Below are 57,671 nucleotides of genomic sequence, written 5' to 3'. Positions count from 1 at the left end.
TTTGTGCTGCGTGTCTTGCAGCAAGGAATAATATACTCATATGACTCGATCGATGCAAGGACTTTTTTAAAAAAGTTTTCGGCAAGTTTTAAAGGCGTGCATTCGCGAACAGTTGCGTTGGATCGATGCGAAAGGGGCCATTCTCTTTTTTTGAAGTCCTGGGCACACTCTGGATGGCAATCCCCTCAAATGGGTATGATGACTTACGTATATTTTCTAGAGCAGTTAGGATCCTATCGTGGGACTGAGGAAGAAGATCAAAAAGGAGCTCATCGGAACCTCCGATTATCCATCCAATAAGATCTTTACCATTTCGAATTTCATTACCTTCCTCCGCCTAATTCTTACGTTTGTATTCCTGTATCTGTTCGTCACTGACTACAACCGTTACGTCGCTCTCGCCATCTATGCGATCGCTGCGTCCACGGATTGGCTGGACGGGCAGATTGCACGAATGACTAAAACGGTAAGCTGGCTGGGAAAGATGATGGACCCCATCGTTGATCGCGCTCTGCTTTTCACCGGCGTCGTGGGCCTCGTGGCTCGAGGCGAGCTTCCGTTTTGGATCTGCGTCGTTCTCATCGGCCGAGATATCTATCTTGGCCTTGGCAATCTTGTTGTTCGTCGATACCACAAACGACCCATCGATGTCGTCTTTTCAGGCAAGGCGGCCACCGCGCTTCTCATGAGCGGGTTTTCGCTTATGCTCCTCGGATTGCCCGTCGTGGACGGGATCGGGATACTTCCCGCTAGCTGGACGGCGTTCCCCGGCCTTAACGGTGCTGCGGCGCCGCTCGGTATCTATTTCGTCTACCTGGGGGTCGTCTTCTCCGTGGCAACTGGCGCCATCTATACGGCTAAGGGCGCCATGGCTATGAAGCAGGCCCTTGAACATCCTGAAGATGAGGAGGATGACTACCTCAATCCGGAGATTATTGATTCTGACGAATAGAATCAAACAGGTTCTCCGGCACTCTCCTGAGGTACACTAGAGAGTATCCGTTTTCTATTGCAGGAGTGGCTTTATGTCTCATATGTTTACCAATGAATCGAGCACCAATTCCTCTGCCGATTCCACCCGTGTGTTCCGCATGCCGCTCGACGATGCCACCTCGCCTGATCTCATGAGGAGCAGGACCATCACCAAGCCCGTGCTCTCCATCATCAAGGGACCCCAGTCGGGCAACATGTTCGAGCTCGAGCCCGTGGAAACCACCATCGGCCGCGATCCTGCAAACAGCATTTTCCTGAACGATATGACCGTCTCTCGCAGCCACGCTAAGATCGTTTACAACGGATCCGGAGCCCTTATCGAAGACCTCGGGTCCCTAAACGGTACCTGGGTCGATGGAGCCATCGTAAACTCCGCGCCCCTTCATGATGGCTCCTCTGTCCAGATTGGCACGTTTACGCTTATCTATCATGAAAGCGCCCCCGTTCTTATCGAGACTGGTGAGTAGCTTGGCCGAGCGCAGCTATCTGAGCATCGGACAGGTTGTCAATTTACTTCGCGGAGCATATCCAGATCTTTCGAACTCAAAAATCCGGTTTCTGGAAGACGAAGGGCTTATCACGCCGCATCGTACGCCAAAGGGCTATCGTCAGTACTCTAAGGAGGACGTCGATCGGCTTGAGGTTATTCTTCATCTTCAAAAGACGCGTTATATGCCGTTAAACGTTATCAAGCAGAAACTTGATAGCGCCACCGATCTCTCTACACTTGCTTTTGAAGTTGGATTGCTGTCGGACGTACCCATGAAGGCACAGCCGAAGGAAACCAAGCAGAAACTGCATCCTATCGAGGATATGCCGGATTTGCTCGGAGTCGAAATCTCATTTGTTCGCTCGCTCGCCGACAATGACTTGATTCGCATTATCCGGAGCCCTCAGAATAGGGAACTGGTCGATGGTCGCGATTTCGACATCATTCGCCACTGCGCTGAGCTTTCGCGATTCCATATCGAACCGCGAAACTTGCGGCAGTATGTGTCCGCTGCCAATCGAGAGTCGACTATGTTCGAACAAGTCCTTATCGGCATGCTCGGCATGGATGACTCCGATGAAGACCGCGAGGCAAAGCTCGAGCGTGCATTCAACAAGCTGCACGACCTGACCGATGGAGTGCGTACGGCCCTTCTAAAGAACAGGGTATTCGAGTCCCTCAATGCAATCGTTGAGGATGCCGACGTCGACAGCATCGACGAAGAATTGTCGAAAGCTCGCAAGGCAAAGGATGACGATTCTCGCGCATCTGACCACGCGAAGATTCTTCCGCTCGATACATCCCCTCGAGCTAAGCAATCATCGCATATCATTCGCAAGTAGCCGCTGGCTGACAAGCTTACAAGGAGTTGTGTATGAGCGAGTTTGACTACGCTTCGCTGATTACGGACATTCCCGATTATCCCGAACCGGGTGTTGTGTTTAAGGACATCACGCCGCTTTTCGCGGATCCAGAGGGGCTTCGTCATACGATTCTGGCGATAGCCGACCATTTCCGTGATGCGGGCGTCACGAAGATCGTTGGCCCCGAGGCGCGCGGGTTCATCGTTGGCGTTCCCGTTGCCATGGAGCTTGGGGCCGGCTTTATCCCTGCGCGTAAGCCGGGTAAATTGCCTCGAGAAACCTACTCGGTCAGCTATGAACTCGAGTACGGCACCGATTCGCTTGAAATTCACGCCGATGCGATTCAACCGGGTGACAAGGTGCTCATCGTCGATGACCTAATCGCCACCGGCGGCACCGCCGCCGCCACGGGCAAGTTGATTTCCGAGGTTGGAGCCGAGCTTGTGGGCTATGCCTGCATTCTAGAGCTTGAGTTCCTCAATCCTCGTGCCGCGCTGGCAGAAGCGGGCGATCAGGAGCTTTTCAGCCTCGTGAAGGTCCACTAGTTTTAAAGTTGCTAAAAGCGCCTAGCTCGCAAATGAGCCGGGCGTTTTTTTGAATGGTAGCAGCTCGATATTATTCGGTAGGAAGCCCGCTAAAGCTTAGATAGCGCATAAGGAACGTCTTTGAGGCAAACGCATGGGCGGCAGTCCGAACCAGCAACGACTCTCGTGTTACTTGCTGTGCGGTGTCGGCCGAAGCGCGTGGGGGATTGCTGAAAGCACAGCGAATCGCCTCGGTTACCTCGCAAGCTGTGTAGTCGTATGCGATTTCATCAGGATAGGTCATCAATTGAATTTGGAAGAGCTGCTGAATCGCTGCGATTGAGAGCACTTGCTTAAATAGGCAGATAACGAGAAGCCGCGCGATATGGGTGCGGTCGTACTGTTTTTTAACCGGCGCGGCAACAAGACCGAGTTTCACATAATTGTTGATCATCGACGGAGTTACCCAAGGTCCGCTCGAAGGCAATCCAAGAGGGGAGAGCACGCGCTCGATGTAGCTAATGACCTGCTCTCGGTAAAGCGGCATATCGGGAAGATCCCGATAGAACGGCATGTCGAATTGAAGCGCGGTATGCACGTCCTTGCTAGCAAGAAAGGCATCCGGAAGAATCGTGGGACGGATTTCTTCGAGCCTAATGGCTTCGGAATGGTCGGACATGGGGATAATGGGTTTTTGTTCCATGCTGCTTACCTGTCATGAGTAGCTGCCACATGGCATCTTGTTCTAACACAAACAATTATACATAGAGTATAGAACTGTTCCATCTAGTTCTGTATACTACGTATAGTTTTCCAAAGCAATCATGAGCCTTACAGGTAAGAGGTGTCCTCATGTCTTGGTGTATCGCCGCAGATTCGAGCTGCAACCTTCGATCGTTTGTACCCACCGCTCCTGAAACTTCATTCCGATTGGCACCGTTAAAGGTGCATGTAGGGGATCGCGAGTTCGTTGATGACGCCCAGCTCGATGTTGCCGAGCTTACCATGGCGATCGCTGCCGAGGACACTGCCACTTCGAGCTCTTGTCCGAGCATTGGAGAGTGGGCCGAGATCTTCCGAAGCGCTGATAACATAATTGCGATTACCATCTCTGCTAGCTTGTCCGGTAGCTACGAGGCCGCGCAGATGGCTCGCACCATGATTATGGATGAATACGTTCGTGAACACGCGGGAAGCATTGCCGGCAAGAATATCTATATCCTAAACTCGCGCGCCGCAGGCGGTAAACTCGAGGTCCTAGTTCGCTTACTCGATGCCTATCTGAAACAACCGCATGCATTTGAGGATGTTGTCGCTTTCATCGATCATGCTGAGGAGTCGTCTCAGGTTCTTTATTCGCTTAGCAGATACGAAAACCTCGTAAAAAGCGGTAGGATGCCTCGTGGTGTTGGATCCATCGCATCAAAGCTCAATATTCGAATCCTTGGCACAGCATCATCGGAAGGAACAATCAAGCTAATCGGCTCCACGCGTGGAGAAAAGAAAACGATTAACAAGATTGTAGACACCATGGCTTCCAATGGTTTTTCGGGCGGCAGCGTCTCTATCGATCACAGGGATAACGCCGATGGAGCTTTGGGCATCAAAGAGGCTATTCTGCAACGATGGCCCATGGCAACTGTCCACATCGAATCGTGTGGCGGCCTCTGTTCGTACTATGCCGAAGAATCTGGGTTATTGATAGGCTACGAGTGGGCATAGTCGGGCCAAAGTGATCTTATTGTATTCCAACATAAAACCCGCCCGGTCTTTGGCACGCTAGACCGGGCGGGATGCTTTACAGCACAGCAACTTAACATAAGATATATTATCACGAAATTAACGTACGCCAGAAAGAGCGATCTGCCACGCTATGCGACCCTCGCATGAAGCTAGTACTGGAGATAGGCGTTTGCCGCATGGGCGGCAATAGCTCCATCTGCGGCTGCAGTGACGATTTGGCGAAGCGGTTTCGAGCGCATGTCGCCAGCGCAAAACAGCCCAGGTGTTCTCGTTGCCATAAGTTCATCCGTCAAGACGCCACCATCTGGACCAAGATCAACATACGGCTCCACAAGATCAATTACGGGATTATTGCCTGCGAAAACAAAGATTCCGAATGATCCCATGGGGTATGACTCGGTATAGCGTTCTTCGGTGGTATTGTCTCGAAATGTAATGCTAGACAACAACGTGCCTCCATCAACAGCGGCAATCGACGTGTTGAATCGAATCGAAACATTTTCCTGACTTGCAAGCCTGGCAACAAGCCCGCGCTCGGCTCGAAACTCATCACGTCGGACGACCATCGTCACCGAATTGGCGATCTTCGCCAGATACAGACCCTCTTCAACGGCAGAATTGCCACCGCCGACAACGAACACATCTTTGCCTCGGTAAAACATGCCGTCGCATGTAGCGCAATACGAAACGCCGCGTCCTCGATACGTTTCTTCACCCTCAAAGCCGGCAGGACGAGGCACCGCTCCCGTAGTCACGATCACAGTGCGTGCGAGAATCTGCTTATCGCCGCAATGAAGAGCAAATGAGCCGTCATCAAGCTTGTAGAGTTTTTCTACCATCTCATAATGAGTTGCTACGCCCGCAGATTCAGCGTGCTCTTGAAACTTCTGACCAAGTTCGGCTCCCGAGATCACGGGGATAGCAGGGTAGTTTTCAACCATATCCGAAGTAGCTATCTGGCCTCCCGGCATACCTTGTTCGATTACGACCGTGTTCAAGCTTGCACGTGATGCGTATATACCTGCGGTATAGCCGGCAGGACCGCCGCCGATGATGGCGACATCATAAAGCATGGTGTTATCCATGGTATTCCTCCAATCGTTCTTTATGTCTGGTACCCCAAGTGAAACACTCTCATCACATCTTCGGCGTAGAATATCGAAAAGCGAGGATTGAGGGGTGATCATGAGCGAATCCGATCGTACGGTGACTGAGCTAGCCAATTCTTCTAGTACGCCGGAGGTGTCGAAACGTCCGGTTGTCACCATTGTCCATGCATCAGTCGGCTCAGGACATCGTGCAGCTGCGAATGCGATCGCCGACGCATTCGAACGTCTTCGTGGTGTTCATAGGGTACCTAATGATATTGAAGTCGAAGTTCTGGATATCCTCGACTTTGGTCGCATTAAATTTGACGGCAATAAAACAGCAGCGGCATTTACGGGCGCATCCAGACCCATCTACGATATAACCTGGCGATACACGCTTACGGGGCGACTGCTCTGGGGCGGCGGTTCCATTTGGTCCCGTGTGATGTTCCCACGCTTTAACGATTATATTCGTGAGAAGAAGCCTCTTGCCGTTATCTGCACGCATATCACTGCGGCAAATGTAGCTGTAGGAGCTCGCATGATTACTGGAATTGACTTTCCACTTGTGTGCGTTCCCACAGATTACGAAATTGAAGGACTCTGGCCCCATAAAGAAACGGATCTATTCTGTGTCGCCAGCGAGTTTATGGCAGAAACCCTTCGGCCACGCAAGGTTGATGAAAGTCGAATCCTGATCACCGGCATTCCTGTGCGCGGTGGATTTGATGACCCCGATTTCAATACTTCAGACGTACTTCGAAGATTCAATCTGCCCGAAGATAAAAGCATCGCACTTGTTCTTGCCGGCGCCAGCTTGCCCCAGCCATACGTACGGTTTCGAGCCGCAATCGAGCAAACACTCCCCTATCTCCGCCGTTTTCATCATATGCACTTTGTCTTCCTACCGGGAAAAGACGAGGAGTATTCCCGTAATCTCAAGGCGATATTCAACGGCATGAAGCTTGATAACGCCACAGTGCTTGACTATGTTGATGACATGGCAGCGTTAATGAGGGCGAGTAATGTTGCGATCTTGAAATCGGGCGGTCTAACAGTAACCGAGTGCCTATGTGCGGAGTTGCCCATGATTCTCGTTGGCAAGTCGTATGGCCAAGAAAAAGCCAACACAACCATGCTTTCTTCCTATGGCGCAAGCCTGCATGTTACAACTGCTCGAGAACTCGTTGATGCCCTTGATCGCGTCCACGATCATCCGGAGATACTCGATGCGCTCCTGGTAAACGCTCGCTCCATCCGCCGGCCCAACGCAGCCGATGACATCGTTACAGCTTCCATGGAACTTGTCGGCGTTCCCCGCGAGCGCGATCGCTACCTGTTCGCATTCTATGTTGGACATAAACCAGCGCACGTTCGCTAGGGGTAAGCAGTATCGCCCGGCACGAATGTGCCGGGCGATACCAAACTAAGGATCATGCTCGAGCGGATAGATGAGAGCCGCTCATCGGCTAGCACGTTCCGCTTGAACCGAATCCACCAGCGCCGCGATCAGTTGCATCGAGCTCATCGACCACGGTCAACGTTACGACAGGAACCTCCTGGATAACAAGCTGAGCGATTCGCTCACCCTTCTCGATTTGAATGTCGTTCACGGGATCAAGGTTGATAGCGATGATCTTAAGCTCGCCTCGATAATGGGAGTCGATGAGTCCAGGGGTGTTTACAATCGACAACCCGCGTTTGAGGGCAAGTCCAGAGCGTGGCTGAACAAACCCGGCATAGCCTTCAGGTATAGCGATGGCAAGGCCGGTTGGGATGAGCACTCGTTCGAAGGGTTTGAGAACGAGGGTCTCCAGGGCCCGTAGATCGAGCCCTGCATCACCCGCATATGCATATGACGGAATCACGGCTTCAGGGTCAAGACGCTTGATGGGCACGGTAATGGCACTCACAAATCTCACCTCAATTTATTGAGTTCTTGAATAAATTCATCGACATCTTTGAAATCGCGATAAACCGATGCGAATCGAATATATGCGACCTTGTCAATTACCTGCAGGCGCTTAAGCACCATATCGCCGATTTCATGAGAGCTAACAGCGGTGCGCGTGCTTTGGCGAAGCTCGCTTTCAATATCGTCGATTAGCGCATTAAGCTGCGGGAGGTCTATATCGCGCTTAGAAGTTGCTCGCATTAGACCAACGAGCAACTTGTTGCGATCGAATGGCTGCGTCGAACCGTTGCTCTTAACAACTTCAATCTGATCCTCGCACCGCTCAAAGGTGGTGAAACGATAGCCGCACGATTTGCACTCACGTCGGCGTTTTGTTGCATTTGCCGCCTCCTGCATGCGGGAATCAATAACCCTGGTATCGGCAGCACCGCATTTTGGGCAACGCATGGATGCCCCCTTTCATCCGCTGGTACTGCATAAGGTTACCACTGAATGAAAGAAGGCCCCCTCAAAACATCTAAACGCCTTGAGGCACCAAAAGCTTCTGGCCGACGTCGAGCTGCGCGACATCCATATTGTTCCATTCCTTGATCGCTTCCATGAGTTGAGTTACGGGGACACCCTCGATACCATGGGTTCGTGCGATATCCCAAAGTGTTTCTCCCTGTTGCACGTCAATGGAAACAAGAGGCGCCTGGGTTAATGCACGATATGCGCTATAAGACTTATAAGCGTTGAGCCCAACTACGACTAGGAGCAGGGAAAGCGCTAGCGCGAACACAATGTATGCATAGCGAACCGGAGTTGCCTTCGAAGGCGCGGCGACGGTTCCGCCCCGTACTACAACGAAACGACGCGACCCATCATACGGGCGCGTGGCCTCGAGGGCCATAGCCAAGCTGCCATCCACTGCATTCCAACCATTCATCTTTGCTCCTCTCGTGAATTCGTACATGAATACTTATAGCGCGTCAAGCGGACATGAAGTCTGGACACGGAACGAGTGTTCGTATACCATTATCTTCGAACAGTTGTTCCGGTCAATAGGGAATCGAACATTTGTTTGGGGAACGGAGGAGGCCATGGCACGCAAGATCACGAAGCGCCAGCAGCAGATCTACGACTTTATCCGCAGCTATCAGCAGGAGAAGGGGTATCCTCCCAGCGTACGAGAGATGGCCGCGGCCGTTGGCCTTTCATCGCCTTCCACCGTTCACGCCCATCTCAATGCGCTTGAGGAACACGGGCTGATCAAGCGTGATGCCACGAAGCCGCGCGCGCTCGAATTGTTTAACGAGGACGGGTCTTCGGCCAAGCTTGCTCATGTCGAAGAAAACCCCTCTCGTGGCACGGTCTCACTGCCCCTCGTCGGTCGCGTGGCGGCTGGTATTCCCATTCTGGCTGAACAGAATGTAGAGGACACGTTCACGCTGCCCACGGAAATCGCGACGGACTCTTGTTCGTTTATTCTTGAGGTCCACGGCGATTCGATGATCAACGCAGGCATTTATAATGGTGACTACATCGTGGTTCGCGAGCAACCGAACGCCATGAATGGCGAAATCGTCGTTGCAATGATCGACGGGAGCGCTACCGTTAAAACGTTTTACAAGGAATGCGGCCGCGTACGCCTCCAACCCGAGAATGATGCGATGGAGCCCATCTATGCAACGAATCCCACCATCCTGGGAAAAGTCGTAGCATTGATGCGCAGGCTGTAGGATTCGCTTAATGACGCCACGCAAACCCCATGCCCCCGTTGCTGCTGAATCGTCACCAAGCGAGCACGGTCCTAAACGCATCAAGGCTTTTGATACGTTTAGGGGACTGCTGCTTATCTCGATGATGTGCTTTCATGCCGCATATGACGCGGCGTATCTATACGATATTCCCCTACCCTGGTTTACCTGTGGACCGTTTCAAGACATCTGGCGCTCAAGCATAAGCTGGTCGTTTCTTCTGCTTGCAGGATGGATGACCATTCATTCACGCTCCAATATCAAGCGTGCCGCGCAGTACGCCGTGGCCTCGATCGCAATTTATATCGTAACGAGTGTCGCCTCGGTTGACTCCCCTATCTCCTTTGGAATCATATTCTGCATGGCAGCGAGCACTCTTGCCTATATCGCACTCAAGCCTGCTATCTGCAGCCGCGAACCATTGCCAGTGGGTTTCCTCGCACTCGGACTATTCCTACTCCTGAAACACATCCCCGATACCATCTATTCAATATCGGGTTTAGAGTGGCTCGGTTTCCCTTCTGAAAGATTCTACTCCGGTGATTATTATCCAATAATCCCCTATACCTTCCTCTATATCGCGGGAGCCTCGTTTGCTCGAGCATGGAGTAATGCGCATGCGCAGGGAGATTTATATCCGGCAGGGATGTATCGCTGGCATTTGCCCATAGTGACATGGCTCGGCTCACACAGCCTTGCTGTATACCTTGTGCATCAACCGCTGCTTCTGCTTCTATTTACCCTTGCAACCCATCCTGCGATCTAATAAAAGGTTCAAATCGCGATGCATACGCCTTGGGGATGCGGGCAACAAGATGGACACACTCATCAAGAAATCGTTCTTCAAGTACCATTCCTGAGGTATGAGCCAGAGTTAATAGACTGCCTTCCGCGTAGGGCAGCATAGCATCGATCAGTTGATCGGATGCGGTCGCCTCTTCGCTGAGGTGATCAAGCAGTCGCGTTAATCCTTCGCCCGTAACGGAGGAAAAAGGAATGCAGCCTGGATATCGATCGGTCAATATGCGTTTATAGCTCGGTTCCAAAAGATCGATCTTATTCAATACAACCAGGGTTTTCTTGTTACCCGCCCCGATTTCGTTTAACACTTGGTCCACGGCGCTCAGCTGACGCTCCCAATCCTCATCGGACGTATCCACCACCTTTACGATCAAAGCAGACTCGAGCACTTCGGTCAGCGTTGACTTAAACGATTCAACGAGGCCGTGTGGCAATTTCTGGATGAATCCAACCGTATCGGTGATGGTGACCACACGTCCGCCTGGTAACGCATAGGAACGTGTTGTCGGATCAAGCGTTGCAAACAATTTATCTTGAGCGAGGACGGATGCCCCGGTAAGCATGTTGAGCAACGAAGATTTACCAGCATTCGTATAGCCTGCGAGAGCGACGCGATACACCTCCGAGCTGCAGCGTTCTTTCGACTGAACGACGCGGCGCCGCTCGATATCTTTCAGCTGCTTACGCAGATTCGATATCTTACCGCGGATAAGGCGCCGATCGATTTCAAGCTGGCTTTCGCCTTGCCCGAAACGGCTACCGATGCCGCCGCGCGTCTGCTCTTTAGCAAGATGTGTCCACATGCCGCGCAGTCGCGGCAGCAAATACTGAAGCTGAGCGAGCTGGACTTGCAGCCGGCCTTCTCTCGTGCGGGCATGCAGTCCGAATATATCGAGAATAAGAGCGGTCCGATCAATAATCTTTACCGGTGACCCAACGGCTTTTTCAAGATAGCTCTGCTGTGAGGGCGTAAGGTCGTCATCAAAAATGACAACATCGATATCAAGCCTTGCAACCATCCCCTTCAGTTCCTCGACTTTACCCGAGCCGATATATGACTTAGGAATGGGCTTTTCCAAACGCTGCGTGAGGCGTGCAACCGTTTGGGCTCCAGCGGTGTCAGCGAGGCGTTCAAGCTCCTGTAGCGAGCGCTCGACCGGCCACGGACTATCTCGTCTATCGATGCCGAGCAGCAGCGCTCGCTCCGCCGTTCTTTCCGTAGAAATCAAATCACCCTTAGCCACCAAAACGCTCCAGTTGTTCGATTATGAATCCGGCTGCCTGTTCGATAGAAAGGGCATCCATGTCAATCCATTGAATCTTGGGGTCCCGACGACACCAGGAAAGCTGTCGTTTAGCGTAACGCCGTGACCTGAGCTTGATGAGCTCCACGGCCTCATCGATAGTCAAGCGCCCTTCCAATGCGTCGATGACCTCTTTATAGCCGATAGCCTGTCGTGAAGTAAGCGCATCCCCCATCCCTTGGTCAAGAAGGCGAGACACTTCGTCGACAAGACCTGCCTCGATCATAAGGTCAACGCGCGCATCGATTCGACGGTACAGGCGAGAGCGGTCCATCGTAAGCGCAAAGCGCAGCGAGGGATAGTGTTCGGATGGATGGGCGAAACCTGCCCGTTGGTCAGCGTACGAGACTCCTTCGTCTGCCATCTCAAGCGCGCGCACAACGCGACGCACATTATTCGGATGAATAGCAGCAGCGCTACGAGGATCACGCTGTTCTAGCAGGCTGTATAAACCATCTGCTCCCAGCTGTTCAGCCAAGGCGTTATAACGAGTGCGTCGCTCATCGTCGACCTCGCCCTGGGGGAATCGCATCTCTTCAAGAACGGCTTGAATATAGAGCCCCGTTCCACCGCACAGAATGGGAATGTGCCCTGATGCGAGTCGATCATCGATAAGCTTGCGGGCATCGCGCTGGAACAAAGCGACCGAGTACGGCTCATCTGGATCGGCGACATCGATCATCTGCAAGGGGACGCGCCGATCAGCAACCGGAGTTTTGGCCGTTCCGATATCCATGCCGCGATACACCTGCATGGCATCAACGGAGATGACATCGGTGTTGAGACGGAGCGCCACTTCATCGGCAAGCGCGCTCTTACCCGATGCAGTTGGGCCAGAAATCGACAGAACGGGCAGCATTACCGAAAATCGCTCTCAATCGAACCGGAAAGATACCAGGTCTTCGTTGTATCGATACGAACATCGACCATGCGACCAACCAACGTCAGAGGATCGACGCCCGTAGGGACAGGAGCGTGGACCGTTTGATTCCACGGGCTCTTACCCTGAAGCACCGTAGCGTCCTTCTTGGAAGTACCCTCGATAAGAACAGGTACAACGGAGCCGTTGAACTCGGAGTTGTAAGCAAAAGCGCCGTCCTCGATAACCTTAACGAGGCGGTTGAAACGATCAAGAATGACCTCATGTGGAGTCGGGTCATCGATTTCCGCAGCAGGCGTACCCTTGCGCTTGGAGTAGATAAAGGTGAAGGCCTGCGCGTAGCCGACCTCACGCGCAAGGCTGAGGGTCTCAAGAAAATCATCTTCGGTCTCGCCGGGGAAACCAACGATGATGTCGGTAGTCAAGGCGATATTGGGAATTTTGGACCGCACCGCATCGACGAGAGACAGGTAGTCTTCACGGGTATAGCGACGATTCATCTCCTTAAGAACTCGAGAAGAACCAGATTGAACGGCAAGATGAAGGTGCGGCATGACGGCCGGAACCTCGGCCATTGCCTCGATAGTTTCAGGAAGCAGGTCTTTAGGATGCGAAGAGGTGAACCGGATACGCTCGATGCCGGTATCGCCAACCGCCCTGAGCAGGTCTGCGAAGCGCGGGGCCCCGAACAGGTCGCGCCCATACGAGTTAACATTCTGTCCAAGCAGCGTTACTTCGCGAACACCGTATCGAACAAGGCTGGTAACCTCGTCAACGATTTCATCGAACGGACGGCTCTTTTCGCGGCCGCGAACATACGGCACGATGCAGTAGCTGCAAAAATTATTACAACCCGTCATGATCGGAACCCAGGAATGATACGAAGTAGCACGATGCCATGGCATGCTCGTGGCATCCGAATCCTCGTGTTCCTCACAGCGTACATGATGACCACCCGATTGCAGGGCATCTGCAATCAACTCGCCAACATGCGCGATGGAATGCGTACCAAAGATAACATCGACGTTATCGAGATTGGTGAGAAGACCTTCGCCGTCACGCTGGGCAATGCAACCGCCGACCGCAATCACACGCTTACCATGCGGCGCAACGGGCAGGCTCTTGCAAGAAGAGCACTGGCCGTAGAGACGGGTGTCGGCCGCTTCGCGCACGCAACACGTCATAAAGATGACGATGTCGGCATCTGCGGGCTCGGCAACCTCCAGGCACCCATAAGAATCTAGAAGTCCGCTCACACGCTCGGAATCGTGAAGATTCATCTGGCAACCGAAGGTGCGGATGAAATATGTCTTACCAGAAAGAACAGAGAGAGTCATATTAGGAAACCTGCTGTACATCGTAGGGATTATGGGGCATATCTGGATACTGCGCCGATAGATGATGCACGAACACCGTCAGTCGAATGGCGGTGCGGGACTCGCCATTAATAACAATATCCGAAAAAATAGGAGCACAGGAAATGTCGAAACCGGTTGGAATAAGAAACCCGCGAGCAATGGCAACGGCCTTAATAGCCTGATTCACAGCGCCGGCTCCCACACACTGAATGGTAACGGGAACACCATCTTTAACCATTCCAGCAATCGCACCGGCGACGGAAGCCGGAGACGATTTGCTCGAGACCTTCAGGAATTCCATCTATATTTCTCCTGCAAATACGGTACGTTTAAAGTATGAAATAACTTTAGCAAACTGTGTGCGCGATAAGTTGGTGAGACTACTCTTCTTTCGCTAGCTCGAAGGTTACGGTGATGCGATCTTTACCGACGCGTATCCTCGGCTCGCCGGTAAGGTTGAGGTAGTAGCTCTCGGCAAGATCGTTGAAATCGCGTTCGACAGCTCGCGAGAATCGCGACAAGTCATCCTTGCTAATCTTCAAGCCACGGCGATCTCGCTCGAGGTCGATTTCCTTGGGTGCACGCTCAGACGGATCGAGACGCTCGCGGAGAAGACGGGCGGTAACGCTACGAAGCGGCCCGATAGAGCCGGCTAAGATTCGATGGGCTGTTCGCTCGGAAATATCGATACCCAGGCTGGAAGCAATCCGGATGAAGTCGGGAGCATCGGCGGCATAACCAAGGCGCTCGACAATCGGAAGCTCACGCTCGTCATCAAAAAACAGTAAACGCGATGCGTCGAGGCTATGGGAGGCATGATTGTACAAAGTGGAAGCGATCTCGGTAGGCGACCCCAAGTAGACGTCGCACCCATGCAGCTCCTCGAGTGCGAACTCACAGGCTGTACGAATGATGTTATGGGGACCACGTACGCAGGTAAACAGCCCGTCATCGTTTTTCGAAGCCTGCGGCCACGTTGATTGGTCGGCTCGCTCCTTGAGGACCGAGTTGTCAACGACGACACGGAAGACCGACCCCCTGCCAAGATCAGAGGTGACGACTTCAGCAGTGCGGGCATTTTGCTTGATTGAAAACAATGCCATGCCACGCCCATGCACGCCCCAGCGATCCATCTTCATGGTTTCTAGTTTCGACGTAACGCGCGCATCGAAGATACGGCACTGCATGTCCTCGGGAACACCGGAGCCGTCATCAAGAAAGAGGAGGGTCCGAACACCCTCCTCTTTCTGGGTTGCCACATAGATGGAGCTGGCGCCGGCATCACGAGCATTGCGGAGCATCTCGATGACGATGTCCTCGGTATGCTGGATGTCGTGCTTTGCCTGACGTCGCTCGGCCTCTGAAACGCGCAGACGAACATAGCCTTCGCCGAGGTTCTCCTCGACACGCAGATTGCCCTCTCCCGACATCGAAGCGATAAAGGATATAAGCTCGTTTGCGTCACTCATGGCTATTTAGCGATTCCCACAGCACGGCTCTCGCGAATCACGACGACTCGAACCTGACCGGGATATTCCATCTCTTCCTCGATCTGCTGCGCGATATCATGAGCGAGAACGGTTGATTCCGCATCGGAGATCTTGTCGGGCTGCACCATAACATGGACCTCACGACCGGCCTGCATGGCGTATGTGCGCTCAACGCCCTCGTGAGAGTTGGCGATTTCCTCGAGCTTTTCAAGACGCTTGATGTAGTTCTCAGCCGATTCACGACGTGCGCCGGGACGAGAAGCAGAAATGGCATCGGCAGCCTGAACAAGAACAGCAAGAACGGTGTTGGGGTCGACGTCGCCGTGATGGGCTTCGATGGCATGGACGATGACGGGCTTCTCTCCGTAGCGGCGAGCCAGATCGGCACCGATTACGGCATGCGGACCTTCAACCTCATGATCGATCGCCTTGCCAAGATCATGAAGAAGGCCGGCGCGCTTGGCGATGCGCGAGTCGACGCCGAGCTCGGAAGCCATGATGCCGCAAAGCTCAGCGACCTCGATCGAGTGGCGCAAGACGTTCTGGCCAAAGGACGTGCGATAACGAAGAGAGCCAAGGGTCTTCACGAGCTCGGGATGAAGGTCGTGAATGCCCGTGTCGAACGTAGCCTGTTCGCCGGCCTCACGCACGCGCTCCTGAACCAAGTCGGACGCCTTGTGGTACATCTCTTCGATACGAGCCGGATGAATACGGCCATCGGCTATAAGATTCTCAAGGGCAACGCGGGCCGTCTCGCGACGCACGGGGTCAAAGCTGGAGAGAACGACCGTCTCGGGAGTGTCATCGATAACAAGGTTGACACCGGAAACCTGTTCGAATGTGCGGATGTTGCGACCCTCGCGGCCAATGATGCGACCCTTCAGGTCATCAGAGGGAATGTGGACGGAGGTAACGGTGACCTCAGCCGTGTGGTCGGCAGCACAGCGCTGAATAGCGAGGGAAACGATCTCCTGTGCGGTCTTATGGCATTCAGCCTTTACACGCTGCTCGGATTCGCGAATGATGGCGGCCGACTCATGAGTCACTTCGGAACGCACCTTGTCGAGCAGCTCCTTGTGAGCATCATCGCGAGTCAGCTCGGCAATGCGCTCAAGTTCGCTGGTCTGCTTATCATAGAGCTCGTTAAGCTCGCGGCTCTTCTTTTCAATCTGACCCTGCTGGCTCGACAGCTGGTGCTCACGCTTGTCCAGCGCTTCATTGCGGCGATCAAGGGATTCCTCACGCTGCATAACGCGATTCTCAAGGACTCGAAGCTCTTTTTTGCGCTGCTTCTCCTCGGCTTCCGCAGCCTGCTTGTTCTGGATGATCTCTTCCTTTGCCTCGAGCAGTGCCTCCTTCTTCAGGGTTTCGGCTGCACGACGCGCTTCGCCCATGACGTTCTCCGCCTCCGCATGAGCAGACTGGATCTTGCTCTCTGCTTCGCGGATGCTGCCTGCTTTGGCGTTGCGCATGGCGAGAACGGCTCCGCCGGCGCCCGCCATCAGGCATACAATGCCAACAACAATCTCCATGCTTAAGCTCCTTTTATGGAATTAGTGCAGAAAACCGCATCGACACTATGTGTCTATGCGGGACATTTGGCATGTATTCAGGCCACCCAGAATAATGAATATATACAATATCAATCTCATCAGAGGATGAGCGTGCATCACATAGCAAATGACTGTTTAATCGTACGTGCTCGTAATGGTTCTGTCAATCGAACATCAGGCGAATGGCTTGTATAGACCTGTATATAGAAGCTTAGAAATCATCAAATCCTGTATACAGGAGGCGCTATGCATAAAGGGAGATTATCGATATTCTTCTTCCAGACGAGTCCTTACGGCACGGGAAGCGGTTGAATAGTCAAACCCCTTACCCAATAAAAAGCGGATGAGTTTTTCGTAGGCGCGGGATTCCGGTATGCGCTTACGTTCGAGAAGAGATGCTGCACGCTGGGCATCGTCGTCCTCATCAAAATACGAGTCCGGATACCCAGGAATATCAGATATCGAGATACCCTTATGACGAAGCTCGGCTTCGATGCGACGCCTCCCCCAGCCCCTGCGCTTTCGTTCCTCTATGTAATACGCAGCAAATCTTCGGTCATCTAAGAAACGGAAATCGACTGCCTTTGCCACCGCAGCGTGGGATGCATCTGCGCTAAACCCCAGCGAAATCAGCTTCGTTCGTGCCTCTTCGATCGCATAGTCGCGACGCGACAGCATGTCGAGCAGGCACGCATAGCACGCCTTGGTCTCTACGTCAGCTATATAAGCTTGAACAGAGACAAGGGAAGCAGGAAGCTGCACAGCGTCGATATCAAGCGCCCGCGCGGCGCGGACGGCAAGCGGAATGGCCTTCACTCCCCCGTCTGAAAGCGAAAGATTTATTTCTGCGCGCGGCCGCATGCGAGAGAGACCGGAAGCCGGCCTGGCAATCTGATCGGGATAACAAACGGCCAGGCCAACAACTTCAACGATTGGGGGACACATTAGACGTTAAGGGAATCCACACCGAGCGCGGAGGCATCATCACCAAGATCAACCGCAAGACCCGTGGCCTCATCTTCGAAATCAAGGCCGCAGGCAACACGTACCTTGTGCTCGATTTCATCACGAAGGTCGGGATGGGACCGCAGGCATTCCTTTGCGGCCTCACGGCCCTGGCCGAGACGCTCAACCTCGTCACCGCACGGATAGGTATACCAAGCACCTGCCTTGCGCACGATACCGTAATCGACGCCCATATCGATAATAGATCCCTCTTTGGAGATACCGGTACCGTACATAATGTCGAACTCCGCGGTCCGGAAGGGAGCGGCGACCTTGTTTTTTACAACCTTACACCGCACGCGGTTACCAACGATCTCATCTTTCAGCTTGATTGAGTCGATGCGACGGATATCGATGCGAACACTCGAGAAGAACTTCAGCGCGCGGCCGCCGGTAGTAGTCTCGGGGTTGCCAAACATAACGCCGATTTTTTCACGAAGCTGGTTGATGAAGATGCAGGTCGTTTTAGACTTTGCAAGCGAGCCGGCAAGCTTTCGAAGGGCCTGACTCATAAGGCGAGCCTGAAGACCTACGGAAGACTCGCCGATCTCGCCTTCGATCTCCGCACGCGGAACGAGCGCGGCTACGGAGTCGACAACGATAACATCGATGGCTCCGGAACGCACGAGCATATCGCAGATTTCAAGTGCCTGCTCACCCGTGTCAGGCTGGGAAATCAAAACCTCATCGATATCGACGCCGATACGAGCTGCATAGGTGGGGTCCAACGCGTGCTCGGCATCGATGAAGGCAACGACGCCGCCCATGGCCTGAGCTTCCGCGAGAATCTCAAGCGAAAGCGTTGTCTTGCCAGATGACTCGGGGCCATAGATTTCAACGATGCGCCCGCGCGGAACGCCGCCAATGCCGAGGGCTGCGTCCAAAGACAAAGCACCGGTTGGTATTGCCTCCACTTCAAGCTCGGGGCCCCCGTCTCCGAACTTCATGATTGCGCCCTTACCAAACTTCTTCTCGATCTCCGCCGTAGTGGATTCGATCATCTTATCGCGTGCTTCACCCGTAGTGCGCTCGTGGATGGTACGCGCAGGACCTGAACTTTTAGCCATATAGCTTCCTCCAATACAATTGTTGTTTGATGGTACAACGAACAGCTGTTCGTTGCAAGCATCGTGATTCAACTATAGAGGAGCGCTCAACCCAGTCGAATTATTGGGTCTAACTGCGGAGAAAGTGAAATACGAATAACGCTTACAACACCAGCTCACGTATGGCGGGGCGCACGTAAAAGTAACAATCGTAGCGCAGAGATTCACTCGGAATCCACAAGCTCGTCGATAAGAAGCCGCAGCGCCTGAATCGACGCGGCCCGGCGGACATCGTTGCGATTCCCTTCAAAGCCGAAACGATGCACCCGAATCTGAGACGGGCTCGAAAGACCGATATAGACGGTTCCGGCAGGATCGGCGTCGGTCCCCCCTGCAGGCCCGGCATATCCCGTGAGGCTGACCGCCATATCGGTACCGAATAGAGAACGAGCGCCGAGGCACATCTCACGAGCCGTGTCTGCCGAGACGGCCGAAAAGCGTTCGAGGGTCTCAGCGGATACCCCTAATACCGCATGCTTGACTTCGTCGCAATATGTAACGGCGCCGCCGCGCAAGACGGCGGAAGCGCCAGGAACATCGGCGATCGCGGAGGATACCATGCCTGCGGTAAGCGACTCCGCCGTGGCAACGGTGACCCCGCGATCGCAACAAAGCTGAACGAGGCGACAAGCTAGTTCAAAAAGCTCGTTATCGGCCATGGCTATACGCGAAAGACGATATGGCGAGCATTCCAGAAATACTGAAGGCCCGATATGACGGTAAGGACGACCGCAGCAATCATGAGGGCCCAGGAGACGGTGCCGAGCATCTCGACGACCGGGGCTACGGCACCGCCGATACTAAGGGCGATATAAAGAAGATAGCCGCAAAGCGACAGCATGGTTACCGCCGTCTTGGCCTTGCCAAGCTGATCGGCGGCAATAACCTCGCCGCTCGCACTCGCAACCATGCGCAATGCGCTCACCAGGAACTCACGGAACATAATAATGAAGACGGCCCAGACGCCGACGTACTGGTGCTCGAGCAGGATGAGCAGTGCAGCGAAGACAAGGAGCTTATCGGCGATCGGATCGAGGAATTTACCAAAGTCGGTTACCTCGCCGCGCTTTCGAGCCAGGTCGCCATCCACCTTATCGGTAAGACTCAGCACGAAGTAGATGACGAAGGCTCCCCATGCCATGCCGGTGGAAACATGAGCGAAGGCGAGCTCGCTCAAAATCATGAAGAACGGAATGAACGCAATGCGAACACACGTCACGATATTCGCGGGCGTCCAGATGCTCGTGATCTCCTGCCCCTTGTTGTTCACTGCCATAGATGGTTACTCCTCAACGACATGACCGATGAGCTCGTAGCAGAAGCTATCGGTAAACTCCACCTTCAGGATATCGCCGACGCATGCTTCGTCGACGTCGAGATGAACGGCGCCGTCGCTATCGGGTGCCTGGAACCATGCGTGGCCGATCAACTCGAGACCGTCTTCGGTCTCCTCGACACCATCGACGATAACTTCAGCGACCTCGCCCACATGGGAGGCCGTGGCGGCGAAGCCGAGCGATTCCGCAAGATCTATTGCGGCCTGCGTGCGCTGGAGCTTGATCTCTTCTTCCACCTGACCGTCCATGCGGGCAGCACGAGTGCCGTCTTCAGGCGAATAGGAGAATACGCTCGTGTAATCGAAACCGTTGCGATCCATGAAGGACAGCATGCGCTGGGCCTCATCGTCGGTTTCCCCGGGGAAGCCAACGAGGCTCGTGGTGCGGATGACCATGGAGGGTATCTCGTCACGCAGGCGCTCGAAAAGTTCGTCAAGCTCCTCTTCCGATCCGCTGCGGTTCATAGCTTTGAGCACACGCGCAGAGCAATGCTGGACGGGAATGTCGATATAGGGCAGAACCTCGGGGGTATCGCGGATGACAGTAATGAGCTCGTCGGTCATGCCCTCTGGCTGCAGGTAGAGCACGCGTATCCATACGTGCTCGGGTCGCAGCTCCTCGGCAAGAGCCACGAGAAGCTGCGCCAGGTTTTTAGGCCCTTCGACCTCACCCTTGAAATCGCTACCCCAGATGCCGGTATCTTGACCGATGAGCACGATTTCCCGGACACCACCCGCTACCAGCTCCTTCGCCTCGGCGATAATACGGTCGGCGGTACGGGAATGGTATCGACCGCGAATATAGGGAATCGCGCAGAAGCTGCAGAAACGGTTGCAGCCGTCGGAAATCTTTACATACGCTACCGCGCCCTCGACGGTGCGCTTTACAGACGGTAGGAACGCGGGCTCGCTGCGCTCGATGCCGAGTACGGAGTCGCACACGCGGACGATGCCATCCTCTTCATCCGCACGAACGAAGGCGGCGACCTCCGGAAGCTCGTCAGGGAGGTCGTCACCGTAACGGGAAGGGACGCAGCCGCACATAACGATAGGAACGGAGCGCACGCCGTCGTGGACCTCGTTGGCAAGCGCCAGCGTCGTCTCGATGCTCTCAGACGTCGCGGAGGCCAGGAACGAGCACGTATTGATGATGACCAGATCGGCCTCGTCGACCGAGGCGGCCTCGGAGTAAGAAGCCGCCGTGAGAAGCGATCGCATGCGGTCGGTATCGACCTCGTTCTTCGCGCAGCCGAGCGTCACATATAAAATAGAGCCAAATGCCATGGAATTCCCTTATCGATAGTTCGTGAATTGGAGCGGCTGACCGTAATCCTGGTCACGCAGGAAAGCGATGACCTCCTGCAAGGCATCCTTAGAAGCAGAGGAAACGCGCAGCTTATCAGCTTCGATGGTCACCTTGACCTTGAGCTTGCGGTCCTTAACGTCCTTGTTGATCTTCTTCGCCGTCGGCTGGTCGATACCCTCGACGATACGGCCGAGCACGCGAACCGTGCCGCCCGAAGCGGCTTGGGGAGCATCCCAAGAAATCGCCTTCAAATCGATACCGCGTTTGATGAGCTTGCTATTGAGGATGTCGTTTACCTGGCGGGCGACGAAATCCGCTGGGGCGTTGATGGTAAAGAGCTTGTCCGCCTTCGATAGGTCGATCGTGGCACCCGAATCCTTCAGATCGTAGCGCTGCGTGAGCTCGCGAGCCGTCTGCTGGTACGCGTTGTCGACCTCCTGCATATCGACCTGAGAAACCACGTCGAAGCTGGAATCTTTAGCCATGTTCATCTCTCCTTGTTGTTAACGAGCGACGCCGTCCGAAGTGGCGCCGGATTGAGTGTTGCCTTGCACGGTGGAGTTGTCCGTGCGCCGAGCATCTTTATCGGAGGCATCAGCCGTCTCGTCCACCGTTGCCGGATCGGGCTGAGCGGGAGCGTTAAGTGTAACGCGACCGACGCCCGAGCTCTTACTGTCATAGCGAATCTTCTCGCCATTCTTCCGAATAACGACATCGGCGGGATTGTCCACGGTGATCTCGATGCTGCTTCCCACGGTATACTCCTGCTCGAAAGGACCGACGGGTGTATCCGAGTAAACGTATTTGCCGTCAAGTTTGACCTCGACCCAGGACGTCTTTCCTTTAGCGATACTAATCGTAACCGTGGTCTCCCCCGTCTGGGAGTCGTCCGAATGAGGGACCGGGGAATCCTGGGGATCTAGATCGGCTGCAGAAGGCTGGGGATCGGCGGGCTCGTCATCGAAGAGGTCGTCCTCGGAATCAGATTCAGCGGAGACCGAGGATGTCGACGGCGCCTGTTGGGCCTGCATATCGGAGTTCGACGGCTGCGATCCGCAAGACCTGAACGCGAAGAGCGCCAACAAGGCAAGCAAGATCAAGACGACGAGGGCGGCCGCAGCCATCAGACGAGGATCGGGACCGGAGGGAGCGGGAACGGGTCGACGGCGGGACGAAGCGCCGTAAGCGGTACGACCGGAACGCTGATCACCAGGCAACGGCATCGGGCGCGATGGACCCTGGCTTCGAGCGAAACCGCCGGCAGGATAGCCCGCTGGATACGGTCGACGTCCCGCGCTGGCCGAACGATCGCGATCGGCAAAACGATCGCGACGCTGTAGCGAATTCGCACTCCGGCGCTCGGCCGAGGAAGCGGGCAGGGAGCGCTGCTGTCCATAGCGAAGTCGATGTGGAGGACGCTCGGCACGCAGCGAGGAAACAGGTGCGGGCTCATGTAGCGACGTCGATTCCGAAACGTAACCAGCCTGGGGAGGACGCTGCGCATAACGGGAATTCGGAACGCTGTTGACCATATAAAACCGACCAGCGGCGTTATCGCTGTGCGGGCTCGCCTCTGCCACGCTATCGAGAAAGCGACCGGCACCGGTGTTGTTCACGCGCTCGTATAGCTCGAGTTCATCGTAATACGCATCGATGACCTCGCGAGGATTGAGGCCGAGATAACGAGCGTAGCTGGAAATCATGCCCGTAGCATATCCACGAGGTGGCATCGCGTCGAGCCTGCCGAGCTCGAAGTATTCGATCGTCTGCGGCCTCAGCTTGATCTCGTTCGAAACCTGCTGAATCGACATGCCGAGTTCGCGGCGCCGATTCTGCAGCATGGCTCCAAATCGCGAAGACATCACAACCCTCCAAACCCATCTTCTTCAGCCATCTGGGCTTCAAGAGCCTCCAGTTCGGCTAACGACTCGGCATCGAGCAAGACCTCGCGCGGCTTCGAGCCATCCGGAGGACCCACGATGCCCTTCTCTTCGAGCATATCCATAATGCGGCCGGCACGCGCATAGCCAACCTTGAGACGGCGCTGCAATCCCGATGTAGAGCCGAGCTGGGAATCGACGACGATACGCGCGGCATCCCAGAGCAACGGGTCATCTTCCTGGGCCTCGGCCATGCTCGCCGTGGCCCCGCCGCCGATGGCAGCGGGCGTTACCGCAGAAAGAATCTCCTCATGGTAATCGGCGGTCGACTGCTCCTTGACGAAAGACACGACGTCAACGATCTCCTCGTCGGAAACGAAACAGCCCTGGATGCGCTTAGGCTTGCCCCAATCCACACGACTGAACAGCATGTCACCCTGGCCCAAGAGCTTCTCCGCACCCGTTTGATCGAGAATGACGCGAGAATCGATGCCGGTCGCTACGGTGAGTCCGATACGGTTCGTGATGTTCGCCTTGATCAGACCCGTGACGACATTGGAGCTCGGGCGCTGCGTCGCCACGATCATATGGATACCGGCTGCTCGGCCAAGCTGAGCGATGCGAACGATCGAAGCCTCGACGTCCTTGCCCGCAACCATCATGAGGTCCGAAAGCTCGTCGATGACGATGACGAGATACGGCATCTTGGCAGGCGGGTTGTCGTAGTGATCGAATTCGCCCGCAGCCTGCTTCTCATTGAATGTCGAGATCTTGCGCACACCGATGCGCTCGAAAATCTTCAAGCGACGTTCCATTTCCGAGACGGCCCACTGCAAGGCACTCGCCGCCTGCTTGGGCTCGGTGACAACGGGAACGTAGAGATGGGGCAAGCCATCGTAGGGAGCGAACTCGACGCGCTTCGGATCGATCATGATGAGGCGGACATCCTCAGGGAACGTACGCATGAGCAACGACATGAGGATAGAGCTGATGACCACCGATTTACCCGAACCCGTCGTACCCGCGATGAGCAGGTGCGGCATCTTGGCAAGGTCGGCGACCATCGGGGTGCCCTCCGCATCGCGACCGAGCGCGAACTCGAGCGGACCGCCCTTCACATAGGGAAGGATATCGCCAAACGAAACGTTCTCACGGCTCTTGTTGGGAATCTCGATACCAACGAGCGACGTACCGGGAATCGGCGCGAAGATGCGGACGGAATCGGTAGCCAGCGACAAGGCGATATCATCCTCGAGGTTGGAGATGCGACTGACGCGCTCGCCTTCGCCGGGCTGCACCTTGAACGTGGTAACCGTGGGACCGGAAATCCAGCCCACCACACGTGAATGCAAGCCGAACTCGGCCAAGGTCGACTGAAGCGCACCTGCAGTCTGCTCGAGCTCCTGATGAGAATAGCTCCCAGCAGCCTTGACAGCATTGCGGCGAAGCATCGAGACGGGAGGGAGCTTGCGATCATCAGCATCTCCGCTCGCGCTGGTGGCGGGAGTTGCCTGGACCTCGTCGTCGGACGAAGAGCCCTCGGATTTAGGACGGAGGAACTCGGGAATAACGACCTGGCCGCCGGCGTCGGTGGGAACAGGAGAAGCGGAAAGGACGGTTGTAGCATCCTGGTCTGCCGAAACCGGCAGCAACGTAGTTTCCGCTGCATCGGCAACTTCGGGAGCTTCTTCTCGTTCTTTCGCCGAAGCGCGCTTCGCCTTCTTTCGACCAAGCTTCTCCTTGAGCGGACGCAGGATGTTTGTCACATCCGTATGCGTGCACTCATCGGGTACATCGACGAACGGAGAGGCGGTATCGGAATCCGCCTCGTCGTCATCGAGGAGCACGGCGGTGGAGCGAGAACCGAGATAGGTACCCCGGCCTTCGGTATCGAAGAGGCTCTCTTGATCATTATTGCGGCCCTTGATGTCTCCCGATTCATCATCGGCCGATATGGTATCGGGGCTAAAATCGCCACCCCACGGGTTATCGTTCACATCGACGCGGCGCTTCCGGGCGAACTCCTCGGCCTTGTCCGCTGCACCGCGGACCACCGAGCTTACCGAAAAGCCGATGATGACCATGCCGAGCAGAACCAGACCGAAAGCGAAAACCAACGCGATGGTCTTACCGAGAGCGTTTTGCAGGGCGGCAGCGATCGTGGCGCCCAGATAGCCGCCCGAAACCGAAAGTCGAGCGGGCTCGAACATAACGTCCGTGCCCATGTCCGACCCGGGCACTAGGAGCGACAAGATGGTACACGCAGCCACGAAGATAAGAGCCAGGCCGGACCACGTACGCAGCGAGACCGGAGAGGAATCGCGCAGGAACATGAGGGCCGACACGGCGAGAAGCGCCAACGGCAACACATACGCCCCCAAGCCGAATCCAAGATGGAAGAAGTTGGCGACAGCAGCCGTAACGGGCGCGGAAGCAGGCGAGATAACCGCGATGAACGATGCGACGGCTATCACGCCCAAGACCACGCCGATAACATCGCGATAAACGCCGGAATCGAGAAGCGGCTCGACGTCGTCGAATTCGTCGAGCACGTTCTCATTGGCACGAAGATCGGCCGCGGCAGCGGCCTTATTGGCGCGCTTCCCGCGAACAACCTTCGTCGTTGCATTGTCGTTGGCCGAGTTCCCGCTTCGAGCCACGCTAGACCTCCATCACAACCGGAATGATCATCGGTCGCGTATGTGTACGATTCCAAATGAAGTTGGACAGCGAATCGCGCACCGCCTTACGCAGAGCGTCTGTGCCGCTGCTGGTGAAGTTGAACGAGCCCTTGTCGATCATCTTGAGAATCGAATCCGTCGCAGCGGACGAGAACTCATCATCGATGGTGAACGAGACACCGCGACCGGACAGCTCGATGGCCTCGATCTTCTTGCGCTTGGGCGACATGGTGGCAACCACGGTCACCATGCCATCGTTGGCAAGTTTCTGACGGTCGCGCAGGACGATGGGATCGGTATCGCCGATACGCAGACCGTCCACGTAGACGACGCCGCTCTCAACGGAACGACCGCGCTTCACCTTGCCCTCGCGCATCTCGAGCGAATCGCCGTTATCCATGATGAAAATATGGTCGTGCGGAACGCCCATCTTCTCGCCGAGCTTAGCATGGGCGCGCAGATGCACGGCCTCGCCGTGAACCGGCATGAAGTACTTCGGACGAGCCATGGCGAGCATGAGCTTGAGCTCCTCCTGGCTTCCGTGACCGGACACGTGGACCAGGCAGCGATGCTTGTCGTACACGTCGCAACCAAGCTTGGCCAGGCTGTTCACAACCTGCTGGACGGCCTTCTCGTTACCCGGAACCGGCGTAGCCGAGATGATGACCGTATCGCCATCATGGATGGACAGCGTCTTGTGCTCGCCGTTCGCCATACGAGAAAGCGCGGACAGGGGCTCGCCTTGCGAACCGGTGCACATGACGACGACCTTGTTCTCGGGAATACCATTGAGCTCATATGCGTCGACAAGGTCCTTCTCATCGATCTTAAGGTAGCCGAGTTCGCGAGCGACGCGAGTGTTGGTAAGCATCGAACGCCCGGTAACCACGATCTTGCGGCCACAGGCCTTTGCGGCATCGCAGATTTGCTGCAAACGGTGGATATGGCTTGAGAACGAGGCAACGAACACGCGCCCCTCGGCGTTCTTGATGGCCTCGTACAGCTGCGGACCGACCTCTGCCTCGGATTTCGTGAAGCCGGGGACAACGGCATTCGTGGAGTCGGAAAGCAGAAGGTCGACACCCATCTTACCGAACTTGGTGATGGCGGCGTAATCGGGGGTAACGCCGTCGATGGGCGTCTGATCGAGCTTGAAGTCACCAGTGTGCATGACGGTACCCTGCGGCGTCTTCACAAAGATGCCGAGAGCACCGGGAATGGAGTGCGTCATGGAGAAGAAGCTCACGTTGATGCAGCCAAGGGTAACCGTACTGCCGCTCTTCACCTCTCGGAACTTTGGCGCGCGAATGCGGAACTCGGAGAGCTTTCCCTCGATGAAACCGAGCGTGAGCTTAGAGGAGAAAATCGGGACTTTGTTGTTAAGGTCCTGAAGCAGATACGGCAAGGATCCCGTATGGTCCTCGTGACCGTGCGTGATGATGATGCCACGGAGCTTATCCTCGTTTTCGAGCACGTACGTGTAGTCCGGAAGCACGAGGTCGATGCCGGGCTGCGAGTCGTCGGGGAACATGAGGCCGGCATCGACCAGCACCATGTCGGGACCGCACTCGATGACGGTCATATTCTTGCCAATACCATCAAGACCGCCGAGGGGGATTACCTTCAGCGGCGCAGCGTTCTTTTTAGTTGTAGCCATATAGTCAAACAATCCTTTCGTCTTACATGAATACGATATGGTACGGCGCCACGCGCCGAGCACGTCTAAATGAAACGTATGTTTCTACATCCTACCAAGAGTTGGGTAGTTTTAACCCACTCTATACATCATGCAGTAAAACAACACGTGTGACGAACCGCGCGACCGCAAGGGGGCGGCGCAAGCACGCAATACAAGAAAAAGACCCCGCGCATGAAGCGCGGGGTCTTCAAGTAAGCAATCGCTCGAACTAGCGACTAGCCCTCGTGATGACGACGCGGGGCGCGGCCGCCATTGTCGCCGGGAGAGCGACGGGGGCGGTCACCGCGATCGCGGCGCTCTCGATTGGGGCGGTCGAAACCACGGGCACCGTTATCGCGCGAAGCACGGCGAGGGCGATCGGAACGCTCGCGACGCTCGCCGGACTCATCACCGGAGCCCGCCGGCGCCTCGGGCTTGTCGATGCGGTCGAGAGAAATCTTACCGCGCTCGTCAACCTCGAGCACGCGTACCTTCACCTCGTCGCCGACATTGAGCACGTCCTCGACCTTATCCACGCGACCCTGTGCGACACGGGAGATGTGCAGCAGACCGTCCTTGCCCGGCAGCAGGGACACGAAAGCACCGAAAGGCTGGATGGAGACGACGCGGCCTGTGTACTCCTCGCCCGGCTCCGGAACCTTGATGATGAGCTGGATGCGCTCGACGGCCTGCTCGACGGAGTCGCCGGTGCCGCCGACGTAGACGGTACCGTCCTCCTGAATATCGACGGAGGCGCCGGTCTCATCCTGAATGCCGCGAATAACCTTGCCGCCGGAGCCGATGACCTCGCGGATCTTATCGACGGGAACGGTAATGGAGACGATGCGCGGCGCAGAGGGACGGGTCTCCTTACGGGACTCGGGAATGACCTCGAGCATCTTGTCGAGGATGAATGCACGGCCGGTCTTGGCCTGCTCGAGAGCGGTGCGCAGGATGTCGAAGGTGAGGCCGGTGGCCTTGTTATCCATCTGGAGCGCGGTGATGCCGCGCTCGGTACCGGTCACCTTGAAGTCCATGTCGCCGAGGAAGTCCTCGAGACCCTGGATGTCGGAGAGGACGACGGTCTTGCCGTTCTCCTGGATAAGGCCCATGGCGATACCGGAGACGGGGCGCTTGATGGGCACGCCGCCGTCCATAAGGGCGAGGGTGGAACCGCAGGTGGATGCCATGGAGGAAGAACCGTTGGACTCCATGACCTCGGAGACGACGCGGATGGCGTAGGGGAAGTCGTTCTCGTCCGGCAGGACGGGCAGGATGGCGCGCTCGGCCAGGTTGCCATGGCCGATCTCGCGGCGCTTCGGGGAGCCCATGCGGCCGCACTCGCCGGTGCAGAACGGCGGGAAGTTGTAGTGGTGCATATAGCGCTTGCCATCGACGGGCTCGATGGTGTCGAGGCGCTGTCCCTCGTTGAGCATGCCCAGGGAGAGCACGGAGAGAACCTGGGTCTGGCCGCGCTGGAACAGGCCGGAGCCGTGGACCAGAGGCAGGTAGTTATCCTTCACCATGATGGGGCGAATCTCATCGGCGGCACGGCCGTCGACGCGCTCGCCGGTCTCGACGACCATGTCGCGCATAGCCTTCTTCTCGAGCTTCTTGAGGTTAACGGGGATCTCGCGCTCCCACAGCAGCTGCTCATCCTCGGAGAACTCGGCCTTGATGGCCTCCTTCAGCTCGTCGACCTTGCCCATACGGGAGAGCTTGTCGGCGTCGCGCAGAGCGGCGGCCATCTCGTCGTAGTGGGCGAAGATACGATCGTGCACCTCCTCGACCGGCTCGTCCAGCGGGTACTCGCGCTTGACGATCGGACCGTTGACGCGCTCCCACTCCTCGACGAACTCGAGCTGGGCGTCGCAGAAGGCGCCGATGGCCTCCTGGCCAAACATCATGGCCTCGAGCATGTCCGCCTCAGAGATCTCGTCGGCGCCGGCTTCGACCATGGAGATGAAGTCCCGGGTACCCGCAAGCTCGAGGTCGAGATCGGAGTTCTCGCGCTCCTCGTACGTGGGATTGACGACGAACTCGCCGGTCTCCTTGTTGCGACCGATGCGCACGCACGCAAGCGGGCCCTCGAAGGGCACGCCGCCGATGGTCATAGCAAGCGATGCGCCCATAACGCAGATAACGTCGACAGGGTTGGCCTGGTCGGCCACGAGCGGGGTCGCGACGACCTGCACCTCGTTGCGGAAGCCGTCCGGGAAGCTCGGACGAATGGGACGGTCGATCATGCGCGCGGTGAGAGTGGCCTTCTCGGAAGGACGGCCCTCGCGCTTGAGATAGCCACCGGGGATACGACCGGCCGCGTACATCTTCTCGTTGAAGTCGACGGTGAGCGGGAAGAAGTCATAGTTCTTACGCTCCTTGGAGACGACGACCGTGTTCAAGACGGTCGAGTCGCCCTGCTTGACGAGGGCGGCGCCGGTAGCCTGGCGCGCAAGCTCGCCGCACTCGAAGACATACGTCTTGCCGTAGAGTTCGAAGGTTTTGGATACGAGAGTCATTGTTCCTCTTTCATCTCCGTACGCCACATTGCGCACGGGCAGCTTCGTGTCCGGAACAACCGGACGATTTCTGGGCCGCTATTGCGAGCCCTCGCAACGGGTATGTGGCCCCGTTACACAAGAAGGAGCGCCGAAGCGCTCCCCCATGTCCATGATAAGCTCCGCGTTACTGGATGTTGTCGCGGATGCCGAGCTTCTTGATGAGCTCACGGTACTCGTTGATGTCGTTCTTCTTGATGTAAGAGAGCAGACGACGACGCTTACCGACGAGCATCAGCAGGCCGCGACGAGTGTGGAAGTCCTTCTGGTGGGACTTCATGTGCTCGGTGAGCTCGCGGATACGCTCGGTGAGGATGGCAACCTGAACCTTGGAGTTGCCGGTGTCCTGAGGATTGTTGCCAAACTCAGCGGTGAGCTCGGCCTTGCGCTCCTTAGAAACAGTCATGGTACACCTTTCTTCTATGGCCCCGAACCCTTCCGGTGCCGTTATGCGCCCCAATCTGGGAAGCCGCCGGTGCAGCGAGCATCCAAGAGCGGGGTAGGACAGCTTTGAATACTATCACGACGACCACGTCGTCGCAGCAAACACACAACATCCAGGCTAATGACCCATAAGAAACTCCAAGGATCTGATTCGAGCATCCAGATGAGTGGCCGCCCAGCTATGGGCCAACGCAAGCAGCATCGTGGAGCGCGGCAGATCGATTTCATGTGAAAGCAGCTCATCGAAGCGAAGGGATAGAAGGGCGCGCAGCCATTGGACCGTCGACCCGTCTACAGGCTCCGCCCCTGCAACCGTGGCCGCGCACGACGCGCACAGAAGCCCGCCCGCCGACGAAGAGAAATACGAAAGAGACGGGTCGGAACAGGAAACACAGGCAGTGTAATCCGGACGATAGCCGACATGAGAAAGCAGCTTGAAGATGAATGCCGCAACGAGCACATCGCGATGCGGTTGATCGACGACGCGACCGAGAAGCTCGAGACAACGCGTGGTAATGGCGAATACAAAGGGGTCCTCGGCTTCTTCGTAACAGCAAAGCTGTGCGACGTCCGAAACGACCGAGGCTGCCGAGATGGACTCGTAGTCGGGATTCACGCCGAGAGGAGCATGGAGGAGCTCCGCTTGCGAGACGACATCCAGCGTACGCCCGCGTGCAAGCAGCACATCAACGCAGTTGAATAGATCGCAGCGAGCAGAAAGCTTGCTGCCGGGCTTACGGGCGCCCTTGGCCACCGCGCGAATCTGACTCCCCCGTTCCGAAAGCAAGGTAAGGATCAGGTCGGTTTCCTTGAGCTTGGTCTTATCGAGCACGACGCAGACGGTTCGGTATGTCCGAGAAGCCATATCCGACCCGCGCTACTCCTCGGCGCCGTAGCCGAAACGACGAATCTGCCCCTCGTCTTCACGCCAGCCCGATTTGACGCGCACGTCGAGACCGAGGTAAACACGACAATCGAATATACGCTCGATATCGCGCCGCGCCTCCATGCCGATGCGCTTAACCATCTCGCCGCGTTTGCCAACCAGGATGCCCTTTTGTCCCTCGCGCTCAACGTAGATGGTTGCATGGACGCGAAGCAAATCGCCCTTGAACTCGAGCTCGTCGCACAGAACGCCGACCGCATGCGGTATCTCTTCGCGCGTATGCAGCAGCACCTTCTCGCGAACGAACTCCGAAACCAGCGTCTCGTCGCTCGCATCGCACTTCATGTCATCGGGGAACCACTTGGGCCCCTCGGGAAGATAGGAAGCCACCACAGACACGAACGTGTCGACGTTGAATCCCTCGGGGGCGGAAATGACAAGCTCGTCGTCGAAGTCCACAAGCTTGCGAGCGGCTTCAAGCTGGGCCAGCATCTGCTCGGGCTTCACCTTGTCGGCTTTAGAGAGCACCAAGATCTTACGAGCCCTCGACTTCGCCACGTGGTTCGCGACCCACTCGTCGCCTCGGCCGATGGGCGCGCTGGCGTCAATGAGGAAGGCGACGACGTCGACGTCGTTGATCTCCGCCAGAGCGCTCTTGTTGAGCTCGGTTCCCAACGAATCTTTCGGCTTGTGCAAGCCAGGCGTATCTACGATGACGATCTGGCAGCGATCGCGGTTTATGACGGCGCGCATACGGCGGCGCGTGGTCTGAGCCACAGGGGACGTGATGGCGACCTTCTCGCCGAAGCAGGCGTTGAGCAGCGTGGATTTACCTGCGTTCGGCCGGCCCACGAGCGCGACGAAACCGCTGCGAAACCCTTCAGGAAGACCGGGGGACACGGACTCGGCGGAGCCCTCCTCGCCCTCGAGAAACGCGTCGAGCTCGTCATCGGACATGTCGGCAAACGGATCGAAATCGGTCATGGCAGACTCCTTAGATAACATGCAGGGCGTGAAGGAACACGATGCAGCCCACCAGGGCAGCGGTAAGGGAGAGAACGTACACGCTCGCCGCGGCAATATCTTTCGCGCGCTTGGCAAGCGGATGCAACTCCTGCGTAGCAAGGTCGACGATGGTCTCCATCGCGGTATTGCAGAGCTCTGCGAATATCACCAGGCCGCAGCAGATGATGATGATGCACCATGAAACGGCATCGAGGCCCACCGCGAAACCGGCGACTATGGTGCAAAATCCCAAGATGAACATAACGTTGATGTTGCGCTCGGTCCTCACTGCGGTAGCAAGACCTTCCAGCGCATATTTAAACGACTGAAAGAATGTGGGATGGTCGCTATTCGACCCTGGAATCATCGAAAACTCCCCTTTCGAGGTTCAAGCGCACAAGCGAAGGAGGCTAGCAGAAGGATGCATCTTCCTGGTGGCTCGTAGTGGGGCCGATCGTAACGCGATTCGGGTCATCGCCGCGCTTACGCGCGAGCTCCTGCAAGATCTCGAGCTCACGCGCCTCCATAGCTCGTGCTTCTTCAGGATCTATATGATCGAATCCGAGCAGGTGGCAGGCCCCGTGAACCAGCATGAGGCGGAACTCCTCCTCGAAGGTGGTATCGAACTGGGGAGCCTGCTGCTCGATAACAGCCGGGCACAGGATGACGTCGCCGAGTTCGACCGGCTCGTCGGCGGGAATCATATCGTCGTCGATATCGTCGCACTCAAACGAGAGCACATCGGTTGGCGTATCGATATCACGCCATGCGGCGTTAAGCCCACGGATTTCGTCGGCGTCAACAATCGAAACGCTCACGCGGCAGGCGCGCGTAACGCCGTCGGCGCGCAATACCTCTTCCACAACGGCTGCAATCTCTTCATTTGAGATCGGTACAACAAGCTCGTCCTCGTTGCTAATAAGCACGTCCATGTTATCCGTCCTTTCGTGCCGAAACCGGCGTGCGATGCGCCATCGCCTCGAACGTTTCATACGCATCGACAATCTTACCAACCAGACTATGGCGAACAACATCAGAGCCGGTCAAATGAATGAACGCGATATCGGGGATATCCGCAAGAATGCGCTCGATATCGCTGAGCCCGCCCTTGCGTCCCGGCAGGTCGCGCTGGCTCGCATCGCCGGTCACGATGAACTTCGAGTTGAAGCCGAGTCGCGTGAGGAACATCTTCATCTGCTCGGGCGTAGTGTTTTGAGCCTCGTCAAGGATCACGAATGCATCGTTGAGCGTGCGGCCGCGCATGTAGGCCAGCGGCGCGATCTCGATCATGCCGCGCTCTACATACTCATTAGCATGCTCGCGGTCCACGAGGTCGTACAGCGCATCCAGCAACGGGCGGACATAGGGATCGACCTTTTCCTCGAGCGTGCCAGGCAGGAAGCCAAGGTTCTCCCCCGCTTCCACGACGGGGCGTGTAAGCACGATGCGCCCAACCTCGCGTCGCTTGAGCGCGGCGACTGCGACCGCCATGGCAAGATAGGTTTTGCCCGTACCCGCAGGACCAAGGCAAAACGTCATGGTATGAGTGTCAATGGCGTCAAGATACCGTTGTTGACCAGCTGTTTTAGCACGAATTGCCTGGCCACGGTGAGTCATGAAAACTTCATGGGGAGCTGCGGAGGCACTCCCGGCGTTCAGGCGATCGAACGACAGCGATACATCGTCGGTCGTTGGTCGTTTACCAAGACGGACGAGCTCGATAACGGACGAGAGGACCTGGGAAGCAGCCTCGACCGAGGAGACCGGGCCAGAAACGATAACGGCATCGCCGCGCAGCACGAGACTCACGCCGCCGCGCTCCTCGATAGCCCGGAAGAGCATATCGGAAGCACCCGTAACGAGCCCATGGTCCACGGAGCGAGGAAGCGCAATGCGCACGGAAGCAGCCCCCATCACACCCTCCTATGCGATATCCAAAAGACGCCCATGTAGAACCCCGTGCTCATCGACGGACTCGAGACGCACCTTCGACAGCGAGCCCACCTGAACGGCAGCCGGGGTATCGAGAACCACGCGCTGGAATGATCCAAGCGTGCCCTCGCGTGCGGTCTCGAGCACGACGGACTCTACGGTATCGACACGTCGAAGCGCGTCCTCGCGAGACATCTCCACTGCAAGCGCACGCATCCGCGCGGAACGCTCAGCCATGACCTCGGGGGAAACCTGATCGGGAGCCGCCGCGGCAGGCGTGCCGGGACGCTTGCTATACCGAAAGACATGCATACGCGAAAAGCCAACGGTGCGGCAGAGCGCCAAGGACTCCTCGAACTCCTCATCGGTCTCACCGGGAAAGCCAACGATGACATCACAGGAAAGCGAGATAGACGGTACCGCCTCGCGCAGGCGCTTCACCAATGAAAGGAAATCCTCGGAGGTATACGGACGTGCCATCCGATGCAGTGTGGCATCGCAGCCCGACTGGAGCGGCAAATGCAGGAAAGGTGCGATGCGTTCAGACGACGCCAAGCGTGCGATGAGTCGGTCGGACACGTCCATCGGCTCGATAGAGCTCAGTCGAACCTGCGGAATCGTGGAGCGCCGCAAGATAATGGAGATGAGTTCATCGAGCTCGACATGGGAATCGCTCTCGCTCTCCCCGTCGTACGCGCCCAAGTTCACGCCCGTGAGCACGATCTCGGGAATATGGGAATCCTCCGCCTCGCGAACCTGCTCAAGCACGGAGGCAACCGGAATGGAGCGCTCGGGGCCGCGCGCCTTCCAGACGATGCAATATGTGCAGCGGTGATTGCAGCCATCTTGAATCTTGATTCCCAAACGGGACCGGCCCAGGAAGCTCGATACGCCGTGAGCAAGCTCTTCGGGCGCATGCTCGCACGATGGCGTTGCGACCGCGCGGACGCGACGCACAATATCGACCTTAGAAGGCTCGACGATAACGCGGGGAGATAGCTCGGCAATCGATTCTGGATGCAGGTTCACCGCGCAACCCGTCGCGATAACCAAGGGAGCAGGCGGCATACCCAGCGCCCGGCGCACCGCCTTGCGCGTCTTGGCCTCGGCTTCACCGGTGACAGCGCAGGTATTGATAATGACGACGTCAGCAGACGCTTCATCTACCAGCTCAAAACCCGCGCGGAGCAAATCGGTCGAGATGCGATCAGATTCGACGCGGTTGACCCGGCAACCAAGATTTACAACAGCGATGCGCGCGTTTCCCACAGTGCTCCTTGCCTAATCGAGAATATCGTCGATGGCGTCGCGAATGAAGGCGCCGACGCCACGATGCTTGTCGTACTGCTCGTCCATAACGTCTTCGTAGCGCTCGAGGAGCTCGCGTGCCTCGCTGCTCAGCTTCTCGGGAACCTTCACGATGACGCGCGCGACCAAGCGACCGCGCTCGCCGCCGCCCATACGCGGCATGCCGAAGCCCTCAACGGTAACAGCCTGGCCGTACTGGGTGCCGGCGGGAACCTTAACCGGAACCTCTTCGCCCTCCATGATTCCAGCAATCGTGACCGTACAGCCCAAGGCAGCCTGCACCATGGAAACGGTCACCTCGGTATACAGATCGTCCGCATGGCGCTGGAAGCGCTCATGCTCTTCAACCTGAATGGTAACGATAAGGCTGCCCGCTTCGGCTCCGCGGTAACCTGCCTCACCGTACCCGGAAACACGCAGTTGCCGACCTGTAGAAACGCCAGCGGGGATCTTCAAGTCAAGATGCTCGTGAGACGGAGTCCTACCCTGCCCGTCGCACATCTCGCACGGATGGTCGACGACAGTGCCCTCGCCCTGGCAGTCGGGGCACGGGGCGGAGGACTGCACGTCGCCGAAGATGGAGCGCTTATAGGTGGTTACGTAGCCCGACCCATGACAATGCGGGCACTGCTGCTCTGAAGCGCCTTCGGACAGACCGGAGCCACCGCAGTCGTCACAGGGCGCCAAGCGATCGTAGCTGATGGTCTTAGTGCAGCCAACAGCAGCTTCTTCGAGCGTGATGCCCAACGAGATGGCCATGTCACGTCCCTGTCGACGCGCCGCCGCGTTGCGGGCGCCACCGCGCGAGCCGCCGAAGAATGACGAAAAGATATCGTCCATTCCCATGCTACCGAAGATATCCGAGATATCGACATAGCTGGAGTTCATGCCAGGGCCGTCGGCAGAGCCATAGCGATCGTAATTCGCGCGCTTCTGCTCATCGGAGAGAACGGAGTAGGCTTCATTCACCTCTTTGAAGAGCTCTTCAGCGTTCGGATCGTCCGAAACATCGGGGTGCACCTCCCGCGCCTTCTTAAGAAACGCGCGCTTGATCGCACGCTGGTCCGCATCGCGGTCAACACCCAGAACCTCGTAATAATCCCTTTTGCCCGACACGCCTGAACATCCTCCTCGTGCATCTTTCCACGGCTACGGCCCGCACATCGACGAGCCGACGCTCTCCATTATGCCCTGATGGCTCAAAAGCAAACACTACATCATGCGATACGGGCTTAAGAACAATCCCTGGGTGCAGCTGGTAAACCACACGGAGAGCAGCGCAAAGAACAAGCCGTTCATAGCACCGTTCATCGCTACGGCGAAGCCTCGCTTCCACCACAGAAGCGACCGATGCAGCGGGTCGTCCGTGGCGACGTAAAAAACACCAAACACAAGCGGTACGAGGCAGATCATGGCGAACAGCGAGAACACGCCGGAGATTGCAGAAAGGATAAGGAACGGCAGCGCGAGCCCGATAACATAGAACCCGGTGCTCGCTCGGTGCTCAAGCCGCTCGGAAGCCACGCGGGCGCGCGCGACGAGATCGCCCGAAGCGGCGCCATTGGTGCCGGCATGGCCCATGCCCGGAATGCGAACGACATCACCGTCATGCGTGTCTTTGGGAAACTCGACGACCTGCTCGGAGGTAACGGCGACACGGCCCGTAGCGCCGCATACCGTACAGGGGTCTGCGACGACCTTGCCCGACCCGCCGCATTCGGGACACACCATCTGCACCGCGCCCATTCCAAACAAGGAGGACAGATCGACGCCGATGGAGCCGGAGCCTCCGCACGTGGGGCACGTACGGGCATGCTCGCTCGAAACAGAACCGGACCCATGGCAGTTCGAGCAATGCTCATAACGGCGGAACGTCACCACGCGACGCGCCCCATCGCGCGATTGCTCACGAGTAAGCTCGATATCGACCACGACATCCGCACCTTCCTCGGGATTGAACGCGGAGCTCGCGCGACGTCGACCAAATCCAGACGCGTCGAAGGGAAACCCGGTAAAAGGAAAGCCGCCAAAACCAGCGCCGCCCGCGGCGGGCTGACCGGTGCCGCCAGCTGCAAAAGGATTGCCCGAACGCATAGCGTCGTAGCGAGCGCGCTTTGAGTCGTCCGAAAGCACGGCGTACGCTTCCGAAACCTCCTTGAAGCGCTCCTCGGCGTCAGGCTCCTTATTGATATCGGGATGAAGCTTGCGCGCCTTTTGCTGGAACGCCTTCTGGATCTCCTTGGAAGATGCAGTAGGCTCCACGCCCAGAATCGCGTAGTAATCTTTATCGTTCATTCCCGCCATATGGCAAAAACTCCCCGCATCGTTGTATAGCACAGCGGGAGATATTATACCCGCGGAGCCCGCATGTGATGAAAAGGCCGCAGAGCAGCGACCCTTCCCTACCGATTTCCCATGAGCGCGCGAGCAGGCGCTACTCCAAAGTCACCTGTCTATATGTGACGCCGCAGCGGTCCAGGATATTCTTCGAAATGAGATTGTCCTCGGTGCCGTCGTATTTGTCATCGAGGTATATAACCTCTCCGATGCCGGCTTGCACCAACGTCTTGGCGCATTCATGGCACGGAAATAGCGTTACATACACGCGGGCACCCGCCATATCCTTAAGCGAACCACGATAGTTGAGAATCGCGTTGGCCTCGGCATGGATCACGTAATTATGCTTATCGTGCAACGGATCGTCGGCCGTGCCCCAAGGAAAGTCGTCGTCGTTCAACGCGGAAGGCGTGCCGTTGTAGCCGACGGACAGAATGCGATTGTGGATATCGGCGATACAGGCACCGACTTGCGTATTCGGGTCCTTGCTGCGCATGCTCGCCGCAACAGCAGCGCGCATGAAGAACTCATCCCAGCTAATAACATCCTCGCGTTTTCCAGGCATGGCAAACCCCTTTCGTTAGCTGGTCTCCAGCATGCCCCAAGACGAACGCACGCGCAAGGCCGAGATGAAGCCAAGGTCTCTACGCTGGCCGCGCGAGGTTCCAGAACAACCCGAAAAGCTCATTTCCCTCGAGCCAGCCGGCGTGCGTAGGAACGAGCGCCCCATGCGACCAACGCGCCAGACCAAGATCGACCGCTCGCGAGCAGGCAGCATCAATAAGGTCAACCGGAATGTATCGCGAGGCATGATCGAGCAGCTCCACCGAGATGCCGCGCACCATACGGCACGAAAGCATAAGGTCTTCGGCCACGGCTTCTCGTGGAGATAGGGACTCGCGATCGAACTCGATACCTCCGTCATCAAGTTGAACGAATCGCTCGCGACCAGAATCGCCCTCGTCTCGCATGCTTGCAGCGGATCGTCCCAAGCCAAGATAGCTCTTGCCGGTCCAGTACGCGATGTTATGGAGGCACTCGCAACCCGGGAGGGCGTAACTCGCCACCTCATACCGCGCGTAACCAGCGAAACGCATGAGATCCGCGGCTCTATCCATGCATTCCGCCTGGAAATCCTCGTCTGGTACCCGCACCGTTCCCGCTCGCTCCATGCGCTCGAGAGGGGTCCCCTCCTCTAGCTGCAACGGATACACCGAAATATGATCAGGACGGACCTCGCCGTCAAGCAACATGCCCAGCGTACGCTCCCACGACGCCAACGTCTGGCCGGGAAGACCGCACATAAGGTCGCACGAAACAGTCAGGCCGGCGCCGCGTGCACTCTGGACGGCTTCAAGCGCGTCGACCGCGGAATGGATACGCCCGATCGAGCTCAGCTCGCAATCGACGAGGCTCTGAACGCCGAGCGAGACGCGCGTCACACCAGCCCTCGCCAAAAGACACGCGAGCCCTGCGGAAAACGATTCGGGATTGGCTTCGCACGTGAACTCGACCGGTGTGCAAAAAGCTAGAATGCTGCAAACCAATCCGATTAGGCGCTCGCCAGCCAAGCTGGGCGTTCCACCTCCAATATAGACCGTCTTTACATCATCCAGCTCGCCAGCGTTACCGTGAGCTCGGACCTGCATCTCGAGCGCATCCAAATATGCCGCCATACCATCGAGACATGCAGCATCCGCACGAGAATCGAAATCGCAATACAGGCACTTAGATTTGCAAAACGGTATGTGAAGGTAAAGCGCTTCGTAAGGCATTACGTAGGTCCTGCAACCTTAACTATCGAAGCCCGGGATGGGCTCGCCATGGTCCACCAGCTCCACGCATTGCCGCACATCGAGCTCTATCTCGTCGACAAGCGCCATAAAGTCTTCAAACGTCGAGCACTTCACTACGCGGCCGCGCCAGCCCGCGGCATGAGGCATGCCCTTGAGATACCAGGTCGCAAATGTGCGCGCACGCGCCATATGGGCATCATGGCTCTGCAAGAGCGCAAGGTGCTCGCGTAGCGCACCGAGCCGCTCCTCGATGCTGTGCAAGGGGCAGGACGAGCCCTCAAGGGCGATCGCGCGAGCATCATCGAAGATCCACGGATTACCATAAGTACCACGGGCGATGAACACGGCCGTCGCCGCCGTCTCATGAAGCATGCGAGCAGCGTGCTCGGCGCTGAACACGTCGCCTGAACCTATGACGGGCACCTGCACGCGATCGGCAACGGCATCGATCACGGACCAATCAGCTTGGCCGCTATAGAGCTGGCCTGCAGAGCGTCCATGGACGGCAACGGCGGCAACGCCGGCCTGCTCGAGACGAGCGGCGAAATCCGGGGCCAGCAAGCGTCCTGACTTGAAATCCTTGCGCATCTTAACGGTCACGGGGACGCGAGCGTTATCGACGCAGGCGCGCACGATATCGACGGCGAGTTCAGGCTGCTCCATAAGGGCCGAGCCCTCACCCTTAGAAATCACCTTGCGGGCCGGGCACGCCATGTTGATGTCGATGAGCGTCAAGCGATCGCCCACGCGCTCCCGAACGACCTCGACAGCCGATGCAAATTGCTCGGGCTTCGAACCGAACAACTGGACGCAGATCTGCGGCTCCTCGGCAGCAGGAAGCACGAGCTCCCACGTCTTCTCGCTTGCGTACGCCAAGCCCGCGACGGAGACCATTTCGCTGTATGCCAAATGAGCGCCTCGACGGCGGCACATGATGCGATATGCGGCATCGGTGACACCAGCCATGGGGGCCAGAAGAAACGGCTGCTCGGCAAACGCATCGAGCAGCCGCTGGGTTTGAGAGGAAATGGGCATGTGATTACTCGTCCACCTTGAGAATGGCCATGAAAGCTTCCTGCGGCACCTCGACGGAGCCAATGGCCTTCATGCGCTTCTTGCCTTCCTTCTGCTTTTCGAGCAGTTTGCGCTTACGCGAGATATCGCCTCCATAGCACTTGGCAAGGACGTCTTTGCGCCGCGCCTTAACGGTGGAGCGAGAGATGATCTTGTTGCCGATTGCGCCCTGGATGGGAACCTCGAACAGCTGTCGGGGAATGATCTCCTTGAGTTTATCGCACAGGCCGCGCGCCAAGCCATACGCCTTGTCCTTGTGAACGATAAACGACAACGCGTCAACCTCGTCACCGGAAAGCAGGATATCGAGTTTCACCAGGTCACTTGCACGATACTCGGAAAACTCGTAATCAAGCGAGGCATAGCCCTTGGTGCGGCTTTTCAGCTGATCGAAGAAATCGAGAATCAGTTCGGCAAGCGGCATGTCGAAACGCATCTCTACAGACTTCTGCGACAGGTGAATCATGTCGGTGGTGATACCTCGATGCTCGATGGCAAGCTGCATCACCGCGCCGGTGTACTCGGGAGGCACGATAACCTTTGCCTTGAGATACGGCTCCTCGATGCGATCGATGCGGGTGGCATCGGGCAGATCCTGAGGGCTGCGGACCTCGACCATGGAGCCATCGGTCATGTAGACGTGATAATCAACGGAGGGACTCGTCGCAATGAGGGCGAGGTCGAATTCGCGCTCCAAGCGCTCCTTGACAACTTCCATATGCAGCAAGCCCAGAAAACCGACGCGGAATCCGAAACCGAGCGCCACGGAGGTCTCGGGGCTCCATGTCAAAGAGGGATCGTTGACATGGAGCTTCTCAAGCGCGTCGCGCAGGTTCTCGTAATCCTTGTTGTCGATAGGAAACAGGCCGGTGTAGACCATGGGCTTCGCCTCGCGATAGCCCGCAAGGGGCGCGTCGCAGGGTCGAGAGGTCATGGTAAGCGTATCGCCCACGTGCACGGCTTCGGGGTTCTTCAAGCCGGTAACAACAAACCCGACCTCGCCCACGGTAAGTGCGTCGACCGGCGTCTCGGCAGGACGCTTAACTCCCACGCCATCGACCAAGAAGCTCTCGCCGCCCTGCATCATGCGCAGGGTATCGCCCTTTTTGATCGCGCCGTCGAAGACGCGCACGGTTGCCACGACGCCTCGGTATTCATCGAAATACGAATCGAGGATAAGTGCCTTGAGCGGTGCATCGGGATCGCCCTGGGGTGCGGAAACGAGGTAGACGATCGCCTCGAGCAGATCATGAATACCCTCGCCCGTCTTACCCGATACGCACACGGCATCGTCAGCAGGAATCGCGAGCTCGTCTTCGATTTCAACCTTCACCTCATCGGGATGAGCCGAGGGGAGATCGATTTTGTTAATGGCGGGAACGATATCAAGGTCAGCGTTCATCGCGAGCGTGGCGTTGGAGACGGTCTGAGCCTCGACGCCCTGCGTGGCATCAACAACAAGAACCGCGCCCTCGCAGGCAGCAAGCGAACGCGAAACTTCGTAGGTGAAGTCGACGTGGCCCGGCGTGTCGATGAGATTGAACTGATAGGTCTTCCCGTCGTCGGCATCATACATAACGCGAACAGCATTACTCTTGATGGTGATGCCGCGCTCGCGCTCGATATCCATGGTGTCCAACAGCTGCGACTCCATGTCGCGTTCTTCAACGGTGCGCGTAAGCTCGAGGATACGGTCGCTGATGGTGGACTTGCCATGATCGATATGAGCGATGATGGAGAAGTTCCTGATATGTGAGGTATCTAAAGTATTCATGCGAGCTATGATACCGCATGCCCACGGCCATAGGCGAGTACCGAAACGTGCACAAATCACGTAGATTCACGTCTATTCCACAGTGTTCTCGTTCCCCTTCCGTACATTCGGTGCTATACTCTTCTGACTGTATGACCTCAACCGTGTCTCAGAGGCCGGATACAAAGGCTTTTTTAGAAGAACTCGAAAGGAAATCTACAAGTGGCAAACATCAAGTCTCAGAAGAAGCGCATCCGCACCAATGAGATCGCTCGCGTTCGCAACAAGGCGATCCGCTCCGAGCTCAAGACGCTTGTTAAGCACGTTCACACCGCTGTGGAGGCTGGCGACAAGGAGGCCGCACAGGCCGCAGCCACCCGCGTGTACCGTGCCCTCGACAAGGCTGCAGCCAAGGGCGTTATTCATCGCAACCAGGCTTCCAACCGTAAGTCCGGTGTTCAGAAGCTCGTCAACAAGATCGCCTAGTACAAACCGTACATAGAGCTTTTATTAGGGTCTCGCCATGCGAGACCCTTTTTATTTTCAAAGTGCACGACGTTCCACGCGTACGGAACGAACCATCACGATCGAGTACACCAGAATTAGCGCGACCGATACGGGGGCTTCGTGCCCAACGATGCGCCAGCAGACGAATCTCCGCCTACAAGCCCCATCACCCAGATGCGCAAGGCGAGCTCGGAGTCGCGCGAACCCTTCAAAGCCATCTCGACATCGACCGCATCGTGAAGCGCGCTCGTCAGCTCCAACATCGAGAACTTACGAGACCACTTCACATGATTTTTAACCTGCCAACTCTGCAGTCCAAGAACCTCGGCCAACCTGCCACCCTCGCCGCGGGCATCAAGCGCCTTCGCGATGATAAGCTCGCGGAGACGACCAACAATCAACGTGAACGTTCTTATTTCGCTGCGCGCAGGCTGCAATGACAACTGCTCCAGTACGGAAGATGCATTTCGAGAGGCGATAGCATTCAACAAGTCCCACGGCTTGGCCTCGGCAGTCCGTACGACATAACGCTCGACATGCTCCTTCTCAATCATTGGAACTTGAGCTATCTCGATTAGCTTTTGAAGCTCGCTCACAAGCAAACGAGTATTCTCCCCGACCCTGCTAACCAGCTCCTCAGCTGCAACTGGATTGATGCGCCCGTTATACCGTGGTGCGATCTTGCACAAGTACCCAGATAGTTCCCGCGCCTTCATAGGCGAGCAATCAATAGCAGCTTTTGCACCGAGTTTGGCCACGGCCTTGTACAGACGCGTGGACTTTGGGAGGCGGTCGGCAATAACGAGACACACCGTGCTTGGCGAAGGTGCGGAGAAATACTCGACGAGAGGCTCGCTCACCGTTTTTGGCAGCTTATCGCAACCATACAGGATTACAAGTCGAAACTCCGTCCCCATGGGAAGCGTATTCAACGAAGCGATGATGTCATCGATCTGCGGATCGCGATTCATGTCCCGTTCATCGAGATTGAAATCGGCCATACCAGTCTGCTCAAGACGAGCCTTCAGTCGTGAAACGTACTCGGACCGGCGATATTCATCGGAACCTACAAGCAGGTATCCAGGCAGCAATTCCTGAGCAGTCACGTATGCAATCCTTTCGCAGCCAGCAGCTGTCATCATCGCCCTATTGTATCGAATTGGCCCGCCGCGTGCGAAGCCGAAGGCCTGCTGATGTGGGCCGGATAGTCACATCGCCCACATCCCGCGTGCAATAGAAACCAGCGCCGTACTCCACAACCGTATCAATGGCCTTTGAATTAGGATGGCCGTAACGATTGCCCGCTCCCGCACTGGCGATAGCGACTTCAGGATCGAGCTCATTCATGAGAGTCGCGTCAACCGAATCGCGTGACCCATGATGACCCATCTTCAGTATCGATATATTACCTGCCGAGCGCGCATATTCATGCTCCTCGTTAACCTCGGTGTCCCCCGTCAGAAGAATTTGCTGGTCTTGGCCAAGCTCGTCACATACAACCGAGAACACCAACGATTCAGAATTCTCCTCGCCACCAACGCGAGACAGCGGCCATAGGACGCTGCATGAAAACGAACCGACCTTCAAGCGATCGCCCGCTGACACCTCTTCCACGCTACCGTTTTCCATAAAGGTAAATAGTTCGGACGGGACATTATCACTCGCCCCGTGTGCGACAACAAGCTGCCGCACGGGGAGCTGCCGCATAACAGCAGGCAATCCTCCCCAGTGGTCTCGATCCCAATGCGTCACCACAACGGCATCAAGCTCATAGACATGATTACGAACGAGCGCGCGCAGCGTCGCCTCATCAACTCCCGCATCCACGAGAACGGTGCGGTCGCCATCTCTGATGAGAATGGCATCCCCCTGGCCAACATCCAATACAACAACCTCCGCAGGGGCGAATACATTCCATCGAGCATAATCGCCCGCGAAAACGACGAGCCCCACCGCCAAACCAGCAAGCAACCCGCGCAGGCATAACGGCCGCCACTTCATGTAGCACCATGCACCGGCGGCATATAAAAGCACGCCCGTCAGAACGCCCGATTCCACAGCGATCGACGCCCAGGGCACCTCTGAAAGAGCCCGGGTAAGAAATAAGGCAACATCCCCTACCATGGCGAGCGGCGCCAACAGCCAGGATCCACTCCCCGTGTACATGGCGATTGGTGCCAGGATCAGACCAGCGGTCAACATGCAAGTAAACAACGGGGCGACCACGATGTTCGCAACCGGTGAAATGAGCGAAAGAGAGCCGAATACGGGCATAACGATGGGAGCCGTCCCCCATTGAGCCGCCAGGGTGATGGAAACCTGATCGGCCAAGCCATCTGGTATATGCCAATTGCACAGCGTTGAACGAAGAACGGGCGCTACAAGCATGATAAAAAGAACGCTCGCCAAGGAAAGCTGAAACCCTACATCAAACACGACTCCGGGATTCATCAACGCCAGAATTCCAGCCGCCAACACCAAGCCCGACAAAGGATGAGCTCGCCGTCCGAGCAGCCGGCACGCTGTCGCACAGGCAACCATTACAAAACTTCGAACAGCCGAGGGCGAACCGCCGGTAAACATGGTGTAGATGAACATAACTGCTTGCAGCAAGACCAGCCTCGTTCGAAAGCACATCGGAAGTTTGAGCAACGAGGAGCCCAGGAGCGAAACGATACACGCAAGGTGGCCGCCGGACACAGCAATCAAATGCGTTAAGCCCGTTTGAGAAAACCACTCCATGGATTCATCGCTCGACAGCTCCGTCGTCCGTCCGCACAGAAGTCCAGCCAACAACGCTCGCGCCGGATCCGAGGCAGGATTAATAGCTTCAAGCAACTTAGCCCGAAACGCCTCGATACGCGATGGCCGACGCTCCACATCAGACACCGATACCGCACGCAACACCCCGGAGGCGCCTTTCATAAAAAGCGAACGACCCCATCCGTTGCCAGGCAGTTTCGATAGACGGCCCGCAACGGTACAAAGGGTCCCGGCCCCAAGCGGCTCCTCGGTCTGCAGCCAAACCTTCAATCTGCTGCCATCGAGTTCAATTGATGCAACAGATCCACTCCCGTACGAGCCTGGCTGGGGGTCACCGCGAACCAGAACGGCGGCACGAAACGAGGACGCATCGCTAACAGCACCCGTTGCCCGGTCAATGCCTATGACCCAAAACAAACACGCAATGCTAGCAAGAAGTGCTCCCAGCAAGAATGACATGGAATTCGCTTGCAACCTAGACCCGCGTGCATAATGAAGCATCAAGATAACTACCGCGCACGAGCACGCAGCGGTGACCAGGCATGCAGCACGCGGGCAAGCGTTCAGGACCCCTGCATACTCGCGCCAAGACATCTCGGCAACAATAGCGGACACCAACAACACACCTATGGCACCCATGCACCATACAGGCATAAACGGTCGCGGACCCAGTACATCGCTACGCACATCCTGTGGCGCGAGCGTCATAGGCATACCTGGTCCTTCAGCTTGGCAAACTTTTTCTCCCCAATGCCATCGACCAGCATGAGGTCCTCAAGCTTGGAGAATGGGCCGTTCTCGTCTCGATGGTCGACGATAGCCTGCGCAGTGGCCGGGCCAACACCGGGCAGCGCATCAAGATCTGTCATAGTTGCGCTGTTGATGCTGATCAGAGCCGCAGAGCTCGAAGGCGATGGACCCCCTCCGGCTTCCGAGGGCTGAGATGCAACCTGCATATCGTCCGCCCGGGGCACATACACCTTCTGGCCGTCGACAACCAGGGATGCTCGATTGAGCGAGGAGAGAACGGCGTCATCCATCAATCCGCCTGCAGCCTCAAGCGCATCCTGCACCCGCGAGCCCTCGGGAAGTTGATACACACCGGGCGCCCGCACCGCACCGCCCACATCCACATACAGCAATATCGGTTCGGGCTCCTGGGCCTTCGGATCATCTTCCGCCATCGATGGATCCGCATCGGGAACGACAAGCTGCTGCTCAGCTGGGTTCGCAAGAAATATTCCCGCCAGCACGGCAAGCAAGGCGGCGCCACATGCAACGGCCGCAACGGCCTTCATCTCAATCGATCCACGCAATGCAGCTCGAACCGAGGCCCACAACGTACAACGTTTCAATTGACTCATTCCATCCCCTCCTCTCTTCCAGCATGCAGGACGGCATGGAAATATCCATTGCGAATCAGATAATGCGGACCATCAATGGACTAGAGTCAAACTGGTATCAAACAGCGGTGTAAACAAAAAGGGCCGCTCCAGATGGAACGACCCCACTAAGGCAGATAGAGCGCAATAAGCAGGCTTACTCGACTTCAAGCGACTCTGAAGAATCGTCCCGATGCGCGCGGATACAGTAGCGAACCTCGAGCTCGCTATGGCGTTCACGAAGACAACGGGGCGGTTTATACGTGGGCGCAGGGAAATCGATGTACTCAACCGTATCCACAAGATGCTGGATCATAGCCTCGTGGTCGATCATCTCCCATGCCTCGTGCACCTCGTCGAGCTTCGCATGCGTCTCCGGACGGCGTGGCATGAACAGCGTGCAGCAATCCGGCGCAACCTCGGTGGATATATCATACGTGCCGATTTGCTCGGCACGGGCGATAATCTCCTGCTTATCGGAGCCGATAAGGGGACGGAAAACCGGAATATCAACGACCTCGTTAACTGCCATGATGTTCTCAAGCGTCTGAGAAGCAACCTGGCCGAGCGACTCACCGGTGACCAAAGCCTTGGCACCCTCGAGGCGAGCAATACGCTCGGCAACGGAGTACATAATGCGACGATACATGATCACACGAAGGTCACTCGGGCATTTCAAGGAGATTTCGCGCTGGCAGTCACCAAACGGGACGACGTACAGGCGCCCGATCTGAACACCGGGACGCAAGGCCTCGATGATATCCTGACAAAGATACTCGCTCGTATCCGCCGTCTGAGGACGACCTGAGAAGTGAATGGGAACGGGAACGGCACCGCGACGCGCGAGCAGCCACGTTGCAACCGGAGAATCGATACCCGAGGACAGAAGGGTGACGACCTTACCGGCACTGCCCTGAGGCAATCCGCCGACGCCCCGCTCGGACCGCGCGTACACGTACACGCTGCCCTGGACGACGAGGACGTGAACCTGGGCGTCGCATCCCTTCATAAGTACCTTTTTGTCGGGAAACGCCTCGCACAGGTATTCGCCCACCTGGCGATTGAGATCCATCGAGGTGAGCTCGTAATCAGTGTTGGAACGACGGGCGACGACCTTGAACGAACGGAAGTCACCAAACTCGTTCAACGCCTTCCGAGCCGCCTCGCAGTACTCGTGAGGGTCGCGGTTCGTATGGTAGGCAAGCGACACGCGCGCCACACCCGGAACGGTTCCGATGATAGGAAACGCCTGCTCTGCCTGGCCCGCAACGGAGAACGAAACAAGAATATGGCCCGAGATCCTCGTGATAGTAGCAACGGAAAAGGCGGCCAAGGCCGCCTTGATGTTATCCATGAGGATGCGTTCGAATCGAGCTCGATTTTTACCCTTAAGCCCTATCTCATGATAGTGCACAAGGCAAACGCGACTGGCCATATGCTATTCTTCCGAAGCCTTGTGGCCAAGGGCCTCTTCATAACGATCGCCCTCATAGGAGATGCTGCCATCGACGATCTCCTCCATTGCCATGGAGATCGTATCCTTACCAGAGAGCGCGATGGTGATATCGTCCACATCCTGGACGGCAAGTACGCGGCTGTGCTGCTCGCGAAGCATGCTATTGATGTCGCACGCGCGCTTGGACGCAAGCGAGGCGAGCAGGAAACGGTTGTTATCGGTCTTATCGAGCAGATCGTCGATATTAGGCTTTACGACTGACACGAGAATCAGTTCCTTTCATAGGTGGAAAGAATCGTAGCGAGCTCACGGGTTGCCTGCTCTAAATCGTCATTGACGACCCGAACATCGTAGGCATCGGCAAACTCGAGTTCATGGCGGGCGTTAGCGAGGCGAATCGAAAGCGATTCGGCGCTCTCGGTACCACGGCCCACCAGTCGCTGCTCCAGAACCTCCAACGAGGGCGGCTCGATGAAAACGAGCACGGCATCGGGAAAGCGCTTCTTAACGTTCAGCGCGCCCTGCACATCGATCTCGAGGATGAGGGAATGGCCGGCAGCGAGCTTGGACTCGACCTCGGAGACGAGCGTACCGTAGCGATGGTCGTGAACCTGGGCCCACTCGACGAACTCGCCCTGTTCAACCTTCGTGCTAAAGGCCTCTTCAGAGATGAAATAGTAATTGACGCCGTCAACCTCGCCGGCGCGTGGCTCCCGTGTGGTAGCGGAAACCGTCAGGCCCAGTTCAGGCATACGCTCGCGCACGCGCGCAACAAGCGTACCCTTCCCTGCGCCTGACGGCCCGGAAATCACAAAGAGCTTTGAATCGACGCCGCTCAATTACTTATTAAGCTGCTCGAGCAGCTGCTCGCGCTGACGAACGCCGAGACCCTGCACGCGGCGGGTAGCGGAGATACCAAGCTCGTCCATGATCTTGGCAGCCTTGGCCTTGCCATAACCAGGAAGGGACTCGATGAGGGTGGAAACCTTCATGCGGGAAGCGATGGGATCCTCGGAGTTGAGAACGGACTCCAGGGTAACCTCGCCCTTCTTGATCTGCTCACGGAGCTCAGCACGAGCATGACGAGCGGCAGCGGCCTTCTCGAGTGCAGCCTTGCGCTGCTCATCAGTAAGCTGAGGAAGAGCCATTGAAACCTCCAAATGACATATGTACTACTTAGAATATTCGGCTTGACCTGCGAAAAGGCACTCCGAACATCGAACGACAGTATAGAATAGACGAACCCGATGGCAGTTTCAAGGAAATATAGCCATCTACTTGCTAAAACTCCCCTACTTCATAGAACCAGCGCGAAGTTTCCGCAGTTAGAAGGCATGGTTGAATTCCTACTCAACAGCTCGCAGCTCATCCACGATAGCCTCGAAGGCCGCAACGGGGTCATCGGCTCCGGTGATGGGGCGCCCCACGACGATATGGCTCGCACCGCTTTCGATAGCAGAAGCGGGAGTCGCCACGCGTGTCTGATCGCCGAGCTCGGCGCCAGCGGGACGCACGCCCGGCGTTACGACCAAGCCGTCATCACCGACGAGCTCGCGCATACGCGATGCCTCGCGGGGCGAGCACACCACGCCGTCGATGCCGTTGGCGCGCGCAAGGAGCGCGAGGCGCTCGGCCTCGACGGCGACCTCATCGGAAACGCCGATCTCGGTAAGCGAATCCTGGCTCATGCTCGTGAGAACCGTGATAGCCACCAGGTGCGGGCGATCGCCGCGCACGGCAGCAGCTTCCTCGGCGCCCTCGCGGCACGCAGCGAGCATGGCGCCGGAGCCAAGCCCGTGAACGGACATGAGGTCTGCGCCAGCGAGAGCCGCGGAGCGCGCGGCACCGCGAACCTGATGCGGGATATCATGGAACTTAAGGTCCAAAAACACCTTAAAGCCGCGTTCTTTGAACTCGCGGACGATGGACGGCCCCTCGGCGTAGAACAGCGTCATGCCGACCTTGAGCCAGACGGCATGACCGCTCAAGGAATCGGCGAGCTCGAGGGCTCGCTGACGGTCGCAGTCGATGGCCACGATCACGCGGTCGCGTGCCTGCTCATCTAGCATTCGAAAGCTCCAATCAGCTCGTTGATATCGGAAACACCCTGGGAAGCCGCCCACTCCTCGAGTTCTGACAGGACGCGCAAAGACGCGGCGGGGTCGATGAAGTTGGCCATGCCCACGGCGACGCAGGTGGCGCCCGCCAGGATCATCTCGGCGGCGTCCTCGCCCGTCATAACGCCGCCGACGCCGCAGATGGGGATATCGACGGCGTTCGCGGCCTCCCAGACCATGCGGACGGCGATGGGATGACACAAGGGACCGGAGAGGCCACCCGTGGGTTTAGAGAGCTTGGAGCGACGCGTGCGAACGTCGATAGCCATGCCGGGAATGGAGTTGATGACCGTCAGTCCGTCGGCACCCTCCGATTCCAGGGCGCGAGCGATCTCGGGGATGCGTACCGGAGCCATCTTAACGAACAGCGGGCGGTCGGTAACCTTGCGGCAGGCGCGCATGACATCGGCGGCGCCTTCGGGAGTCGAACCACAGGCCGCTCCACCCGCAGCGATGTTGGGGCAGCTCACGTTGATCTCGAAACCTGCGGCCCAGGGGCAGAGCTCGCAGAACATCTCGAGCGCCCGCACGTACTCCTCGGTGGAGTGGCCGGCAACCTGGCAGATGACGCTCGTCCCCGCTTCGGTGAGCTCGGAGAGCCACGGGCCGGATTCGGAGGCAAACGCCTGCACACCGGGATTTTGCAGGCCGACGGAATTCATCATGCCACCGGGGACCTCGGTCATGCGGGGCGCGGGATTACCGGGCCAGGGCTCGGCCGCGCAGCCCTTCGTGGTGATGGCACCGAGCTTGGAAACATCGATAAGCTCGCTGAACTGCCATCCATAACCAAACGTACCCGATGCGGTGTTGATGGGATTCTTCATCTTCACGCCGCCGAAATCGACGGCCATATTTACCGCGCTCACCAGACCACCACCTTCTTGGCATCGAAGACGGGTCCGCACATGCAGGCGCCCTTCATGCCGTCGACCGTTTCAACGTTGCAGGTGCTGCAGGCACCGAAGCCGCAGCTCATCATACGTTCGAGCGAAGCCTCGCAGAAAACGTCAGCGGCGGCCGCGGCGTCGGCGACCTTTTTCATCATCACACCCGGGCCGCAGGTGGCGATATAGTCGTAGTCGTTGCGCGCGAGAAGGTCCGCAAGCAGGTCCGTGCAGAACCCGTGATGCCCGGCGCTGCCGTCATCGGTGGCAACAGCGACCGTGCCCGCGCCGGCGCGCTCGAATTCATGCACGCCCACCATGGTATCGGAAGAGGCCGCGCCCACCACGGCATCGAACGCGATGCCGCGTGCCGAGAGCTCTCGACCAAGGCACAGTACGGGCGGAACGCCGATGCCGCCGCCCACTACGAGGGCGCGACGACAGTCCTTGGGTACCGACCAACCATGTCCACCGGGACCAAGCAGATCACCTGTGAAGCCAGGCGTCCAGGCAGCCATGCGCTCGGTGCCATCGCCCACAACGGCATACCAGATCTCGACGGTTCCCGTCTCGGGGTTCGCGCTGGCATAGCTCAAAGGAATGCGCAGCAAACTCATCGCGTTGCCGGGAACGCGGATATTGACGAACTGACCGGGTTTCAACATGCTCGCAAGCTTCGGGGCCTCGATAACGAGCGAATAGACGCCACGGGCGATCTGCTCGTTCGAGACAACGGTGAAGTCATGCATGCGAGCAGGCGAAGGCGTAGGCATAGGCACTCCTTACCTGACCGTATGGATACAGATAAGGCCGTGCGCGCTGGTGCGGGACACGGCCTTACGCTTCTTGCTATCTTAGCAAACTTTACAGGACGCAGCCGTCCTTGAGGGTCTGCTTGCCGCCCACGAATACATCGGTGGCGCGGCCCGTGAGCTCGGCTCCCTTGAAGCCGGAGTTCTTGGCATGGCTGGCGAAATCGCCATCGGAGACGGTCCAGACCTGGTCGGCGTCGAAGACGGTGAGGTCGGCAACGAAGCCTGCTGCGATCTGGACCTGGTCCAGACCGAGAATCTTGCGGGGCTCGATAGCCATGAGCTCGACCATGCGACCGAAGCTGATCTTGCCGGTCTTGACCAGGTTGGTGATCACGAGACCGAGCGCGGTCTCGAGGCCGGTCATGCCGAACGGGGCGAGCTCGAACTCGCGGGACTTCTCCCAGTCGGAGTGCGGCGCATGATCGGTGGCGATGGTATCGACCGTGCCGTCGATGACGCCGGCGATGAGCGCCTCGGCGTCCGCAGCGGTGCGCAGCGGCGGGTTCACCTTGAAGCAGGTGTTGTAGGTCCCGTCGATGGCGTCCTCGGTGAGGAACAGGTGGTGCGGGGTGGCCTCGCAGGTCACGGGCAGGCCCTTGGCCTTGGCGGCGCGGACCATCTCGAGGCCGCGGGCGGTGGAGATGTGCTGGATGTGCAGCTTGGCACCGGCGAGCTCGGCGATCATGATATCTCGCATGATCTGGAGCTCCTCGCCCTCCGCCGGCCAGCCGAGCAGGCCGAGGCGGGTGGAAACGGCGCCCTCGTTGATCTGGCCGTCGCCGACCAGGTCGTTGTCCTGGCAGTGGCTCATGAAGACCTTGCCGAACATCTGGCCGTAGTCCATGGCGCGGCGAAGCATGCCGGCGCCCTGGATGCCATGGCCGTCATCAGTGAAGGCGACGCAGCCGTGCTCGACCATGTTGCCCATCTCGGAGATGATCTCGCCCTTGAGGCCACGGGTCATGGCGCCGGAGGGGTACACGCGGCAATGGCCCTTGGCGGCAGCGACGGACTTGATGTACTCGACCACGACGCCGTTGTCGGTAACAGGGTTGGTGTTGGGCATAGAGCACACGCCGGTGAAGCCGCCCTTAGCGGCAGCGGCGGTCTCGGACTCGATGTCGCCCTTAGCCTCGAAGCCCGGCTCGCGCAGGTGGACATGCATGTCCACCAGGCCGGGGACGAGATACTTACCGGACAGGTCGACGACCTCGGCGCCCTCGGCACTCAGGTTCTCGCCGACGGCGGCGATCTTGTCGTCCTCGACGAGGACGTCCATCACGCCATCGAGCTCGACGGACGGGTCGACGACGTGGGCATTCTTAAGAAGCAAGGCCATTATCGGCACCTCCAAGCAGCAGATACAGGGCAGCCATGCGCACGCAGATACCGGCGTACACCTGGTCGAGGATGACGGAGCGCTCCGGATGATCGGGCATGTAGGAGTCGAACTCCACGCCGCGGTTGATCGGGCCGGGGTGGCACACGATCGCGTCGGGCCTCATGAGGCGCTCGCGGGCCTTGGTGAGACCGTAGAGCTGGTGGTACTCGCGCTCGCTCGGGAACGGCGCGCCCTCGAGGCGCTCGCGCTGGATGCGCAGCATGTAGACGACGTCCAGATCGGGCAGGACATCATCGAGGCTGTTGGACACGTGGTCGGCACCCAGGATGTCGGGACGGGGCGGCATGAGGGTGTTGGGGCCCACGGCCGTGACCTCGGCGCCCATGATCTTGAGCGCGGGGATGAGGGAGCCGCAGACACGGGAGTGGCCGATATCGCCCACGACGCCGACCTTCAGACCATCGAAGCTGCCCTTGCGCTCCCAGATGGAGTACAGGTCGAGCAAAGCCTGGGTGGGATGGCCGTGCTTGCCGTCGCCGGCGTCGATGACGACGGCGGGGCTGGCCTGGGACACGATGTAGGGAGCGCCCGCATGCTTGTCGCGTACGACGATGCAGTCGATCTTGTAGGCGTCGAGCGTCATAACGGTGTCGATGAGGCTCTCGCCCTTCACCGTGGAGGTGGAGGAGCCGCCGAAGTTGAGCGTATCGGCCGACAGGCGCTTCTCGGCGAGCTCGAAGGAGCTGCGGGTACGCGTGGACGGCTCGTTGAACATGTTGACGATGGTCTTGCCCTTGAGGGTGGGGACCTTCTTGATAGCGCGCTCGTTGACCTCGGAGAACGCCTTAGCGGTCTGGAGGATCGTCATGAGCTCGGAATCGGAATACTCCGAGATGTCGATAAGGTGCTTGTGATTGTTGAACACTGGTTACTCGCCTCCCAGCGGTGCGGAGCCAATACGGGAACCGGGCTCTACATCCGTGATCTCGACGGACGTGCGGCCGTCGACTTCCTTGCAGAACAGGCGAACGTTCTCGCCGCGCGAAGACGGCACGTTCTTGCCTACGAAATCGGGGCTGATGGGGAGCTCGCGGTGGCCGCGGTCCACCAGGACAGCAAGCTCGATGCTGCTGGGACGGCCCAGGTCCATGATGGCATCCAGGGCAGCGCGGATCGTACGGCCGGTAAACAGGACGTCGTCGACCAGGACGATGCGCTTGCCATCGACATTGAACGGGATGCGCGTGGCGTGAACCTCGGGAGAGATATGAGTGGCGAAGTCGTCGCGATAGAAGCTGATATCGAGGCTACCCTGCGCGACGTCCACCCCCTCGATCTGCTTGATCTGGTCAGCCAGCTGCTTTGCCAGGATATCTCCCCTGGTAACGATGCCGACGATCGCGAGGTCATCGCAGCCTTCGTTGCGCTCGACGATCTCATGCGCAATACGCGTGATCGCGCGCTGCACGGCGGTCTCATCCATGATGATCGCCTTCGGTGAAGACGTGCCCATCGATCTCCTTCCCTAGCCATTGCACAAACGGTATCGCAGGTGCAAAAAAATAATGCCCGACCGCTATGCGGACGAGACATCACCAAGCAAGATCACCATCAATCGATGAGATATATGTATCCTTGCGGTATCTCGTACGCGCTTAAAGGTCTCATAAGAGTATACACATCTTGGTAGGTGGCGTTGCGGGAGATTTTTGAAAGGAAAGTATTTACAAAATATGTACGACAGCCCCGCGGTGCAAGCGACCTTGCAACAGCAGGTGCGCGGCGCGATAATAGGAGACCCACGAACCACGAGCTCTGCTCGACAACACAGAAAAAAGTAGCGGCGTAATATGGAGATTGCGCACACGGCTTTCAACCTGTGTTATAGTCCATTGCTGTTTGTTCACGCGGCATCGAACCAAGCCGCCCCAAGGAGGGTCAAAGAAATGTCCAAAGTTTGCGAAATCTGCGGTAAGCACCCCGTTGCTGGTCGCTCCATCAGCCACTCTCACCGCGTCACCAACCGTACGTTCCGTCCGAACATCCAGCGCGTGTACGTCGTTGTCAACGGTACCCGTCGCAAGATGAACGTCTGCACCAGCTGCCTCAAGGCCGCCAAGGTGGCTCGTTCCTAAGGTCTACCCTTTTTGGACAAACGTTAGCTTGCAAGCATGAAGCACCCCCGACTGATCGGGGGTGCTTTTTTATGGAACCAGCTTGTCGCACACATGTAGAAAACAACGTCGCGCCTGTACATAACAGACGGCGCACCTGTACATAACACTTCCGGACCCACGTCAACGCTCCCTAGCGTATGGAGCGGAACCGGATAACGAGTGTGCCGGTCGTCATCCGAGGCTCCCGTCGTATAGAAGCCGGCCTTGATTCGACGGCACCCATCGCGAGGACGAATACGCAAGTCGCAATGAGCTCCAAAGGACGACCCTCTCGCAAGGGCATTGAAACCAGATACCGCGACCCTCCGGCGACGGACCAGCACGCCGTCCCACCCCACCCCCGTATCCCCCGAATTGATCGACGTGAACCATGGGCCGAATCCCCTCTGGCCACGATCGCAACGACGTCGAGCAAGCTTATCCCAAATAATCAGAGGCCTCCAGGCACCGAGAGGTGCTACCAGAGAGTTGTCACATACGAATATTGAAGCGTTTAAACTGTATAGAGACTAATCTAGCTTCTTCCAGACGCACCTGAAAAGAAATACGAGGTCGTAAGGACCATGTAAACGTTAGCGCACCCTAATCTTTCGATCCAGCGAGACAAGAATTAGGTACTCTTTGTGTTTTGAAACGTTTCATTGATTACAAATTTCGCTTTCCCACTCGATTTTACGAAGGAGCTTGCTATGATGCGTCTTGTTGGGTAAGGCCACCGCTTAAGGAGAGCAGAATGGCAAAGAAACCTGTCGTTACCCCTGCACCCCAGATCGTAGATTCCGTCGAGTCCCTTGAGGCCAAGCTTGCGCGCATGCGTGAGGCCCAGGGGATTTTTGCTACGTTCTCGCAGGAACAGGTAGACAAAATCTTCTACGAGGCAGCCATGGCAGCCAATAAGGCCCGCATTCCGCTGGCCCGCATGGCCGTCGAGGAGACCGGTCGCGGTATCCTCGAGGACAAGGTGATCAAGAATCACTACGCCGCCGAGTACATCTACAACGCCTATAAGGACACCAAGACCTGCGGCGTCGTTGAGCGCGATGAAGCTCTCGGCATCACCAAGATCGCCGAGCCCATCGGCCTCGTCGGTGCCGTTATCCCCACCACCAACCCCACTTCTACCGCCATCTTCAAGTGCCTTATCTCCTTGAAGACGCGCAACGCCATCATCATCAGCCCGCATCCGGCAGCCGCCAAGTGCACCATCGCCGCAGCCAAGCTGGTTCTCGACGCCGCCGTCAAGGCCGGCGCTCCCGAGGAGATCATCGGTTGGGTGGACGTCCCCTCCATCGACCTCACCAACATGGTCATGCGCGACGTCGACATCATCCTGGCCACCGGCGGTCCTGGCATGGTCAAGGCTGCATACTCCTCCGGCAAGCCCGCACTGGGCGTCGGC

At 57.3% G+C, this 57,671-nt stretch carries 58 protein-coding genes (1 of these 58 only partly in view); 11 read left to right on the top strand and 47 right to left on the bottom strand.

All coding sequences use genetic code 11. The features are described 5' to 3' along the window. Positions 1-238: 238 nt before the first annotated feature. The 4 genes from E4J93_RS04430 (at position 239) to E4J93_RS04415 (ending at position 2,891) form a co-directional block, all read left to right on the top strand. On the top strand, positions 239-952 hold the full coding sequence (locus E4J93_RS04430; protein ID WP_147588266.1) for a CDP-alcohol phosphatidyltransferase family protein: 714 nt from the start codon (positions 239-241) through the stop codon (positions 950-952). 73 nt (positions 953-1,025) lie between these two features. After that, positions 1,026-1,460 carry an FHA domain-containing protein gene (locus E4J93_RS04425; RefSeq protein WP_255431917.1) on the top strand — a complete coding sequence of 145 codons (435 nt, stop codon included), beginning with the start codon at positions 1,026-1,028 and terminating at the stop codon, positions 1,458-1,460. Position 1,461: 1 nt separating this feature from the next. Then, positions 1,462-2,325, top strand: a complete 864-nt coding sequence (locus E4J93_RS04420; protein WP_147588265.1) for a MerR family transcriptional regulator — start codon at positions 1,462-1,464, stop codon at positions 2,323-2,325. A gap of 32 nt (positions 2,326-2,357) precedes the next feature. Next, positions 2,358-2,891, top strand: coding sequence for an adenine phosphoribosyltransferase (locus E4J93_RS04415; RefSeq protein WP_147588264.1), 534 nt, complete (start codon positions 2,358-2,360; stop codon positions 2,889-2,891). Positions 2,892-2,961: 70 nt separating this feature from the next. On the opposite strand, the gene E4J93_RS04410 is transcribed toward E4J93_RS04415, so the two are convergent. Further along, entirely contained in the window at positions 2,962-3,573 is a 612-nt protein-coding gene (locus E4J93_RS04410; RefSeq protein WP_255431916.1) for a DUF1836 domain-containing protein, read from the bottom strand. A 149-nt stretch (positions 3,574-3,722) separates the two neighbouring features. Here E4J93_RS04410 and E4J93_RS04405 point away from each other — a divergent pair, with 149 nt between their 5' ends. Then, a complete protein-coding gene (locus tag E4J93_RS04405; protein WP_147588263.1) occupies positions 3,723-4,592 on the top strand; it encodes a DegV family protein in 870 nt (289 codons plus the stop codon). Between the two features lie 170 nt (positions 4,593-4,762). Here E4J93_RS04405 and E4J93_RS04400 read toward each other — a convergent pair whose 3' ends face one another. Then, on the bottom strand, positions 4,763-5,698 hold the full coding sequence (locus tag E4J93_RS04400; protein ID WP_147588262.1) for an NAD(P)/FAD-dependent oxidoreductase: 936 nt from the start codon (positions 5,696-5,698) through the stop codon (positions 4,763-4,765). A gap of 100 nt (positions 5,699-5,798) precedes the next feature. On the opposite strand from E4J93_RS04400, the gene E4J93_RS04395 reads away from it, so the two are divergent. After that, positions 5,799-7,082, top strand: coding sequence for a glycosyltransferase (locus E4J93_RS04395; protein WP_147588261.1), 1,284 nt, complete (start codon positions 5,799-5,801; stop codon positions 7,080-7,082). A gap of 88 nt (positions 7,083-7,170) precedes the next feature. On the opposite strand, the gene dut is transcribed toward E4J93_RS04395, so the two are convergent. From dut to E4J93_RS04380, 3 genes are all read right to left on the bottom strand, one after another. Then, positions 7,171-7,614, bottom strand: a complete 444-nt coding sequence (gene dut / locus E4J93_RS04390) for a dUTP diphosphatase (protein WP_147588260.1) — start codon at positions 7,612-7,614, stop codon at positions 7,171-7,173. Between the two features lie 5 nt (positions 7,615-7,619). Then, entirely contained in the window at positions 7,620-8,063 is a 444-nt protein-coding gene (gene nrdR / locus E4J93_RS04385) for a transcriptional regulator NrdR (protein WP_147588259.1), read from the bottom strand. 70 nt (positions 8,064-8,133) lie between these two features. Further along, a complete protein-coding gene (locus E4J93_RS04380) occupies positions 8,134-8,544 on the bottom strand; it encodes a LysM peptidoglycan-binding domain-containing protein (protein ID WP_187231604.1) in 411 nt (136 codons plus the stop codon). A 154-nt stretch (positions 8,545-8,698) separates the two neighbouring features. Here E4J93_RS04380 and lexA point away from each other — a divergent pair, with 154 nt between their 5' ends. Both lexA and E4J93_RS04370 read left to right on the top strand, forming a co-directional pair. Beyond that, positions 8,699-9,337, top strand: coding sequence for a transcriptional repressor LexA (lexA, locus tag E4J93_RS04375; protein ID WP_147588257.1), 639 nt, complete (start codon positions 8,699-8,701; stop codon positions 9,335-9,337). Between the two features lie 10 nt (positions 9,338-9,347). Continuing rightward, on the top strand, positions 9,348-10,121 hold the full coding sequence (locus E4J93_RS04370; RefSeq protein ID WP_255431915.1) for a heparan-alpha-glucosaminide N-acetyltransferase: 774 nt from the start codon (positions 9,348-9,350) through the stop codon (positions 10,119-10,121). Here E4J93_RS04370 and hflX read toward each other — a convergent pair. The 29 genes from hflX to lepA all read right to left on the bottom strand — a co-directional run bounded on the left by hflX (position 10,093) and on the right by lepA (position 42,847). Then, entirely contained in the window at positions 10,093-11,400 is a 1,308-nt protein-coding gene (gene hflX / locus E4J93_RS04365) for a GTPase HflX (protein WP_147588256.1), read from the bottom strand. The two genes, E4J93_RS04370 and hflX, sit on opposite strands and share 29 nt — an antisense overlap. Next, positions 11,393-12,319, bottom strand: a complete 927-nt coding sequence (gene miaA / locus E4J93_RS04360) for a tRNA (adenosine(37)-N6)-dimethylallyltransferase MiaA (protein WP_147588255.1) — start codon at positions 12,317-12,319, stop codon at positions 11,393-11,395. The genes hflX and miaA overlap by 8 nt, the downstream gene beginning before the upstream one ends. Beyond that, positions 12,319-13,677, bottom strand: a complete 1,359-nt coding sequence (gene miaB / locus E4J93_RS04355; RefSeq protein ID WP_147588254.1) for a tRNA (N6-isopentenyl adenosine(37)-C2)-methylthiotransferase MiaB — start codon at positions 13,675-13,677, stop codon at positions 12,319-12,321. The genes miaA and miaB overlap by 1 nt, the downstream gene beginning before the upstream one ends. A gap of 1 nt (position 13,678) precedes the next feature. Continuing rightward, a complete protein-coding gene (locus E4J93_RS04350; protein WP_147588253.1) occupies positions 13,679-13,999 on the bottom strand; it encodes a stage V sporulation protein S in 321 nt (106 codons plus the stop codon). A gap of 79 nt (positions 14,000-14,078) precedes the next feature. Next, positions 14,079-15,167 carry an ATP-binding protein gene (locus E4J93_RS04345; RefSeq protein WP_147588252.1) on the bottom strand — a complete coding sequence of 363 codons (1,089 nt, stop codon included), beginning with the start codon at positions 15,165-15,167 and terminating at the stop codon, positions 14,079-14,081. Between the two features lie 2 nt (positions 15,168-15,169). Further along, positions 15,170-16,720, bottom strand: coding sequence for a ribonuclease Y (rny, locus tag E4J93_RS04340; RefSeq protein ID WP_147588251.1), 1,551 nt, complete (start codon positions 16,718-16,720; stop codon positions 15,170-15,172). A 282-nt stretch (positions 16,721-17,002) separates the two neighbouring features. Further along, complete coding sequence (locus tag E4J93_RS04335) at positions 17,003-17,557, bottom strand: regulatory protein RecX (RefSeq protein ID WP_187231603.1); 555 nt, start codon at positions 17,555-17,557, stop codon at positions 17,003-17,005. 128 nt (positions 17,558-17,685) lie between these two features. Beyond that, positions 17,686-18,813 (bottom strand): recombinase RecA, encoded by a 1,128-nt coding sequence (recA, locus tag E4J93_RS04330; protein WP_147588249.1) that lies wholly within the window; start codon positions 18,811-18,813, stop codon positions 17,686-17,688. A 203-nt stretch (positions 18,814-19,016) separates the two neighbouring features. Then, positions 19,017-19,511 (bottom strand): CinA family protein, encoded by a 495-nt coding sequence (locus tag E4J93_RS04325; RefSeq protein ID WP_147588248.1) that lies wholly within the window; start codon positions 19,509-19,511, stop codon positions 19,017-19,019. A 2-nt stretch (positions 19,512-19,513) separates the two neighbouring features. After that, a complete protein-coding gene (gene pgsA / locus E4J93_RS04320) occupies positions 19,514-20,128 on the bottom strand; it encodes a CDP-diacylglycerol--glycerol-3-phosphate 3-phosphatidyltransferase (protein WP_147588247.1) in 615 nt (204 codons plus the stop codon). A 6-nt stretch (positions 20,129-20,134) separates the two neighbouring features. Then, positions 20,135-21,472: a 30S ribosomal protein S12 methylthiotransferase RimO gene (rimO, locus tag E4J93_RS04315; protein WP_147588246.1), complete on the bottom strand. Its 1,338-nt coding sequence runs from the start codon at positions 21,470-21,472 to the stop codon at positions 20,135-20,137. A gap of 9 nt (positions 21,473-21,481) precedes the next feature. After that, positions 21,482-21,979 carry a YajQ family cyclic di-GMP-binding protein gene (locus E4J93_RS04310; RefSeq protein WP_147588245.1) on the bottom strand — a complete coding sequence of 166 codons (498 nt, stop codon included), beginning with the start codon at positions 21,977-21,979 and terminating at the stop codon, positions 21,482-21,484. Positions 21,980-21,997: 18 nt separating this feature from the next. Further along, positions 21,998-23,356, bottom strand: a complete 1,359-nt coding sequence (locus E4J93_RS04305; protein ID WP_147588244.1) for a RodZ family helix-turn-helix domain-containing protein — start codon at positions 23,354-23,356, stop codon at positions 21,998-22,000. Further along, positions 23,356-26,034, bottom strand: coding sequence for a DNA translocase FtsK (locus tag E4J93_RS04300; protein ID WP_147588243.1), 2,679 nt, complete (start codon positions 26,032-26,034; stop codon positions 23,356-23,358). The genes E4J93_RS04305 and E4J93_RS04300 overlap by 1 nt, the downstream gene beginning before the upstream one ends. 1 nt (position 26,035) lies before the next feature. Beyond that, a complete protein-coding gene (locus E4J93_RS04295; RefSeq protein ID WP_147588242.1) occupies positions 26,036-27,712 on the bottom strand; it encodes a ribonuclease J in 1,677 nt (558 codons plus the stop codon). A 257-nt stretch (positions 27,713-27,969) separates the two neighbouring features. Further along, positions 27,970-30,252 (bottom strand): polyribonucleotide nucleotidyltransferase, encoded by a 2,283-nt coding sequence (locus tag E4J93_RS04290; RefSeq protein ID WP_147588241.1) that lies wholly within the window; start codon positions 30,250-30,252, stop codon positions 27,970-27,972. A 166-nt stretch (positions 30,253-30,418) separates the two neighbouring features. Further along, positions 30,419-30,697: a 30S ribosomal protein S15 gene (gene rpsO, locus E4J93_RS04285; RefSeq protein ID WP_147588240.1), complete on the bottom strand. Its 279-nt coding sequence runs from the start codon at positions 30,695-30,697 to the stop codon at positions 30,419-30,421. Positions 30,698-30,853: 156 nt separating this feature from the next. After that, entirely contained in the window at positions 30,854-31,600 is a 747-nt protein-coding gene (recO, locus tag E4J93_RS04280) for a DNA repair protein RecO (RefSeq protein ID WP_147588239.1), read from the bottom strand. 12 nt (positions 31,601-31,612) lie between these two features. After that, positions 31,613-32,605, bottom strand: coding sequence for a GTPase Era (era, locus tag E4J93_RS04275; protein ID WP_147588238.1), 993 nt, complete (start codon positions 32,603-32,605; stop codon positions 31,613-31,615). A gap of 10 nt (positions 32,606-32,615) precedes the next feature. Next, entirely contained in the window at positions 32,616-32,993 is a 378-nt protein-coding gene (locus E4J93_RS04270; RefSeq protein ID WP_147588237.1) for a diacylglycerol kinase family protein, read from the bottom strand. Positions 32,994-33,036: 43 nt separating this feature from the next. Further along, the gene (ybeY, locus tag E4J93_RS04265) at positions 33,037-33,558 is read right to left on the bottom strand and encodes an rRNA maturation RNase YbeY (RefSeq protein WP_147588236.1); all 522 of its coding nucleotides are present in this window, start codon (positions 33,556-33,558) and stop codon (positions 33,037-33,039) included. Between the two features lies 1 nt (position 33,559). Next, entirely contained in the window at positions 33,560-34,540 is a 981-nt protein-coding gene (locus E4J93_RS04260; protein ID WP_147588235.1) for a PhoH family protein, read from the bottom strand. A 9-nt stretch (positions 34,541-34,549) separates the two neighbouring features. After that, on the bottom strand, positions 34,550-35,827 hold the full coding sequence (gene mtaB / locus E4J93_RS04255) for a tRNA (N(6)-L-threonylcarbamoyladenosine(37)-C(2))-methylthiotransferase MtaB (protein ID WP_147588234.1): 1,278 nt from the start codon (positions 35,825-35,827) through the stop codon (positions 34,550-34,552). 12 nt (positions 35,828-35,839) lie between these two features. Next, entirely contained in the window at positions 35,840-36,982 is a 1,143-nt protein-coding gene (gene dnaJ, locus E4J93_RS04250) for a molecular chaperone DnaJ (protein WP_147588233.1), read from the bottom strand. A 96-nt stretch (positions 36,983-37,078) separates the two neighbouring features. Further along, on the bottom strand, positions 37,079-38,170 hold the full coding sequence (locus tag E4J93_RS04245) for a DnaJ domain-containing protein (RefSeq protein ID WP_187231601.1): 1,092 nt from the start codon (positions 38,168-38,170) through the stop codon (positions 37,079-37,081). A 130-nt stretch (positions 38,171-38,300) separates the two neighbouring features. Continuing rightward, complete coding sequence (locus tag E4J93_RS04240) at positions 38,301-38,768, bottom strand: dCMP deaminase family protein (protein ID WP_147588232.1); 468 nt, start codon at positions 38,766-38,768, stop codon at positions 38,301-38,303. Positions 38,769-38,847: 79 nt separating this feature from the next. Then, entirely contained in the window at positions 38,848-39,978 is a 1,131-nt protein-coding gene (gene hemW, locus E4J93_RS04235) for a radical SAM family heme chaperone HemW (protein ID WP_147588231.1), read from the bottom strand. A gap of 18 nt (positions 39,979-39,996) precedes the next feature. After that, positions 39,997-41,034 (bottom strand): tRNA dihydrouridine synthase DusB, encoded by a 1,038-nt coding sequence (dusB, locus tag E4J93_RS04230; protein WP_147588230.1) that lies wholly within the window; start codon positions 41,032-41,034, stop codon positions 39,997-39,999. Positions 41,035-41,038: 4 nt separating this feature from the next. Next, positions 41,039-42,847: a translation elongation factor 4 gene (gene lepA / locus E4J93_RS04225; protein WP_147588229.1), complete on the bottom strand. Its 1,809-nt coding sequence runs from the start codon at positions 42,845-42,847 to the stop codon at positions 41,039-41,041. 201 nt (positions 42,848-43,048) lie between these two features. Here lepA and rpsT point away from each other — a divergent pair, with 201 nt between their 5' ends. Further along, a complete protein-coding gene (gene rpsT / locus E4J93_RS04220) occupies positions 43,049-43,312 on the top strand; it encodes a 30S ribosomal protein S20 (RefSeq protein ID WP_147588228.1) in 264 nt (87 codons plus the stop codon). A gap of 116 nt (positions 43,313-43,428) precedes the next feature. On the opposite strand, the gene holA is transcribed toward rpsT, so the two are convergent. The 13 genes from holA to pyrR all read right to left on the bottom strand — a co-directional run bounded on the left by holA (position 43,429) and on the right by pyrR (position 55,608). After that, a complete protein-coding gene (holA, locus tag E4J93_RS04215) occupies positions 43,429-44,439 on the bottom strand; it encodes a DNA polymerase III subunit delta (protein ID WP_147588227.1) in 1,011 nt (336 codons plus the stop codon). 40 nt (positions 44,440-44,479) lie between these two features. Next, complete coding sequence (locus tag E4J93_RS04210) at positions 44,480-46,366, bottom strand: DNA internalization-related competence protein ComEC/Rec2 (RefSeq protein WP_187231600.1); 1,887 nt, start codon at positions 46,364-46,366, stop codon at positions 44,480-44,482. Between the two features lie 434 nt (positions 46,367-46,800). Next, positions 46,801-47,394: a helix-hairpin-helix domain-containing protein gene (locus tag E4J93_RS04205; RefSeq protein WP_187231599.1), complete on the bottom strand. Its 594-nt coding sequence runs from the start codon at positions 47,392-47,394 to the stop codon at positions 46,801-46,803. A 241-nt stretch (positions 47,395-47,635) separates the two neighbouring features. Continuing rightward, on the bottom strand, positions 47,636-48,913 hold the full coding sequence (gene thiI, locus E4J93_RS04200; protein ID WP_147588224.1) for a tRNA uracil 4-sulfurtransferase ThiI: 1,278 nt from the start codon (positions 48,911-48,913) through the stop codon (positions 47,636-47,638). Positions 48,914-48,916: 3 nt separating this feature from the next. Further along, complete coding sequence (locus E4J93_RS04195) at positions 48,917-49,198, bottom strand: DNA-directed RNA polymerase subunit omega (RefSeq protein WP_147588223.1); 282 nt, start codon at positions 49,196-49,198, stop codon at positions 48,917-48,919. Positions 49,199-49,203: 5 nt separating this feature from the next. After that, positions 49,204-49,773 carry a guanylate kinase gene (gene gmk / locus E4J93_RS04190; RefSeq protein ID WP_147588222.1) on the bottom strand — a complete coding sequence of 190 codons (570 nt, stop codon included), beginning with the start codon at positions 49,771-49,773 and terminating at the stop codon, positions 49,204-49,206. After that, the gene (mihF, locus tag E4J93_RS04185; RefSeq protein ID WP_147588221.1) at positions 49,774-50,082 is read right to left on the bottom strand and encodes an integration host factor, actinobacterial type; all 309 of its coding nucleotides are present in this window, start codon (positions 50,080-50,082) and stop codon (positions 49,774-49,776) included. It abuts the gene before it with no gap. Positions 50,083-50,280: 198 nt separating this feature from the next. Beyond that, a complete protein-coding gene (gene pyrF, locus E4J93_RS04180) occupies positions 50,281-51,003 on the bottom strand; it encodes an orotidine-5'-phosphate decarboxylase (RefSeq protein WP_147588220.1) in 723 nt (240 codons plus the stop codon). Further along, a complete protein-coding gene (locus tag E4J93_RS04175) occupies positions 50,997-51,905 on the bottom strand; it encodes a dihydroorotate dehydrogenase (RefSeq protein ID WP_187231615.1) in 909 nt (302 codons plus the stop codon). The genes pyrF and E4J93_RS04175 overlap by 7 nt, the downstream gene beginning before the upstream one ends. An 11-nt stretch (positions 51,906-51,916) precedes the next feature. Next, entirely contained in the window at positions 51,917-52,711 is a 795-nt protein-coding gene (locus tag E4J93_RS04170) for a dihydroorotate dehydrogenase electron transfer subunit (RefSeq protein ID WP_255431914.1), read from the bottom strand. 91 nt (positions 52,712-52,802) lie between these two features. Next, a complete protein-coding gene (locus tag E4J93_RS04165; RefSeq protein WP_147588218.1) occupies positions 52,803-54,092 on the bottom strand; it encodes a dihydroorotase in 1,290 nt (429 codons plus the stop codon). Beyond that, entirely contained in the window at positions 54,076-55,020 is a 945-nt protein-coding gene (locus E4J93_RS04160) for an aspartate carbamoyltransferase catalytic subunit (RefSeq protein ID WP_147588217.1), read from the bottom strand. The genes E4J93_RS04165 and E4J93_RS04160 overlap by 17 nt, the downstream gene beginning before the upstream one ends. Positions 55,021-55,023: 3 nt before the next feature. Beyond that, the gene (gene pyrR / locus E4J93_RS04155) at positions 55,024-55,608 is read right to left on the bottom strand and encodes a bifunctional pyr operon transcriptional regulator/uracil phosphoribosyltransferase PyrR (protein WP_147588216.1); all 585 of its coding nucleotides are present in this window, start codon (positions 55,606-55,608) and stop codon (positions 55,024-55,026) included. A gap of 433 nt (positions 55,609-56,041) precedes the next feature. On the opposite strand from pyrR, the gene rpmB reads away from it, so the two are divergent. Next, entirely contained in the window at positions 56,042-56,230 is a 189-nt protein-coding gene (gene rpmB / locus E4J93_RS04150) for a 50S ribosomal protein L28 (RefSeq protein ID WP_147588215.1), read from the top strand. A gap of 775 nt (positions 56,231-57,005) precedes the next feature. Further along, positions 57,006-57,671, top strand: the 5' portion of a protein-coding gene (gene adhE / locus E4J93_RS04145; RefSeq protein WP_147588214.1) for a bifunctional acetaldehyde-CoA/alcohol dehydrogenase. 1,980 nt of this gene lie beyond the right edge of the window; only the first 666 of its 2,646 coding nucleotides appear in the window; it begins with the start codon at positions 57,006-57,008; the stop codon falls past the right edge of the window.

Origin of the sequence: Collinsella sp. BA40 (genome assembly GCF_008014645.1) — a bacterium.
In the GTDB taxonomy this organism is placed as follows: domain Bacteria; phylum Actinomycetota; class Coriobacteriia; order Coriobacteriales; family Coriobacteriaceae; genus Collinsella.
This window is presented reverse-complemented; position numbering and strand designations above follow the sequence as displayed.

What these genes read in the sequence shown, in the direction of transcription:
- miaA (WP_147588255.1), bottom strand. Translation starts at nt 12,319, where the DNA reads ATGCTGCCCGTTCTGTCGATTTCTGGCCCAACTGCATCGGGTAAGAGC.
- rny (WP_147588251.1), bottom strand. Translation starts at nt 16,720, where the DNA reads ATGGAGATTGTTGTTGGCATTGTATGCCTGATGGCGGGCGCCGGCGGA.
- E4J93_RS04345 (WP_147588252.1), bottom strand. Translation starts at nt 15,167, where the DNA reads ATGAGTGACGCAAACGAGCTTATATCCTTTATCGCTTCGATGTCGGGA.
- dusB (WP_147588230.1), bottom strand. Translation starts at nt 41,034, where the DNA reads ATGCCCATTTCCTCTCAAACCCAGCGGCTGCTCGATGCGTTTGCCGAG.
- E4J93_RS04410 (WP_255431916.1), bottom strand. Translation starts at nt 3,573, where the DNA reads ATGGAACAAAAACCCATTATCCCCATGTCCGACCATTCCGAAGCCATT.
- rpsO (WP_147588240.1), bottom strand. Translation starts at nt 30,697, where the DNA reads ATGACTGTTTCTAAGGAGCGCAAGGCCGAGCTCACCGCTGAGTTTGGC.
- E4J93_RS04240 (WP_147588232.1), bottom strand. Translation starts at nt 38,768, where the DNA reads ATGCCTGGAAAACGCGAGGATGTTATTAGCTGGGATGAGTTCTTCATG.
- E4J93_RS04170 (WP_255431914.1), bottom strand. Translation starts at nt 52,711, where the DNA reads ATGCCTACGCCTTCGCCTGCTCGCATGCATGACTTCACCGTTGTCTCG.
- mihF (WP_147588221.1), bottom strand. Translation starts at nt 50,082, where the DNA reads ATGGCTCTTCCTCAGCTTACTGATGAGCAGCGCAAGGCTGCACTCGAG.
- lepA (WP_147588229.1), bottom strand. Translation starts at nt 42,847, where the DNA reads ATGAATACTTTAGATACCTCACATATCAGGAACTTCTCCATCATCGCT.
- E4J93_RS04380 (WP_187231604.1), bottom strand. Translation starts at nt 8,544, where the DNA reads ATGAATGGTTGGAATGCAGTGGATGGCAGCTTGGCTATGGCCCTCGAG.
- E4J93_RS04270 (WP_147588237.1), bottom strand. Translation starts at nt 32,993, where the DNA reads ATGATTCCAGGGTCGAATAGCGACCATCCCACATTCTTTCAGTCGTTT.
- hemW (WP_147588231.1), bottom strand. Translation starts at nt 39,978, where the DNA reads ATGCCTTACGAAGCGCTTTACCTTCACATACCGTTTTGCAAATCTAAG.
- recA (WP_147588249.1), bottom strand. Translation starts at nt 18,813, where the DNA reads ATGGCTAAAAGTTCAGGTCCTGCGCGTACCATCCACGAGCGCACTACG.
- lexA (WP_147588257.1), top strand. Translation starts at nt 8,699, where the DNA reads ATGGCACGCAAGATCACGAAGCGCCAGCAGCAGATCTACGACTTTATC.
- E4J93_RS04175 (WP_187231615.1), bottom strand. Translation starts at nt 51,905, where the DNA reads ATGGCCGTCGATTTCGGCGGCGTGAAGATGAAGAATCCCATCAACACC.
- recO (WP_147588239.1), bottom strand. Translation starts at nt 31,600, where the DNA reads ATGGCTTCTCGGACATACCGAACCGTCTGCGTCGTGCTCGATAAGACC.
- pyrF (WP_147588220.1), bottom strand. Translation starts at nt 51,003, where the DNA reads ATGCTAGATGAGCAGGCACGCGACCGCGTGATCGTGGCCATCGACTGC.
- era (WP_147588238.1), bottom strand. Translation starts at nt 32,605, where the DNA reads ATGACCGATTTCGATCCGTTTGCCGACATGTCCGATGACGAGCTCGAC.
- pgsA (WP_147588247.1), bottom strand. Translation starts at nt 20,128, where the DNA reads ATGGCAGTGAACAACAAGGGGCAGGAGATCACGAGCATCTGGACGCCC.
- pyrR (WP_147588216.1), bottom strand. Translation starts at nt 55,608, where the DNA reads ATGGGCACGTCTTCACCGAAGGCGATCATCATGGATGAGACCGCCGTG.
- E4J93_RS04425 (WP_255431917.1), top strand. Translation starts at nt 1,026, where the DNA reads ATGTCTCATATGTTTACCAATGAATCGAGCACCAATTCCTCTGCCGAT.
- rpmB (WP_147588215.1), top strand. Translation starts at nt 56,042, where the DNA reads ATGTCCAAAGTTTGCGAAATCTGCGGTAAGCACCCCGTTGCTGGTCGC.
- E4J93_RS04305 (WP_147588244.1), bottom strand. Translation starts at nt 23,356, where the DNA reads ATGTCTTCGCGATTTGGAGCCATGCTGCAGAATCGGCGCCGCGAACTC.
- E4J93_RS04400 (WP_147588262.1), bottom strand. Translation starts at nt 5,698, where the DNA reads ATGGATAACACCATGCTTTATGATGTCGCCATCATCGGCGGCGGTCCT.
- E4J93_RS04205 (WP_187231599.1), bottom strand. Translation starts at nt 47,394, where the DNA reads ATGAAGGCCGTTGCGGCCGTTGCATGTGGCGCCGCCTTGCTTGCCGTG.
- miaB (WP_147588254.1), bottom strand. Translation starts at nt 13,677, where the DNA reads ATGACTCTCTCTGTTCTTTCTGGTAAGACATATTTCATCCGCACCTTC.
- E4J93_RS04245 (WP_187231601.1), bottom strand. Translation starts at nt 38,170, where the DNA reads ATGGCGGGAATGAACGATAAAGATTACTACGCGATTCTGGGCGTGGAG.
- E4J93_RS04405 (WP_147588263.1), top strand. Translation starts at nt 3,723, where the DNA reads ATGTCTTGGTGTATCGCCGCAGATTCGAGCTGCAACCTTCGATCGTTT.
- nrdR (WP_147588259.1), bottom strand. Translation starts at nt 8,063, where the DNA reads ATGCGTTGCCCAAAATGCGGTGCTGCCGATACCAGGGTTATTGATTCC.
- E4J93_RS04395 (WP_147588261.1), top strand. Translation starts at nt 5,799, where the DNA reads ATGAGCGAATCCGATCGTACGGTGACTGAGCTAGCCAATTCTTCTAGT.
- E4J93_RS04310 (WP_147588245.1), bottom strand. Translation starts at nt 21,979, where the DNA reads ATGGCTAAAGATTCCAGCTTCGACGTGGTTTCTCAGGTCGATATGCAG.
- E4J93_RS04260 (WP_147588235.1), bottom strand. Translation starts at nt 34,540, where the DNA reads ATGGGGGCTGCTTCCGTGCGCATTGCGCTTCCTCGCTCCGTGGACCAT.
- E4J93_RS04370 (WP_255431915.1), top strand. Translation starts at nt 9,348, where the DNA reads ATGACGCCACGCAAACCCCATGCCCCCGTTGCTGCTGAATCGTCACCA.
- ybeY (WP_147588236.1), bottom strand. Translation starts at nt 33,558, where the DNA reads ATGGACGTGCTTATTAGCAACGAGGACGAGCTTGTTGTACCGATCTCA.
- E4J93_RS04290 (WP_147588241.1), bottom strand. Translation starts at nt 30,252, where the DNA reads ATGACTCTCGTATCCAAAACCTTCGAACTCTACGGCAAGACGTATGTC.
- E4J93_RS04325 (WP_147588248.1), bottom strand. Translation starts at nt 19,511, where the DNA reads ATGGCCGATAACGAGCTTTTTGAACTAGCTTGTCGCCTCGTTCAGCTT.
- rimO (WP_147588246.1), bottom strand. Translation starts at nt 21,472, where the DNA reads ATGGCATTTGGCTCTATTTTATATGTGACGCTCGGCTGCGCGAAGAAC.
- thiI (WP_147588224.1), bottom strand. Translation starts at nt 48,913, where the DNA reads ATGGCCAGTCGCGTTTGCCTTGTGCACTATCATGAGATAGGGCTTAAG.
- E4J93_RS04350 (WP_147588253.1), bottom strand. Translation starts at nt 13,999, where the DNA reads ATGGAATTCCTGAAGGTCTCGAGCAAATCGTCTCCGGCTTCCGTCGCC.
- E4J93_RS04415 (WP_147588264.1), top strand. Translation starts at nt 2,358, where the DNA reads ATGAGCGAGTTTGACTACGCTTCGCTGATTACGGACATTCCCGATTAT.
- E4J93_RS04165 (WP_147588218.1), bottom strand. Translation starts at nt 54,092, where the DNA reads ATGGCCTTGCTTCTTAAGAATGCCCACGTCGTCGACCCGTCCGTCGAG.
- E4J93_RS04295 (WP_147588242.1), bottom strand. Translation starts at nt 27,712, where the DNA reads ATGGCTACAACTAAAAAGAACGCTGCGCCGCTGAAGGTAATCCCCCTC.